Source organism: Shinella daejeonensis, from assembly GCF_024281235.1.
GTDB classification, from domain to species: Bacteria; Pseudomonadota; Alphaproteobacteria; order Rhizobiales; family Rhizobiaceae; genus Shinella; species Shinella daejeonensis.
Window position 1 is genome coordinate 1 of record NZ_JAHWXY010000007.1, and the last position, 54992, is coordinate 54992.

59 protein-coding genes and 2 pseudogenes (1 of these 61 running past the window's edge) are annotated in these 54992 nt (G+C 65.6%); 58 read left to right on the forward strand and 3 right to left on the reverse strand.

What is annotated here, in order from left to right:
- Positions 1-27: 27 nt before the first annotated feature.
- Positions 28-1683: a recombinase family protein gene (locus KYK29_RS15855; RefSeq protein ID WP_254691887.1), complete on the reverse strand. Its 1656-nt coding sequence runs from the start codon at positions 1681-1683 to the stop codon at positions 28-30.
- Between the two features lie 19 nt (positions 1684-1702).
- Positions 1703-1894, reverse strand: a complete 192-nt coding sequence (locus tag KYK29_RS15860) for a hypothetical protein (protein WP_254691888.1) — start codon at positions 1892-1894, stop codon at positions 1703-1705.
- Positions 1895-2195: 301 nt separating this feature from the next.
- On the opposite strand from KYK29_RS15860, the gene KYK29_RS15865 reads away from it, so the two are divergent.
- The 8 genes and pseudogenes from KYK29_RS15865 to KYK29_RS15900 all read left to right on the forward strand — a co-directional run bounded on the left by KYK29_RS15865 (position 2196) and on the right by KYK29_RS15900 (position 11204).
- Positions 2196-2495, forward strand: coding sequence for a type II toxin-antitoxin system TacA family antitoxin (locus KYK29_RS15865; RefSeq protein WP_254691889.1), 300 nt, complete (start codon positions 2196-2198; stop codon positions 2493-2495).
- A gap of 3 nt (positions 2496-2498) precedes the next feature.
- Positions 2499-3002, forward strand: a complete 504-nt coding sequence (locus tag KYK29_RS15870) for a GNAT family N-acetyltransferase (protein WP_254691890.1) — start codon at positions 2499-2501, stop codon at positions 3000-3002.
- A gap of 199 nt (positions 3003-3201) precedes the next feature.
- Positions 3202-3939 (forward strand): annotated as a pseudogene (locus KYK29_RS15875) (ArdC family protein); the annotation flags it as partial.
- A gap of 266 nt (positions 3940-4205) precedes the next feature.
- Entirely contained in the window at positions 4206-5624 is a 1419-nt protein-coding gene (locus KYK29_RS15880) for a tyrosine-type recombinase/integrase (RefSeq protein ID WP_012112823.1), read from the forward strand.
- Complete coding sequence (locus KYK29_RS15885; RefSeq protein WP_012112822.1) at positions 5621-7462, forward strand: site-specific integrase; 1842 nt, start codon at positions 5621-5623, stop codon at positions 7460-7462. The genes KYK29_RS15880 and KYK29_RS15885 overlap by 4 nt, the downstream gene beginning before the upstream one ends.
- Positions 7459-9624, forward strand: coding sequence for a hypothetical protein (locus KYK29_RS15890; RefSeq protein WP_012112821.1), 2166 nt, complete (start codon positions 7459-7461; stop codon positions 9622-9624). The genes KYK29_RS15885 and KYK29_RS15890 overlap by 4 nt, the downstream gene beginning before the upstream one ends.
- Positions 9621-10061, forward strand: a complete 441-nt coding sequence (locus KYK29_RS15895) for a hypothetical protein (RefSeq protein WP_254691891.1) — start codon at positions 9621-9623, stop codon at positions 10059-10061. The genes KYK29_RS15890 and KYK29_RS15895 overlap by 4 nt, the downstream gene beginning before the upstream one ends.
- Before the next feature lie 216 nt (positions 10062-10277).
- Positions 10278-11204 carry an ArdC family protein gene (locus tag KYK29_RS15900; RefSeq protein ID WP_012112819.1) on the forward strand — a complete coding sequence of 309 codons (927 nt, stop codon included), beginning with the start codon at positions 10278-10280 and terminating at the stop codon, positions 11202-11204.
- Positions 11205-11220: 16 nt separating this feature from the next.
- Here KYK29_RS15900 and KYK29_RS15905 read toward each other — a convergent pair whose 3' ends face one another.
- Entirely contained in the window at positions 11221-11649 is a 429-nt protein-coding gene (locus KYK29_RS15905; RefSeq protein WP_012112818.1) for a MerR family transcriptional regulator, read from the reverse strand.
- A gap of 86 nt (positions 11650-11735) precedes the next feature.
- Here KYK29_RS15905 and KYK29_RS15910 point away from each other — a divergent pair, with 86 nt between their 5' ends.
- From KYK29_RS15910 to trbF, 50 genes and pseudogenes are all read left to right on the forward strand, one after another.
- The gene (locus KYK29_RS15910) at positions 11736-12161 is read left to right on the forward strand and encodes a mercuric transporter MerT family protein (protein ID WP_039194744.1); all 426 of its coding nucleotides are present in this window, start codon (positions 11736-11738) and stop codon (positions 12159-12161) included.
- Between the two features lie 21 nt (positions 12162-12182).
- Positions 12183-12479, forward strand: a complete 297-nt coding sequence (locus KYK29_RS15915; RefSeq protein WP_012112816.1) for a heavy-metal-associated domain-containing protein — start codon at positions 12183-12185, stop codon at positions 12477-12479.
- A gap of 1 nt (position 12480) precedes the next feature.
- The gene (locus KYK29_RS15920) at positions 12481-12729 is read left to right on the forward strand and encodes a hypothetical protein (RefSeq protein WP_036742955.1); all 249 of its coding nucleotides are present in this window, start codon (positions 12481-12483) and stop codon (positions 12727-12729) included.
- Positions 12726-15029: a bifunctional organomercurial lyase/mercury(II) reductase MerBA gene (merBA, locus tag KYK29_RS15925; RefSeq protein ID WP_012112815.1), complete on the forward strand. Its 2304-nt coding sequence runs from the start codon at positions 12726-12728 to the stop codon at positions 15027-15029. The genes KYK29_RS15920 and merBA overlap by 4 nt, the downstream gene beginning before the upstream one ends.
- Positions 15014-16423, forward strand: coding sequence for a dihydrolipoyl dehydrogenase family protein (locus KYK29_RS15930; RefSeq protein ID WP_246670937.1), 1410 nt, complete (start codon positions 15014-15016; stop codon positions 16421-16423). The genes merBA and KYK29_RS15930 overlap by 16 nt, the downstream gene beginning before the upstream one ends.
- A 235-nt stretch (positions 16424-16658) precedes the next feature.
- A pseudogene (locus KYK29_RS15935) lies at positions 16659-16883 on the forward strand (zincin-like metallopeptidase domain-containing protein); the annotation flags it as partial.
- On the forward strand, positions 16880-17251 hold the full coding sequence (locus KYK29_RS15940; RefSeq protein ID WP_254691892.1) for a DUF2958 domain-containing protein: 372 nt from the start codon (positions 16880-16882) through the stop codon (positions 17249-17251). The pseudogene KYK29_RS15935 and the gene KYK29_RS15940, both read left to right, overlap by 4 nt.
- Positions 17251-18045, forward strand: coding sequence for a hypothetical protein (locus KYK29_RS15945; RefSeq protein WP_254691893.1), 795 nt, complete (start codon positions 17251-17253; stop codon positions 18043-18045). The genes KYK29_RS15940 and KYK29_RS15945 overlap by 1 nt, the downstream gene beginning before the upstream one ends.
- 52 nt (positions 18046-18097) lie before the next feature.
- Complete coding sequence (locus KYK29_RS15950; RefSeq protein WP_254691894.1) at positions 18098-20254, forward strand: ParB/RepB/Spo0J family partition protein; 2157 nt, start codon at positions 18098-18100, stop codon at positions 20252-20254.
- Between the two features lie 98 nt (positions 20255-20352).
- On the forward strand, positions 20353-20829 hold the full coding sequence (locus tag KYK29_RS15955) for a UCP036055 family protein (RefSeq protein ID WP_254691895.1): 477 nt from the start codon (positions 20353-20355) through the stop codon (positions 20827-20829).
- Positions 20830-20900: 71 nt separating this feature from the next.
- Positions 20901-21227, forward strand: coding sequence for a hypothetical protein (locus tag KYK29_RS15960; protein WP_254691896.1), 327 nt, complete (start codon positions 20901-20903; stop codon positions 21225-21227).
- Positions 21224-21520, forward strand: a complete 297-nt coding sequence (locus KYK29_RS15965; RefSeq protein ID WP_254691897.1) for a hypothetical protein — start codon at positions 21224-21226, stop codon at positions 21518-21520. Before KYK29_RS15960 ends, KYK29_RS15965 begins: the two co-directional genes overlap by 4 nt.
- 435 nt (positions 21521-21955) lie before the next feature.
- Positions 21956-22120: a hypothetical protein gene (locus tag KYK29_RS15970; RefSeq protein ID WP_254691898.1), complete on the forward strand. Its 165-nt coding sequence runs from the start codon at positions 21956-21958 to the stop codon at positions 22118-22120.
- 175 nt (positions 22121-22295) lie between these two features.
- Positions 22296-22664, forward strand: a complete 369-nt coding sequence (locus KYK29_RS15975; RefSeq protein ID WP_254691899.1) for a thermonuclease family protein — start codon at positions 22296-22298, stop codon at positions 22662-22664.
- A 130-nt stretch (positions 22665-22794) separates the two neighbouring features.
- Positions 22795-23352: a hypothetical protein gene (locus tag KYK29_RS15980; RefSeq protein WP_254691900.1), complete on the forward strand. Its 558-nt coding sequence runs from the start codon at positions 22795-22797 to the stop codon at positions 23350-23352.
- A 69-nt stretch (positions 23353-23421) separates the two neighbouring features.
- A complete protein-coding gene (locus tag KYK29_RS15985; protein ID WP_254691901.1) occupies positions 23422-23838 on the forward strand; it encodes a hypothetical protein in 417 nt (138 codons plus the stop codon).
- Positions 23831-24475, forward strand: coding sequence for a DUF8835 domain-containing pootine (locus KYK29_RS15990; protein WP_254691902.1), 645 nt, complete (start codon positions 23831-23833; stop codon positions 24473-24475). Before KYK29_RS15985 ends, KYK29_RS15990 begins: the two co-directional genes overlap by 8 nt.
- A 160-nt stretch (positions 24476-24635) precedes the next feature.
- Positions 24636-28985 (forward strand): strawberry notch family protein, encoded by a 4350-nt coding sequence (locus KYK29_RS15995; RefSeq protein WP_254691903.1) that lies wholly within the window; start codon positions 24636-24638, stop codon positions 28983-28985.
- A complete protein-coding gene (locus KYK29_RS16000; protein ID WP_254691904.1) occupies positions 28985-30028 on the forward strand; it encodes a DUF7146 domain-containing protein in 1044 nt (347 codons plus the stop codon). Before KYK29_RS15995 ends, KYK29_RS16000 begins: the two co-directional genes overlap by 1 nt.
- A gap of 337 nt (positions 30029-30365) precedes the next feature.
- The gene (locus KYK29_RS16005; protein WP_254691905.1) at positions 30366-31301 is read left to right on the forward strand and encodes a DUF2493 domain-containing protein; all 936 of its coding nucleotides are present in this window, start codon (positions 30366-30368) and stop codon (positions 31299-31301) included.
- A gap of 161 nt (positions 31302-31462) precedes the next feature.
- Positions 31463-31879 (forward strand): hypothetical protein, encoded by a 417-nt coding sequence (locus KYK29_RS16010; RefSeq protein WP_254691906.1) that lies wholly within the window; start codon positions 31463-31465, stop codon positions 31877-31879.
- Between the two features lie 704 nt (positions 31880-32583).
- Positions 32584-32985 carry a single-stranded DNA-binding protein gene (locus tag KYK29_RS16015; RefSeq protein WP_254691907.1) on the forward strand — a complete coding sequence of 134 codons (402 nt, stop codon included), beginning with the start codon at positions 32584-32586 and terminating at the stop codon, positions 32983-32985.
- A 486-nt stretch (positions 32986-33471) separates the two neighbouring features.
- On the forward strand, positions 33472-33846 hold the full coding sequence (locus tag KYK29_RS16020) for a hypothetical protein (RefSeq protein WP_254691908.1): 375 nt from the start codon (positions 33472-33474) through the stop codon (positions 33844-33846).
- 453 nt (positions 33847-34299) lie between these two features.
- A complete protein-coding gene (locus KYK29_RS16025) occupies positions 34300-34548 on the forward strand; it encodes a helix-turn-helix domain-containing protein (RefSeq protein WP_094463139.1) in 249 nt (82 codons plus the stop codon).
- Between the two features lie 98 nt (positions 34549-34646).
- Positions 34647-34922: a DNA -binding domain-containing protein gene (locus KYK29_RS16030; protein ID WP_254692043.1), complete on the forward strand. Its 276-nt coding sequence runs from the start codon at positions 34647-34649 to the stop codon at positions 34920-34922.
- A 112-nt stretch (positions 34923-35034) separates the two neighbouring features.
- A complete protein-coding gene (locus KYK29_RS16035; protein ID WP_254691909.1) occupies positions 35035-35259 on the forward strand; it encodes a transcriptional regulator domain-containing protein in 225 nt (74 codons plus the stop codon).
- 46 nt (positions 35260-35305) lie between these two features.
- Complete coding sequence (locus KYK29_RS16040) at positions 35306-35806, forward strand: DUF2285 domain-containing protein (RefSeq protein WP_254691910.1); 501 nt, start codon at positions 35306-35308, stop codon at positions 35804-35806.
- Positions 35807-35946: 140 nt separating this feature from the next.
- A complete protein-coding gene (locus KYK29_RS16045) occupies positions 35947-36228 on the forward strand; it encodes a helix-turn-helix transcriptional regulator (protein WP_094463135.1) in 282 nt (93 codons plus the stop codon).
- 19 nt (positions 36229-36247) lie between these two features.
- The gene (locus tag KYK29_RS16050; RefSeq protein ID WP_254691911.1) at positions 36248-37423 is read left to right on the forward strand and encodes a replication initiator protein A; all 1176 of its coding nucleotides are present in this window, start codon (positions 36248-36250) and stop codon (positions 37421-37423) included.
- Positions 37420-38073 (forward strand): ParA family partition ATPase, encoded by a 654-nt coding sequence (gene parA, locus KYK29_RS16055; RefSeq protein ID WP_254691912.1) that lies wholly within the window; start codon positions 37420-37422, stop codon positions 38071-38073. The genes KYK29_RS16050 and parA overlap by 4 nt, the downstream gene beginning before the upstream one ends.
- The gene (locus tag KYK29_RS16060) at positions 38070-38813 is read left to right on the forward strand and encodes a DNA-methyltransferase (RefSeq protein WP_254691913.1); all 744 of its coding nucleotides are present in this window, start codon (positions 38070-38072) and stop codon (positions 38811-38813) included. Before parA ends, KYK29_RS16060 begins: the two co-directional genes overlap by 4 nt.
- Positions 38810-39064 carry a hypothetical protein gene (locus KYK29_RS16065; protein WP_254691914.1) on the forward strand — a complete coding sequence of 85 codons (255 nt, stop codon included), beginning with the start codon at positions 38810-38812 and terminating at the stop codon, positions 39062-39064. Before KYK29_RS16060 ends, KYK29_RS16065 begins: the two co-directional genes overlap by 4 nt.
- On the forward strand, positions 39061-39546 hold the full coding sequence (locus tag KYK29_RS16070; RefSeq protein ID WP_254691915.1) for a DUF2840 domain-containing protein: 486 nt from the start codon (positions 39061-39063) through the stop codon (positions 39544-39546). Before KYK29_RS16065 ends, KYK29_RS16070 begins: the two co-directional genes overlap by 4 nt.
- Positions 39543-40085: a S26 family signal peptidase gene (locus tag KYK29_RS16075; RefSeq protein WP_254691916.1), complete on the forward strand. Its 543-nt coding sequence runs from the start codon at positions 39543-39545 to the stop codon at positions 40083-40085. The genes KYK29_RS16070 and KYK29_RS16075 overlap by 4 nt, the downstream gene beginning before the upstream one ends.
- A gap of 67 nt (positions 40086-40152) precedes the next feature.
- Positions 40153-40488 (forward strand): DUF736 domain-containing protein, encoded by a 336-nt coding sequence (locus KYK29_RS16080; protein ID WP_254691917.1) that lies wholly within the window; start codon positions 40153-40155, stop codon positions 40486-40488.
- A gap of 2 nt (positions 40489-40490) precedes the next feature.
- Positions 40491-41255, forward strand: a complete 765-nt coding sequence (locus tag KYK29_RS16085; RefSeq protein WP_254691918.1) for a lytic transglycosylase domain-containing protein — start codon at positions 40491-40493, stop codon at positions 41253-41255.
- A gap of 243 nt (positions 41256-41498) precedes the next feature.
- Positions 41499-43253, forward strand: coding sequence for a relaxase/mobilization nuclease domain-containing protein (locus tag KYK29_RS16090; RefSeq protein ID WP_254691919.1), 1755 nt, complete (start codon positions 41499-41501; stop codon positions 43251-43253).
- Positions 43254-43278: 25 nt separating this feature from the next.
- A complete protein-coding gene (locus KYK29_RS16095; protein WP_254691920.1) occupies positions 43279-45264 on the forward strand; it encodes a conjugal transfer protein TraG in 1986 nt (661 codons plus the stop codon).
- A 4-nt stretch (positions 45265-45268) separates the two neighbouring features.
- Positions 45269-45694: a CopG family transcriptional regulator gene (locus tag KYK29_RS16100; RefSeq protein ID WP_254691921.1), complete on the forward strand. Its 426-nt coding sequence runs from the start codon at positions 45269-45271 to the stop codon at positions 45692-45694.
- Between the two features lie 72 nt (positions 45695-45766).
- Entirely contained in the window at positions 45767-46048 is a 282-nt protein-coding gene (locus KYK29_RS16105; RefSeq protein WP_254691922.1) for a metal-sensing transcriptional repressor, read from the forward strand.
- Entirely contained in the window at positions 46048-47361 is a 1314-nt protein-coding gene (locus KYK29_RS16110) for an MFS transporter (protein ID WP_254691923.1), read from the forward strand. Before KYK29_RS16105 ends, KYK29_RS16110 begins: the two co-directional genes overlap by 1 nt.
- Positions 47343-47807, forward strand: a complete 465-nt coding sequence (locus KYK29_RS16115) for a YqaA family protein (RefSeq protein WP_254691924.1) — start codon at positions 47343-47345, stop codon at positions 47805-47807. The genes KYK29_RS16110 and KYK29_RS16115 overlap by 19 nt, the downstream gene beginning before the upstream one ends.
- Before the next feature lie 397 nt (positions 47808-48204).
- Positions 48205-49203, forward strand: coding sequence for a P-type conjugative transfer ATPase TrbB (gene trbB, locus KYK29_RS16120; protein ID WP_254691925.1), 999 nt, complete (start codon positions 48205-48207; stop codon positions 49201-49203).
- Complete coding sequence (locus tag KYK29_RS16125) at positions 49200-49529, forward strand: TrbC/VirB2 family type IV secretion system protein (protein ID WP_028710779.1); 330 nt, start codon at positions 49200-49202, stop codon at positions 49527-49529. Before trbB ends, KYK29_RS16125 begins: the two co-directional genes overlap by 4 nt.
- Positions 49529-49810: a VirB3 family type IV secretion system protein gene (locus KYK29_RS16130; protein ID WP_254691926.1), complete on the forward strand. Its 282-nt coding sequence runs from the start codon at positions 49529-49531 to the stop codon at positions 49808-49810. The genes KYK29_RS16125 and KYK29_RS16130 overlap by 1 nt, the downstream gene beginning before the upstream one ends.
- A 10-nt stretch (positions 49811-49820) precedes the next feature.
- Entirely contained in the window at positions 49821-52331 is a 2511-nt protein-coding gene (gene trbE, locus KYK29_RS16135) for a conjugal transfer protein TrbE (protein WP_254691927.1), read from the forward strand.
- Positions 52328-53110 carry a P-type conjugative transfer protein TrbJ gene (trbJ, locus tag KYK29_RS16140; protein WP_254691928.1) on the forward strand — a complete coding sequence of 261 codons (783 nt, stop codon included), beginning with the start codon at positions 52328-52330 and terminating at the stop codon, positions 53108-53110. The genes trbE and trbJ overlap by 4 nt, the downstream gene beginning before the upstream one ends.
- Before the next feature lie 17 nt (positions 53111-53127).
- The gene (trbK-alt, locus tag KYK29_RS16145) at positions 53128-53415 is read left to right on the forward strand and encodes a putative entry exclusion protein TrbK-alt (RefSeq protein ID WP_254691929.1); all 288 of its coding nucleotides are present in this window, start codon (positions 53128-53130) and stop codon (positions 53413-53415) included.
- A gap of 2 nt (positions 53416-53417) precedes the next feature.
- Entirely contained in the window at positions 53418-54773 is a 1356-nt protein-coding gene (gene trbL / locus KYK29_RS16150; RefSeq protein ID WP_254691930.1) for a P-type conjugative transfer protein TrbL, read from the forward strand.
- Positions 54770-54992, forward strand: the start of a protein-coding gene (gene trbF / locus KYK29_RS16155) for a conjugal transfer protein TrbF (RefSeq protein WP_254691931.1). 467 nt of this gene lie beyond the right edge of the window; only the first 223 of its 690 coding nucleotides appear in the window; the start codon lies at positions 54770-54772; the stop codon falls past the right edge of the window. The genes trbL and trbF overlap by 4 nt, the downstream gene beginning before the upstream one ends.

Genomic DNA, 54992 nt, shown 5'->3' on the forward strand with positions numbered 1-54992 from the left:
GTGGAGCAGCCCGGTAGCTCGTCAGGCTCATAACCTGAAGGCCGCAGGTTCAAATCCTGCCCCCGCAACCATCTTTACTTGCGATCCACCCCGCCCTCCGGCGGGGTTTTTCGTTTGTGCGGAAATCGTAAGGATTCCAGCAAGATCGCCCTGGACGTCGATCTCAATCTTGCCGTCCACGGGCGTCAGCACGATCTTGTCCACCAGTGAGCGCAGGATATCCGCGGCCTCGATCCGTTTCTCTTCCTCTTCGTCCTGCAAGGCTTCATAGAGCTGCTGAACCCGCTTGCGGTATTGCAGCGCCATCGAGGGGTGCAGGAGGGGAGGCGGTTCCTCGGCCTCGGCCAGAAACAGCGCCAGTTCCTTCTTGCGGTGTTCCAGCAGCACCATCTTGGCATTGATTGCGTCAGCCGCGCCGCCCTTGAGGATCAGGTTGAGCAGCGTGTCGAGTTCACGGTCGATCTTCGCCATCTCGGTCTCGGCCGCGGTGATGCCCGCGCGGCCTTCCATCCGCAGCCGGTTCATCTCTTGCGTGAACACCGCGCAGAAGTGAGCGAACAATTCGGGATCGACAAGTTTGGTGCGAAGCGCATTCAGCACGCGCGTCTCCAATTCGTCGCGACGGATGTTGGTTCGGTTATCGCAGGTGCCTTTGTTCCGTGCCGTCGAGCAGCCGATCAGGGTCGCCGAGATCGCGGAATAGCCGCCGCCGCAGCAGGCGCATTTGGTCAGGCCCGAGAAGAGATATTTCGGCCGGCGTCGGTAGTTCATCTTGCGGACGTCGGCGACGCCGCTCTCGTCCCGCTCGGTCCGGTTCTCGCCCTGCCTCGCCTTCACGGCGTTCCAGAGGTCGTCATCGAGGATGCGCAGCTCCGACGTCTCCTGGATCACCCATTCGGATTCGGGGTTGGGGCGGGCCTGGCGCTTGCCGGTATCGGGGTCTTTCACGAATCGCTGGCGGTTCCAGACGATCTTGCCGACATACATCTCGTTGTTGAGGATGCCGTTGCCACGCTTCGGGTTGCCATTGATCGTGCTGAAACCCCAATCGCCACCGGACGGCGCGGGGATACGGTCCCTGTTCAGGGCGAAGGCGATGGTCTTGGCCGACTTGCCGGCTGCGTAGTCGCGGAAGATGCGGCGGACAACCTCGGCCTGCGCCTCGTTGATGGTGCGGTCGCCACGGACGGGCTCACCATTGGCATCGAATTTCTTCACCACGTCATAGCCGTAGGAATTGCCGCCGCCCGACTTGCCGGCCTCGACGCGGCCGCGTTGTCCGCGGCGCGTCTTGTCGGCCAGATCCTTTAGGAACAGAGCGTTCATCGTGCCCTTGAGCCCGACATGCAACTCGCTGATCTCGCCCTCGGACAGGGTGAACATCTTCACGTCGGCATAGCGCATGCGCTTGTAGATGCCGGCGATGTCCTCCTGATCCCGGCTGATCCGGTCCAATGCCTCGGCCAGGATCATGTCGAACCGGCCGCGCGCGGAATCCATGATCACCGCCTGGATGCCGGGGCGCTGGATCATGCTGGAGCCGGAGATGGCGTGATCGGAATATTCCTCGACCACCGTCCAGCCTTCCTTCTCCGCCCGCAGGCGGCACATGCGGAACTGGTCGGCGATGGACGCCTCGCGCTGATTGTCCGACGAATAGCGGGCGTAGATCGCGACTCTCACGGCACATCTCCTTTGAGCGTCAGGAGGTGCGCTTCCTCCGTCGACGCATCATCTTCACTTCCTCGGCGTAGCATTCCCGCGCTGCCTGCCGCGCCAGAAACTCGACGAGACGCAGAAGGCGCGGATCGGGATTGCCGCACTGGGTGAACGTCAGTTCCGGCTCGTCGATCATCAGGGATTCGAGCAGCGCTTCGCGTTCTCGTCCTGACATCTTTGCTGTGTTTCCGGGGGCTCGCAAGGTCATGCGAGACAGAATTTGCCCCTATGACAGTATAAGCAACTGAAAACGCGGTCGAATATTTGGCGGAATCCAGTGCCATGCTGCGTATACCGGCGCGTTCCAGCGTAGTCCCGCGCATCATGGCATAGCGAAATAACCTACGGGATTCTGCCCTGGCGGCGGGTATCGAGGGGTTCCCTGGCGCTATGACGAGTTCGGTGAGCATGGTGAGGATATTAACGTATTGCCTTTTGCGATACAATCCCCTATCTTACGTGAAAGGAGACGACTCATGGCCAGCACAGCGGAACGCAAGGAATATCCCATCTCAATGCGACTGCCCGAAGCGGATGTGGCGATGATTGACCGCGCGGCAAACCTGCGCGGCCGTTCCCGAACGGATTTCGTGCGGGATGCCGCCGTGCGGGCCGCCGAGGAGGTCGTCATGGAGCAGGGGCTGATCCGCATGAGCCCGGAGGGCTTCGCGGATTTCATGGAGATCCTGTCTCGTCCGCCCACCATCGTCCCCGAGATGATGGAAGTGCTGAAGCGGCCCGCGCCGTGGGAACCCGGCTTTGAGCCGAAGCGGTGAGCCGTGGCTTTATCTGCGCCCGAGCCGCTGACTGCGGCCCATGACGTTTCCGCGTTTTCATGCGGTAAGCCCACGCTCGATCACTGGCTGAAGACCCGCGCCCTTGCCAATCAGGAAAAGGGCTTCACGGCTGTCGTCGTTGTCCACGAGGCGGAGCGTGTCGTCGGATATTATGGGCTGGCCCCGACAGGGGCCGTCCCTTCGATCCTGCCACGTTCAATCCGCACCGGACAGCCGCCCAACCCGGTCCCCTGCTTGCTTCTCGGGCAGCTCGCCACGGACACTGATTGGGCGGGGCAGGGGATTGGCACCGGCTTGATGAAACATGCTCTTCAGCGTTGCGTTCTGGCGTCGCGACTGATCGGCGGTCGGGCCTTGTTGGTCAATGCCGTCGATGAGGAGGCGGCGCTATTCTGGCAACGACATGGTTTCATGCCTTCCAGAGATGATCCGCTGGTTCTGCTGCGAGCGATCTCCGACATTGCCGCCATGCTGGCGCAGGCATGAGCCTCAGGATAATCCAGCCAGTCAAAAACGTTTATTTGGGGGAAAGTCTTCCCCTTGGCCGGCACCGTGTTGCCGGCGCACCCCCATCGAGCGGGGAGATCCCCGCAACGCCCCTTTAGAGTGAGAGTGCCGACGGGGTTTGCCGTGACGGGTTGAAGGCTGGAGAGCAGGTCTCCGGCGCCCGTCGCGGAGAACCGCGATGTCCAGATATGACAACACCCCACGCTCCGGCTCGGACCGGACGAACCTCTATGACGAAATCACCGGCAAGATCATCGCCGAACTCGAGGCCGGGCGCTTTCCCTGGGTCCAGCCATGGGGCAAGGCCACAGCCAAGGCCCCGCTCGGCCTGCCGCAGAACGCCAGCACTGGCCGCGCCTACAGCGGCATCAATATCCTGATCCTTTGGGGCGCCGTGGTTCAGCACGGTTTCCCCGGACAAGGCTGGCTCACCTATCGCCAGGCGGCCGCCCTTGGCGGCAATGTCCACAAGGGCGAACGCGGCACCACCGTCGTCTATGCCGACCGCTTCACGCCCGAGGACGAGAAGCGGCGCGCGAGAGAGACCGGCGAGGAACCGGGGACGATCTCGTTCCTGAAGCGGTTCACCGTGTTCAACGCTGCCCAATGCGAGGGGCTGCCCGAGGATATCGCCGTGGCCATGCCACCCCCGCCGCCCGGCCTGATCGAGCCGAGGGTCGAGGCGCTTATCAAAGCCACCGGCATCGACTTCCGCATCGGCGGGGATCGCGCCTTCTATTTCCCGGCCCTCGACCATGTGGTCGTGCCGCCGCCGCAAGCCTATTTCGAGCCGATCAACTGGCACCGGACGGCGCTCCATGAGCTGGGTCATGCCACCGGCCATGCGTCCCGGCTGAACCGGGATTTCTCCGGCAGCTTCGGCACGAAGAAATACGCTTTCGAGGAGCTGGTCGCCTTATCCTGACTCTGTGATCCTGTCTCAGAATCATGCATTGGAGGCGCCTCACCACGGCTCCGGTGAAGCTCTTCAGACGTCCGGGTCAAGCGTTCCCGCAGCGTAGCGAGGACAACGCTTGACGCGGCGGCGGCACGACAAGCTGTTCATGGGGTGCAGGCTAAGTCCTGCACCCCTGCCACGCGGCGAGCGGGAGAGCGCGAGGGGAACCCCTCGCATTCTAAACAATGAAGTTGCGCCGAAGGCGCTCCGCTTGGGTATCGTGCGTGCATTTGTATTTTACCGATCTTGACACTATTTCGCGTCCGCTTTTCCTTGATGACCTTGCAGTGAGCCTCGCGCCCGGTGCGCTCGACGCGGTCGAGCGCACCGGGCTGATTCACGGCATGCCGTTCATCCTGATGGATGACGGCAGCTACGATCTCGCTCTCAACCGGTTCTTTCGTGCCTGTCCTGCTATGGGAGCGCGATCGCCGAACACGTGGCGCTCCTACGCCCGCGACATTCTCGTCTGGGCGCGCTTTCTTGTCGAACGGCGCGGCGGCAAGACGGTCTGGCAGGCCGGCCGCGACGATGTCCTGGCCTTTCACCGGGCGCGTCGGCTGTCGGCAGCTCCCTACCGCATCTCGGCTGCGAGCTGGAACCGGAGCGTTGCCGCGCTCGACAAGCTCTATCGCTGGGCTGTCGAGGAAGGAATCATTGCGATCTCGCCCTTCAGCTACGGCGCCACCCTTCGCAGGGCCGGCGGTAGCCGCGCAGTGCTCGCTGTGACGACGAACCGTGCCCGCGAGCGCGCCGCGCGGCGCCACGATACCCGTTACATCGATCTTGGCCGCTACCTGCTGTTCCGCGAGGTGGGATTGCGCGGCCGGCTTCCCGACGGCTCGGAGGACGCGACGTGGCGCGGCCGCAACGGCGAGCGCAATGCGTTGTTTGCCGAGCTTCTCGTCACGACCGGCCTGCGGCTGACAGAGGCCGGCAGTCTGCTGCTGAGTGAGCTGCCGCGCCTGACCGATCCCGAATCGCGCTCGGTGCCGTTCGATCTCCCCGGTCCGATCGCCAAGGGCGGACGACCACGGCGCATCCGCGTTCCCCGCCGGGTACTGAGATTGATCGGCGACTATGTCGATCTCGAGCGCACGGTCTCTGCCGCGCGCTCAGAGCCTTCGGTGTCCGATCCGCTCTGGCTGATGCTGGAGGACGGGAAGGCAACAGACGCGGCGGGCAAGCGTGTCCGGCTCGACCGTCTGACGCTGGGCGAACGCCGCCGCGTGCTGGTCGGCACGCCCGGCCAGGCGCAGCATGCCTTGCTCTGGCTGACTGAAGGCGGCAAGCCCGTGCCCTCGGCGACTTGGGAAGCTGCCTTTCGGCGGGCCTGCACCCGCTGCCGCCGTTTCGGCATCGAGGTCGAGGTGACGCCACACACGCTGCGGCACACCTTCGCCGTCAACATGCTCTCCATGCTGATCCGCGAGCAGATCGGATCCGTGTTCGATCCGCAGGACCAGCACGGCGCAGCCTATCGGCGGATTCTCGGCGATCCTCTGCAGAAGCTCCAGCACCTGCTGGGGCATGCGAGTATCACCAGCACCTACATCTATCTCGACAGCCTCGCCGAGGCGCAGGAGCTGGTCGAGGCCGCCGCGGATCGCTGGGCCGAAGACACGGCTGGCGGCGCGGCATGACCGCCGCGGCGGCTCCATCGGTGCGGCGGCCGGGTCGCCGCGCCCTCTTTCCCGAGGCGCTGCCCGATCCCGAGGGCGAGGCCGCCGCTGCGATCGCATCGCTGCGCTTTACCGTCACGCTGGCGGATCGCAGCAAGACGATCGACCTGACGATGCTCGCCGGCCGCAAGGCATTGGCGCGGACCTTTGCCGGCGCGCTCTGGCGCGCCTGCCAGGTCGGTGGTCCGGCCGGCTCGATCTCGACGGCCTACGCCTATGCCAATGCGCTCAAGACATTTTGGCGCTATCTCGATTCCGCCGGATCGCACGTCGCCCGTCTCTCCGACGTCAGTGCCGTCTGCATCGACGGCTTCGATTCCTGGATGGAGGGGAGCGGCCTGCATCCCAATCACCGCCTGCACCGCATGAGCAAGGTGCTCAACCTGCTGCGGCTTGCCGAGGCCGCGGAGCCCAGCCACCTGCCGCCCGATGCCTCACGCCGGCTGATGTACACGAGCGATCGGCCCGGCGTGCGCGCCAGGCCGCGCGATGCCTATGGCGATGATGTCGCCGCGGCATTGCGGAAGGCGGCGCGCACCGATCTCGCCGCCATCATCCGCCGCTTGGGCGAGGCCGATCGTATTCCGGCGGTCGAGGATTCCGATCGGAGCAAGGCGCTGGCAGCAACCCACAAACAGGTAATGGAAGTGATCGACGCGGAAGGCGTCATCGGGCACAGGCACCCTCTCTTCAAGCGACTCTACACGCTCCGCCGCGAGAGTGGCCTGCCGAACGATCGCCTGATCCACGATCTGCATGGCCGCCGGCATCTCATCGCCGCCGATCTCGTGCCGCTCATCGTGCTTATCTCGCTCGACACCGGCATGGAGATCGAAGCGATCAAGGGCTTGCGAGCGGACTGCCTGAAGAACCCGGCGGGCGGCTATGTCGAGATCGAGTATTGCAAGCGTCGGGCGCGCGGCGCCGAGTGGAAGCGGCTGCGTGTGCGCGACGGCGGTTCCTCGACGCCGGGCGGCTTGATCCGCAAGGCGCTGCAGTGGACCGGTCCGGCGAGAAGCCGGCTCGGCGCCGACACGCTCTGGGCGCACTGTGCCTGGGGCCGCCTGACCCCTCGGGTGCTCAGCATGAAGGAGCTCGCGGCTTCATGGACGCGCCGGCACGGCATCCTTGATGAGCGGGGCCAACGCCTTCGCCTCAATCTGACGCGCCTGCGCAAGACGCATAAGGCGGCATGGTACCGGCGCACGGGCGGCCAGCTCGACCGCTTCGCCGTCGGCCACACTGTCGCGGTCGCGGCCGACCACTACGCCGACATTCCCGCGCTTCGTCATCTGCACGAGGCGACAATTGCCGACGCCATGACCGATGCGCTCGACGCCGCGTTCCCCCCCTGTGTCCTGTCGTCGGAGGAGGAAGCGGCCGTCCAGACCGATCCCGACAAGGCGACCGGCCTTCCCGTTGTCGGCGCCGCCGCGGTCAAGGCGCTGTTCGGCGGCGAGCAGGACGTCTGGCTCGCCAGTTGCGGCGGCTTCTACAACAGCCCGTTCGGCTCGGAGGGAGAGGCCTGTCCGTCCCCCTTCTGGGGGTGTCTCGAATGCAGCAATGCCGTGGTCACCGCCCGCAAGGTGCCCGCGCTCCTGGCCTTCCTCAACTTCATCCGGGCGCAGCGGCAGGTGCTGAGCGAAGCCGACTGGATCGCCAAGTTCGGCCGGGTTCACGGACGCATCGCCGAACAGATTCTGCCCCGGTTCGCCGACGCCGAGATCGAGGAAGCCCGTCGGATTGGGTCATCGGACCCCGCGCTCCTCTACCTGCCGCCCGAAGCGAGAGCGCCATGATGCCGGCACCGATCAAGCTGCCGCAGCACGCGTCGCTGCCTTCGGCCATTTATGGCAACGACGAGCCCGTGCTTGCCGGCGTGGCGGTCAGGGACGATGCCGACCGCACGCGACTTCCGCGCTTCGGTGACGATCTTTGGGACCTGGGCGCCGCCATTTTCCGGGTGAACGCCCGCTACAGCAATTACCGGCTGAACCTCGCCCGCATCGCCGATCCCGTCACGCGGCGGCTGGCGAAGGAGTACGTGATCGCCCGCCTGCGCATCCATGTGCCGGGATATCGGGCGCCCTGCGGCGCGACCTCGGCGATCCGCCTGCTGCGCTACATCCAGCATTTCGCCGCGTTCCTCCGCGCAAGGACTGGCGCCGTCGATCTCAGCCGGATCGATCAGGCGCTGCTCGACGCCTATCTGGCGTATGCCCGTGACGGCGGACGGCGAACGCCTCACGAGACGGTGAAGTATGTCGAGGTGCCGATCGACCTGCATCACCTGGCGCCATGGCTAACCGGCGGCGGCATCGGTTTCCTGCCGTGGCGTGGACGTGCGGCGCACCGCGTTGCCGGCCGGCCGCCAGCGCCCGCCGAGAACGCCACGCCGCGCATTCCCGAGCCGGTCATCGGCGCCATGCTGCGCTGGGCGCTCAAGTATGTCGAGGTCTATGCGCCCGATATCCTCGCGGCGCGGGCCGAGCTTGACGCTCTCGAAGCCCGCTGCGCCCGATTGATGGCGCGGGACGCGCGGGCCGGACGGGCCGTGGCCAAGAACTATCGCGCCCGCGTGGCCAAGTGGCTCGACGTGCGCCGGGCCATGGGCCGAGGCGTGCCGATCTGGGAGCACGCGCCCAATGTGGCCCGCCGCATCGACCCGCTCACCGGCGAAGAGACCCCGCCCTACAATCTCCATCTGATGCGCCTTCACGCCGGCGCTCCGCAGAGCGGCCGCATCAGCCAGTCCGAGCCGACTGCACGACTGATCGAGAAGGCAGCCGCCGAGCTCGGAACCGAGATCGGCGGGCTCGATACGCCGATCTCGATCGATCCGGACACCGGACTGCCATGGCGCGAGCGCTTCGACGGCCTCAGCCTCGCCCGCGAAGAACGGATGTTGCAGGGCGCCTGCTATCTCGTCTGCGCCTACCTCACCGGCATGCGCGACAGCGAGGTGCAGGCGATGCAGCCGGGTTGCGTGTCGCCGGTGCGCAGCGCCGACGGCCTGGTCGAGCGGTACCGGCTGCGCAGCACGGTGTACAAGCGCCATGGCGCGCGCGGCGTCACGGCCGACTGGATCACGATCGAGCCCGTCGCTCGCGCCGTCGCGGTGATGGAGGTTCTCTCGGCACGCAATCGCCGAGAGAAGGAACTGTCATCCTTGTGGGTGGCGCTGAAGGACTGGCCCTGGAGCAACGATCATCTCGGGATGGGTGCAACGCCGACACTCAACCTTTTCCGCGAGGGCCTCGACACGCGCTCGGAGGCCGCGCCGGCGATTCCGCGCATCGGCGACGAGCCTTGGAAGTTTACGACCCGGCAGCTCCGACGCACGATCGCCTGGTACATCGCCAACCGGCCGTTCGGCACGGTCGCCGGCAAGATCCAGTACAAGCACGCCTCGGTCGCCATGTTCGAAGGCTATGCCGGATCGGCGCAGGCCGACTTCCGCTTGGCGATCGAGCGCGAACGTGCACTCGGCCAGCTCGACGACATTGTCGCCCATTACGAGGCCTATCTTCGCCGTGAAGGCCCGGCGGGACCGGGTGCTGCGCGACTGCGACGCGAGTTCGGCCGCGTGCAGGAGGAACTTGGCGATCTTCCCGGCCGGATCTTGGACCGCAAGCGGCTGCGCACCATGGTTGCCCATCTCGGGCGGACCCTGCATGTCGGTTTCCTCAACGACTGCCTGTTCGATGCAGCGACCGCGCTCTGCCTCACCGGCGCGCCAGATGCCGAGCGGACGGCGCCGGCCCTATCGCGCTGCAGCCCCGACCGGTGCCCGAACGCCTGCCTGACCGCCCGGCACCGCGAACCGTGGCAGGCCTCGATCGTCGAGGGCGAAGCGCTTCTGGCCGACCGGCGTCTATCGCCGCTGCAGCGCACGGCGATCCTGCGGGACAACGAGCGCAAGTGCCGGCTGATCGCGCCTCTCATGGACGGTGACGCATGACCGCGCTCGGGCCGAAGAGCCAAGCGGCGCTAAGGGCTGCCATGAAGCGGTTGCTCGACGGCCGCCCTGAACGCACCGACGGGGCGCTGACCGTCGCCAACCTGGCGCGCGACGCCGGCGTCAGCCGAGCGACGGCGAACCGGGCCGGCGATCTTCTCGCCGAGCTCCGCGCGGCCGAAGCCCGCCTGCGGCGATCGTCGCCCAGGGCCCTCAAGGAACGCATCCATGCTCTGGAAGCGGAACTACGCGCCGTGCGTGGTGCCGAGATGGCGGAGCTGCGGGCGCTCACCCGGACGCTCGCGCAGCACATCCAGATGCTGACGTTGCAGCTCGCCGAGCGAGATGCCGTCATCGAAGGTCTGCGAGCGGAGCTGTCTCGATCCGTGGACGCCAGGGTCGTCCCGTTGCGGCGTCCGCCTCTGGACGGCACCGGCTGACAGCCGCGCTTCATCCTGACCGGTCCAGGCGCCGCTCGCCGGTCATGGCTGCCTCCCGTGCTCGCCCGTCGAGGCAGGGCTCGGGTTGTGGCAGACGCTGCCGGCCCATCAACCCTGTTCCGCACCAGCACCGAGAACAGGGTGTGACGGCCCGGCTTCCCGCGTCTGCCCCTGCCGCCTCGCCCTCGACGGAGAGGGCGAACACAGGAGGCAGCCATGACCACCGATCGCACACCCCAGCCCCGGAACGACATCTACGAGCGTGTCACCAGCCAGATCATCGCCGCCATCGAGGCCGGCGCCGACCAGTACCGGATGCCCTGGCACCACGACGGATCGGCCATCACTACGCCCGTCAACGTCGCCTCGCGCAAGGCCTATCGTGGCGTCAACGTCATCGCACTCTGGGCCGCCGCGCACGCCGCCGGCTTTCCCGCCGGCATCTGGGGCACCTATCGCCAGTGGCAGGCGCTCGGCGCCCAGGTCCGCAAGGGCGAGCGCGGGCACCTCGTCGTGTTCTGGAAGACCGTCGATCGCCACGGCAAGGCAGACGTACAGGACGGCGACGAGGATCGCGACGAGCCCGCCCGGCGCATGTTCGCCCGCGGCTACACGGTCTTCAACTGCGCGCAGGTCGACGGCTACACGCCGCCCGAGATACCGGTGCTACCCGAGGCCGAGCGCATCGAGCGGGCCGAACGGTTCTGCGCAGCGCTCGGCATCGACATCCGCCACGGCGGATCGCAGGCCTGTTACCGCCCATCCACCGACCACGTGCAGATGCCCGACTTCGCCTGCTTCCGCGATGCCGCAGCCTATTACGCCGTGCTGCTCCACGAATGCGGGCACGCCTCCGGCGCCAGGCATCGCCTCGACCGTGATCTCTCCGGACGGTTCGGCTCGGCCGCCTATGCTATGGAGGAATGCACGGTCGAGCTCCTGAGCGCCATGATCTGCGCCGACCTCCATCTCAGCGTCGAGCCGCGGCCCGACCACGCCAGCTATATCGCCTCCTGGCTCGAGGTGCTTCGCTCCGACAAGCGCGCGATCTTCACCGCCGCAGCCAAGGCGCAGCAGATCGCCGACTGGCTGCACGCCCAGCAGGGCAACGCTTGCCGGAACGACGTCAGGGGCGCCGCATAGGCGCTCCTCGACCCGATCAGTTGACAGTTCGCTCCCGGAACAGCGCCTCAATCAGCGGACATTCCGGCCGCGTGCCGTCGGCGCATTGCGCGACGACGTCCTTGAGCACCCGCTCCATGCGCTTCAGGTCAGCGATCTTCGCCCGCACATCGTCGAGATGCGCGGCGGCGACCGCGCTTGCCTCGGCGCAGGGCTGGTCGCGTTCGTCGACCAGGCGCAACAGCTCGCGGATTTCGTCGAGTGAGAAGCCGAGCTCGCGTGCCCGCAGCACAAAGCGAAGGCGCCGCTCGTGCGTCGTGTCGTAGCTGCGGTAGCCGGCCGCCGTGCGCGGTGGCTCGGGCAGGAGCCCGACCTTCTCGTAGTAGCGCACAGTCTCCAGATTGCTGCCCGTCCGCCGGGCGAGCTCAGCCCGCTGCAGGCCCTTCACGCCAGCGTGATCGCGCATCGCAAAAATCCCTCTTGACCCTGTAGTTGCTACAGACCGCATGGTACTGCGCAATGAGGATTTCGGCAAGGAAAGCGAGATCGGACATGGATATATCGCGACCCAGCACGGCGGGCATGACGTCCGCCACGACCGACGTGCTCGCGTCGGACCGAGCCGAAGTCGGACGGCAGCGCCTGGTCGCCGTCGGCGGCATTCTCGGCGCGCTTGCCGCCTCCTCGTGCTGCATCGTCCCGCTCATCCTGTTTAGCCTAGGCATTGGTGGCGCCTGGATCGGCAATCTGACGGCGCTCGCGCCCTACAAGCCGCTCTTCGTCGCCGGGACGACGGGCGTTCTCGGCTACGGCTTCTATCTCGTCTACTGGAAGCCGAGGCGGGCCTGCGCCGAGGATGCTGCCTGCGCGCGCCCGATCCCCAGCCGCATTGTCCAGATCGCGCTCTGGTTTGCGACGGTGCTCGTCGCGGCCGCCTTCGCATTCGACTACGTCGCCCCGCTGCTGCTTTCCGCCTGACACCAAGAGGAGACCCGTCCCATGAAGAAGAGTTTGAGTGCTCTTGCTTTGATCATGTCGGTGATGACCGCGCCTGCCGTGTTCGCTACCGAACGCACAGTCACCTTCGCCATCGACAACATGACCTGCGCCTCCTGCCCCTACATCGTGAAGACCTCGATGGCGGCGGTCCCCGGGGTCTCGACGGTGGCCGTCTCGTTCGAAGCCAAGACCGCGACCGTGACCTTCGACGACGCGCAGACGACCCCGGATGCCATCGCGGCCGCCAGCATGAATGCCGGCTATCCGGCCCGCCCGACGCAGGAGCAAGGCAGTTGACATGCATGACCGCGCCCTGATCCGCACCGGCGCCGCAGGCGCCATTGTCGTTGCGATCTGCTGCGCGGCGCCACTCCTTGCCGTGCCCCCGCCGCTGGCCGGCCTCGGCGCGTGGTTGACGGGTTCGGGTCTGGTCGTGCTTTCCCTGATCGCCGCGGGCCTCGGGCTTGTCGCCTGCGGCATCCATCATCGCCGTGCAAAGGTCGTCTGTTCCAACACGAAGATTCTGAATGAAGGCCTGAAGCCATGAACGATTGCTGCACATCCTCCGCGTCCCGCGACAAGGCGACGGTTTCTACATCCGCAACGGTGCCGAGCTTGGCCGTGCGGCCGGGTGTGACGTTTCCGGACTGGTCGGTGGTTTCGTCACCCGTGGTGAAGGAGGCCCTGCTGGCCATGGTCGGCTCCGACCATGTGCTCAACCGCTGGAGCGGCTACGAGGCGGCCACGGATCGCGTGCGCGTTGCGTTGCTACAGCTCTACGCCGAACACGGGCGAGCCCCGACCCCAAGCGCGCTTGCCAAGCGTGCGGGGCTGAGCGAGGAAGCCGTCCGTGCGCTGCTCGAAGAGCTCCGCCGTCGCGACCTCGTCGTACTCGATGGCGACATGATTGTCGGCGCGTATCCCTTCACCGACCGCGACACCGGCCACCGGGTCACACTGGACGGACGCACTCTTACTGCGATGTGCGCGGTCGACGCGCTCGGCATCGGCGCTATGACCGACCAAGACATCTCGATCGTCTCGCGCTGCCGCCACTGCGGCGCGCCGGTCCGGATCACCACGCAGGAACGGGGCCGGGCTCTGGCCGACGTTGAGCCGACGACGGCCGTCGTATGGCTCAGCGTCCATTACGAAGGCGGATGCGCTGCGAACTCGCTGTGCACTGCAACATCCTTCTTCTGTTCCGACGATCACCTCGCCGCGTGGCGCCGGCAGCGTCCTGCAGACGAGCCGGGATTCCGGCTGTCGATCGAGGAAGCTCTCGAAGCAGGTCGGGCGATCTTCGGGCCCAGCCTTGCCGGAATCGGCACAATCGCCGGCCACGGCAACAACGCGGCCGAGACACAAGGTGAGCCTCAATCGTCGGGCGATACGGCATCGCCGGACAGGCCCGTGACGCATCGGCGCCTTGGCACGAATGGCCGCAACAATGGTTCCTACGACCTTGCCATCATCGGCGCCGGCTCGGCCGGCTTCTCGGCCGCGATCACGGCAGCCGATCAGGGCGCCCAGGTGGCCCTCATCGGCAGCGGCACCATCGGCGGCACCTGCGTCAATATCGGTTGCGTGCCGTCGAAGACGCTGATCCGCGCCGCCGAGACGCTCCACAATGCCCGAGCCGCGGCACGTTTCGCCGGCATCACGGCCGAGGCCGAACTGACCGACTGGGGCGGAACCGTCCGTCAGAAGGACGCGCTGGTTTCGGAGCTACGTCAGGCCAAGTACGCCGACCTGCTCCCGGCTTACAACGGCATCGCCTATCGCGAAGGGCCGGCGCGCATCGTGGACGGCGGCGTCCAGGTGGACGGCACGTTTGTCTCAGCCGGCAAGATCATCATCGCGACCGGCGCGCGACCGGCCGTCCCTGTCATCCCCGGCATCGAGACCGTGCCATACCTGACGAGCACGACGGCGCTTGATCTCGAGGCGCTGCCCCGATCTCTGCTCGTGATCGGCGGCGGCTATATCGGGGCCGAACTCGCCCAGATGTTCGCCCGCGCCGGCGTCGAGGTGACGCTGGTGTGCCGCTCGCGTCTCCTTCCGGAGGCCGAACCCGAGATCGGCACGGCGCTGACGGGGTATTTCATGGACGAGAGCATCGCGGTGATTTCCGGCATCACGTACCGGACGATCCGCAAGACCGCGGACGGTGTTGCACTCACTGTCCATCGCGACGGCAAGGACGTCACGATCGACGCCGATCAGGTGCTCGTGGCGACGGGCCGCGCGCCCAATATCGAAGGTCTCGGGCTCGCCGAGCATGGGATCGCTCTCTCGCCGAAGGGCGGCATCTTCGTCGATGACCGCATGCGCACGACAAGATCGGGCGTGTACGCTGCCGGCGACGTCACCGGTCACGATCAGTTCGTCTACATGGCCGCCTACGGTGCCAAGCTCGCGGCGAAGAACGCCCTCAACGGCGACAGCCTGCGCTACGACAACAGTGCCATGCCGGCCATCGTCTTCACCGATCCGCAGGTGGCGAGCGTCGGGCTGACAGAGGCGGCTGCGCGGACCGCCGGCCACGCCGTCCGTGTCTCCACGATCGGTCTCGACCAGGTGCCGCGCGCGATTGCCGCCCGAGACACACGCGGGCTCATCAAGCTCGTCGCCGACGCTGGCAGCGGCCGGCTGCTCGGGGCGCATATCCTCGCACCGGAGGGAGCCGACAGCATCCAGACGGCGGCCCTGGCAATCCGGCACGGCCTGACCGTCGACGACCTCGCGGATACGCTCTTTCCGTATCTCACCACCGTTGAGGGCCTGAAGCTCGCGGCTCTTGCCTTCGACAAGGACGTGGCGAAGCTCTCATGCTGCGCCGGCTGAGCCGTGAAGGCTCGGATGTCGAACGTGACAATGTTGGAGGAGATCTAGTGGCGAAGAGATATGACCTTGCGATCATCGGCACGGGAACGGCTGCGATCGTAACAGCACACAGGGTTCGTGCGGCTGGCTGGAGCGTCGCCGTCGCGGACTTCCGGCCCTTCGGGGGCACCTGCGCCTTGCGCGGTTGCGATCCGAAGAAGATGATGGTCGGCGGCGCCGAGGCGGCTGATCACGCCTGGCGCATGAGCGGACGTGGAATCGAAGGGGACGCGACGCTCGATTGGACGGGACTGATGGCCTTCAAGCGCAGCTTCACCGATCCGGTACCGCAGAAGCGTGAGAAAGCCTTTGCCGACAAAGGGATTCACGCCTTCCACGGTCACGTTCGCTTTATCGGCCCGAATGCGCTCGAGTTCGGAGGAGAGAGGATCGAGGCGGACCGTATCGTGATCGCCGCCGGCGCCGAGGCCGTGCCGCTCGGCATTCCGGGCGAGCAGCACCTGATCACCAATGAAGGCTTCCTGGAACTGGAGAGCCTGCCTGAACGCATCGTCCTTGTCGGCGGCGGTTATATCGCGGCCGAGTTTTCGCACATCGCGGCGCGCGCCGGAGCACAGGTCACAATTCTTCAGCACGGGAAGCGAATGCTCAAGCAATTCGACCCCGATCTCGTCGGCTGGCTGATGGACAAGTTCAGCGAGCGCGGCATCAATGTCCGCACACAGGCAGGGGTGACCGCCATTGAGAAGGTATCAGACGGCTATCGCGTCCGGGCGGACTGTCCTGACGGCGAACTCGATATGGACGCAGATCTGGTCGTCCATGCCGCGGGTCGGGCGCCGGCGCTCGCGACGCTCGATCTCGATGCCGGGAGCGTAAAGCACCATAACGGGCGGCTGGCGTTGAACGGATTTTTGCAAAGCGTCTCCAACCCCGCGGTCTACGCAGCAGGTGATGCCGCCGGCCTAGGACCGCCGCTCACTCCGGTATCAAGCCATGACGCGAAGGTAGTCTCGGCGAACCTGCTCAACGGCAACACGGTCAGGCCTGAATACACAGGCGTTCCGAGTGTCGCCTTCACCATCCCGCCGATCGCAGCCGTCGGCATGAGCGAAGCCAAGGCGCGTGAGAAAGGCCTGAACGTTCGCGTAAAGACCGAGCGCGTGGACGGCTGGTTCACCGCACGCCAGCAGGCCGAGACGGTGTATGGCTTCAAAACGTTGGTCGACGCGGACACTGACCGCATCCTCGGCGCCCATCTTGTCGGTCCGCACGCTGACGAAGTGATCAACATCTTTGCACTGGCGATCAGGCAAGGGCTGACGGCAGAGCAGTTGAAGACCACCATGTTCGCATATCCCAGCGGCGCGTCAGATATCGGCGAGATGCTTTGAGCGTAAGTGAGGTGGTCGACCGGTACGGCCGCGGAGCAGTCTGCACGAAAGAAATCCCTTCACCAGTCGCATTCGGTTCGCTGAGCAGTCGTAAAAACCACGAACCGCAATGCGAAGAGCAGCCCTCCAGATACTCCCGAGTGTCTCACCCGTTCTAAAACCGCGCAACGCCGCCAGATCGGCTGGTTTCGGCTGATGAAAGTCCGCTGAGACAGCTTGACTGTTCAGATAACGCGCCGAAATAAGCGCCGCGTTCTGCTGCGCCTCGCTCGGCATCGTGCCGACTGTGCGCCATGCCGATTACATCGGCTCCTGGCTGGAGGTGCTGCACGAGGACAACCGCGCGATCGTGCGCGCCGCCTCGCAGGCGAGCAAGGCCGCCGACTGGCTCTTGGCCCATCTGCCAGAGGCCGAACCCTCGGGGGCCGGCGCCGACACAATCGACAGGAGGGCGGCATGATCCTCCTGACCGACGAGTTGCGCGCACAGCTTCTGGTCAATGGCCGCCAGCGCGACACCGACCATGTGCCGGTGGTGAAATTCTTCAACCCGCTTGGCGAAGGCTTCTGGCTCGCGACCGAATTGGCCGCGGACGGTGACACGCTGTTCGGGCTGGCCGATCTCGGGGAACCGGAACTTGGCTATTTTTCGCTGGAGGAACTAACCTCGGTGCGTCTACCGTTCGGGCTCGGCATCGAGCGCGACATCCTCTTCTCCGGCGATTTCCCGATTTCGGTCTGGGCCGAAGCCGCGCGCGAGGCCGGCAGCATCCGCCGGGCCGAACGGGTCATCCGCACGGCCCGGCAGTCACGGTGGGAGGGCGTGTGATGCGCTTCCGTCGCTGGCACAGACCTGAACCCTATGGAGATACGCCGCGCAAACGTGCGGCATTTCTCCGCAAGCAACGCCTCGAACGGGAGGCGTTGCCTCTCTTTGCCGATCAGATCGCCACCGCACAACATGGCGTCGATGAGGAAATGGCCCGCCGCGCCGTCTGGTGGGGCGAGGCCGAACACAAACGCCGCAGCCAGCGCGCTGCCTGGTGGCGCAAGGGCCGCGCCAAGCTTTTCGCGCTTCCCGACACGTTGCGCGCGCGTGTTCGCGAGATCTGGCGGACGTGCCCATATCCGGCCGATCCGGCGAGCTTCGCCGATTTCCTCCACCAGATCGCCGTCGGCAAGCTCGATCCCTGGCGGCCGCCGTGGGTCTTCCATCAAGCCCAGTCGGCACGCATGACCCGCGATCCGGCCACGTTCGATGAAGCATTTCGTCAGATCGGCCGCAAACAGGTCGGCGGCGGCCCGAAGACCACGCCGGCAGCTGAACTGCTGTTCTGCGGCAATCTCGGCTCCGGCATCATCTTCCTCACCTCCCGCGTCCGACTGATCGACCCGAACGAAAGTTTCTACACCTCGTCCAACCATCGCCTGCGCGATTCCCATGTCGGACGTTCTGGTCATTGGGTGGAAATCGAGGTGCGCGGCGACTGCTCCAGGGCCGAGCTTGCGCTGATCGAGCGGCTCGCCCAGGCCGCCGATACGCGGCCGGTCGTTGTCCAGCACATCGTCTCCGCCCGCCTGCCGCCGGCGGTTCAGAGGAAGAGAGGGGGTGGGGTTTCGTGACGGATTTAGGGTCGAGAGAGAGGCTTTCGGCGTCCGTCACGGAGATACCACGATGGCAAGAGCTGCCAAGAAAAAGAAACCGGCCCTCCCGATGATCGAGTTCTCGCGGGCGCGGGACATTCCGTTCAACCGGATCAGGCTGTCCGCCGACAATGTGCGCGAAATCGACGTCGAGGCTGGTCTCGACGACCTCGCCCATGACATCGAGCGCCGCGAGGACTTGATCCAGGGCATCAATGTCCGCGCCATCCTCGACGAGGCCGGCAACGAGACCGGCGATTTCGAGACCCCGGCCGGCGGCCGCCGATTCCGGGTGATCAGCCGTTTGATCGAGGCCGGACGCTTCCCCGAGGATGGCCTCGTCCCCTGCATCGTCAAGAAGACCGATGCCAAGACCTCGGCCATCGACGACTCGCTGGCCGAGAACCTGCTGCGCCTCGCCCTTCACCCGCTCGACCAGTTCAAGGCGTTCAAGCGGATGTTCGACATGGGCATGTCGAAGGAGGAGATCGCCGATGCATGGCGGACCACGCCGCGCTACATCATGCAGCGTCTTCGCCTCGCGACCGTGGCGCCATCCCTGCTCGACGCCTATGCGAAGAACGAGATGACGTTGGCGATGCTGGAAGCCTTCACCGTCAACCCCGATCACGAGCGTCAACAGCAGGTCTGGGACCGCGTCAGCAATTCCTGGCAGAAGGAGCCCTGGCAGATCCGCAGTATGCTGACCGAAACCACGGTCCCGGTCGCCGACAAGCGCGCCCGCTTCGTCGGCATTGACGCCTATGAGGCGGCGGGCGGCCCGGTGCTGCGCGATCTCTTCTCCGAGGAGAACGGCGGTTGGTTGCAGGACATCACGCTTCTCGACCGGCTGGTCGACGAGAAACTGCGCACCATCGCCGACGAGATCGCCGGTCAGGGCTGGAAGTGGATCGACTCGGCGGTCGAGCTTCCCTACGGTCACACCAACGGCCTGCGCAGGCTGGTCGGCGTGACCCAGGAGCTGACCGACGAGGAACGCGCCGCCCGCGAGGCGCTGCGCGACGAGTATGACGAACTCGAAGCGAAGTATGCCGAAACCGAGGATCTGCCTGAAGAGGTCGATCAGCGTCTCGGGGAGATCGAAGCCGAGTTAGAAGCCTTCGAGAACCGGCCTGTCACCTTCGCGCCGGAAGACATCGCCCGCGCCGGTGTGTTCGTCAGCCTCGACCGCGAGGGTGGGCTGATCGTCAGCAGCGGTTATGTCCGCCCCGAGGACGAGCAGCCGGAGGCCGTCGACGGCGAGGATGCCGGCGAAGGTGCGGACCCGTCCGATCCTGATGCCGTGCAGCGCGCCGTCATCACCGTCGGCGGCGAGCCGATCCCGGATGGCGACGAGGAAGATGAAGATGCCGTCAAGCCGCTGCCCGAGCGGCTGGTGACGGATCTGACCGCCTGGCGCACGCTGGCGCTGCGCAATGCGCTCGCCGAGAATCCGCACATCGCCATGACCGCCCTGCTGCACAAGCTGGTTCTCGATACTTTCGAGCGCACCGCCACCTCGGGAACGAGCCTCTATGCCGCCGTTCGTCATAACTATCTTCCTGCGGATGCGACGGGGCTCGCTGACACTGCCGCGGCGAAGATGATCGACGAGCGCGCGGACGCCTGGCGGGGCGACATTCCCTCCGGTGATGACGACCGGCTCTGGGGCTGGATCGACGGTCTCGACGATGCCAGCCGCCTGGCGCTGCTCGCCCATTGCGTCAGCTTCGGCGTCAACGCGCTCTACGAGCGGCCGAACCCCTATTCGGGCAATGGCATCTCGCAGCACGGTCTCGACCGCCGCATGGCCGAGGCCGAACGGCTGGCGCAGGCCACCGGCCTCGATCTCGTCGAAGCGGGCTGGAGGCCCACGGTCGAGAACTATCTGGGCCGCGTGACCAAGACCCGCATCCTCGAAGCGGTGCGCGAGGGCGCCGGTGATCGGGCTGCCGATCTCATCGCGCATCTGAAGAAGGGCGACATGGCGAAGGAGGCCGAACGGCTTCTGGCCGACACCGGCTGGCTGCCGGAACCGCTGCGCCCTGCTATGGGTGCAGAGATCGTCGACAGCGCAGTCGACCAGGACGAGGACGGCGTGGCGCTGCCCGACTTCCTCGCCGCTGATGACGACGAGGACGCCCCCGAGACGGCCGGCGATCCGGCCGCTCTTGTCGCCGCCGAGTGACGCGCACCGGGGCGGCCTCGGTCGCCCCGCTTTCCATCCCCTTCCACCTCAAGGCCCGGCATCTCGCCGGGCCGTTTCCGTTTCAGGAGACCAGATTCATGTCCGCTTCCCTCATCTTCGACATTGCCCCGCTCGGCTCGCTTGTCGCCTATAGCGACGGCGAGCCGAAGCCGCCCGCGCGCTTCACCAAGAAGCTGGCCGCGTGGAAATCCCGCAATGGTGTCGGCCGTCTTGTCCGCAAGACGCCGGGCCGCGAGCGTCCGACCTACACGACCCCGCCATCCTTCACCCTGCATGAGGGCGATTTCGGCGAAGGTGGCATCATTCTGATCACCGTCATGCGCAGCTACGGCATCGACAGCGATCTGCGGTTTCGGGTGATCGAACGCCCGAAGATTGGTCAGGTCCGCGTCCTGCAGGATGTCGGCGAGAACACCGAGTTGCTGCATCTCGCCGAGAATCGTGACGCCGCCGAACTCTGGCTGGCCAGGAACGGCTACAGCCGCGCGCGTCTCGAGGAGATCACCGCCGACGAGGTGGGCGCCGATGCCATCGAGGGTCGCGCCGCCGCGTGACTTGTCGCTTTTCTCATTCACCTGGCCCGCCGTCGAAGGACTGCGGGCCATTTTCATTTCAGGAGAAGACCATGCCAACCGAACCCAAAGTCATCCGACCAGCCCCGCAAAGGGTTTATGTTGCCATTTATGAGCACCGTCATGGCACGGATGTTCGTGTGTTCACCGATGAGGCCCAGGCCACGTGCTGGCGCACAGGCTTGGCCAAGGAATGGTGGAGCGATGCCTTCGAGGACGGTCCCCCGCCCGATGATGCAATCGGCGAGGCATATTTCGAGCGGATGCTGGAGCGCGACGAGTTCTTTTCGACGATGCAGTGCGAGGTCGAAGCCGGCGATCACCGCCCGACCGGTCCCGCGGATCTCGGTTCGATCCCCGGCACAGAAAGGTCGGCATGATGACAGTCGATGAAATCTTTGCCGACGACCGCAACAATCCTCCCTCGGAACGGTCGCTTCCGTGGGAGGAGACGTGTGATGGTGTCACCGTCGTTGTCGAGCCGAAGCCGCATTGGGCCGAGGATATGCGCGTCTTCCGGTTAGATGCGTGCGAATATTGCCGCTATCGCGACTGGACGACGGATGGCGCCCGCGCGCGGTTCTACGGGCATATCGACACTTCCGGCGACGATGTGATGCTGAAGGCCCGCGCCATGATCGCCCGCGAAATCGCTGAAGGGCTCTGGGACTGACCGGCCCTGAAAGCAGCGCCTGGCATCGGACTGTCGGGTATTGCTGCACGCAGCGATGGATCGAGGTCCAGCTTCACCATAATGCCGTCCGCTTGTTGTTGCGGAGGGACGGGTTCAATCCCCGGACTGAATCACGTCCTGGAAATCGGCCCGGCAACGAGGCTTGCGCGGCGAGGCATCCGCGACGGGTATCCGGCATCCTGTCAGATGCGAAGCACCACCCCCGCTTCCATTCGCAAACCTTGGTCCGTCCGTCTCTTCGTCAATCAACCCACGAGGGGTCGGCTTACGCAAGCGTGCCGCCCTCGCGGATTCGGCCCCCTCTAAAACGGAGTGGCCCGAACGCGCGAGGGTGATTGCAGATCCGGCCGGACACTTCGGGCACCTGTCGCGCGGGGGATGGTCCCTCGCCTCCAAAGACAGGAGCCGGAACCCATGTCCTATGCAGATGCCACCGCCTTCGCCGCCAGCCTCGCCACCACCCTGATGGTCGAGATCGTCGTGTTTCAGGCCGGGGACGGAACCCACGGCGCTTGCCCCGCCGCCGAGTTCGACGGCGACGAGGACATGGTGGAGCTGGAACTCGATCCATGGAGCTGAGGCGCGAAAGCGCCTCGCCCCGACGGCCCGATGCCCAAGCGCAGCCGGGCCTCTTCCCGTCAAACGCCGCCGATTGCCGCTTGCGTGCCGGGTGGCATTGCGATCCCGGCTCGCATCGGAAAGAACCGGCGGCGATCACGCCGATTTCGCTCCTTTAAGATGAAAGCCATTCGTCATGCTCGGCCATATCGTCGTTTCCGTTCTGCTCTGCACGGCATCCTGCGAACCGGCCGCAATCCGGGTCTGGGACGGAGACTCCATCCGCCTGGGCACAACGCGGCAAGCGGAAGCGGTTCGGATCTTCAACATCGATGCCCCCGAGATCGAGGGCCGTTGCACCTATGAATCCGATCTCGCGTTGCAAGCGAAGACCAGGCTCGCCGATCTCCTGCATGGGCGGCGCGTTGAAATCCTGCGTCAGGGCACGGACCGCTACGGCCGAACCCTGGCGGCGATCCGCGTCGAAGGCCACGACGTCGGCGATATTCTCGTCGGTGAAGGGCTGGCGAGAACCTGGGCTGGACGGCGCGAGCCCTGGTGCTGAGCGTCGGATCATTCCGGCGCAGACCGGAACAATCCTCAATCGCGAAGGAAGAGTGAGAGTGCGGGCCGGTTGGCCGTGACGGGTTGCAGGCGGGAGAGAGGCTTCCGCCGCCCGTCGCGGAGTATTCCCCATGACCCTATCCCGCCAAACTGCGTTCGCTCCTATCAGCGAAATCCTCGCGCGGCAGGTGCTGCCCCGGCTGCACCGCGCCCAGAGGCTGCCCCTGCGCATCTCCTGCATCGGCACCGCGCGTTACGATGGTCTCGGTGATGCCGACGGTTTCGACCGCTCGGTCGTCATCGGCGAGTGCCCATCCCCCGAAGACGCCATGATCTTCGCCAGCCGGCGTATCGCACGCGACGACGTCCGCATCGGCTCGGACGATACGCTGCGCTTCCGCCCGCGCATCATGATCATTCAGGATAGCGACAAGGGCCTGGTTCTCGCCGGAGAGGTCCGGGCCGGGATCGTCCTCTGGCAGCAACCCGTCGCTTCCGACGCCGAGGCCCGCCGTGTCGTCACCGAGGCCAGCCGTCTGCGCGGCATGGCCTTCACGGCATCCGGGTGCGGCGACGCGGCATCTGCCCGCGATCTCCGCTACCGCGCCAGCCTGCTCGAGGCCCGGCTGGTCGATCCTTTCTGGCGCGAGACCGCCGCCGAACTTCTGCGGCTGCCGCAAGCCGCCTGATCACACCAACCAGTTTCCACCCATCCTCGCCCGGCCTCGCGCCGGGCTTTGTCGTTTCAGGAGCCTGACATGGCCAACTATTTCACCCATTTCTCCTGCCTGCTCGATGTGGGCACGCCCGAGAACGCGGCCCGCGCGCTCGAACTCTACAACGCGCTGTCCGAGCAAAACGCCGCCGAAGACCCTCCGTCCGAGGGCTTCCTGCTCTCGATCCAGCCTGAACATGGCGGCACGCAGCTCTGGATGCGCGATGACGAAACCGGCGATCCAGAGCATGTCATCCAGTTCGTCAAGCGCTGCGCCGCCGCGTTCGGGCTGACCGGACTCTGGGGCTTTCAGTATGCGACCACCTGTTCGCAGGCGCGAGTGAACGCCTTCGGCGGCGGCGCGCACGCCCTTGATCTCGCCACCGGCGAGACCGTGGACTGGATCTATAGTGGCAGTTGGCTGGAGATCGTCCTGGACGGAGGTGATCCCTATGCCTGAGATCATCGAAACCACGGTCTATCGGCTCGACGAGCTTTCCGACACGGCAAAGGACAAGGCCCGCGCCTGGTATCGCGATGGCGGGTTCGACTACGACTGGTATGATGCGGTCTATGAGGATTTCCAGCGGATCGCGGAAATCCTCGGCATCCGCTTCAAGACCCGCACCGTGGGCCTGTATGGCGGCGGATCGCGGCAGCAGCCGTGCATCTTCTTCTCAGGCTTCTGGTCGCAAGGCGATGGGGCCTGCTTCGAGGGCTACTATTCCTACCGGAAGCACTCCCCCTCCGAAATCCGGTCCTATGCACCGCTGGATACGACCCTGCACGGCATCGCCGACGCCCTTCAGGCAGTCCAGCGGCGCAACTTCTGCCAACTTCGAGCCGAGGCAACGCATCGCGGCCACTACTACCACGAATATTGCATGTCGATCTCCGTCACCCGCGACAGTCTGACATATCAGGACATGACCGCCGATGCCGAGGAGATCGTCATAGAGGCGCTGCGTGATCTCACCCGCTGGCTCTACCGCCAGTTGGAGCGCGAATACGACTACCTGACCTCGGATGAGGTGATCGACGAGGCCATCGTCGCCAATGAATATACCTTCACCGGAGCCGGACGCCGCTTTGGCTGATCCTGACAAGCGCCCCGCCTGACGGCCGGGCGCTTGTTTCATGCCTGCTCTCGCCACGGATTGAGAGGGAGAGAGCGGCCGGAAGGGATTTGAGCCGGTGCGGTCGAGAGAGAGAGCGCTGCGCGGCTCGATCCTGTCCTGCTCTCCCGAGGAATCCCCGATGAACATGATTTCCGCATCCGCGGCGGCATCCGCCACGGCGCCGCTTCCGCGCGACCACGACGCCGAGACCGCAGCCTGCGTCTTCACCGCTGCTAGGCTTCTCCTGCCGCATCTCGAACGCGGCCAGCGTGTCGATGCCGCAACCCTGCGCGGCGCCATGGAAGCCGCCTTCGGTGCGTCCGATGCCACCGGCGCATGGAACTGGAAGACCGCCTATGATGCCTGCGAGGCGGCGACCGTTCTCTTCCTGCGCAAATACGGCAATGCGCTTTTCCGCAAAGCCGGTACCCCTGCGACGATCTTGCCGCAGCTCGGCAAGATTGCCGGGCTTCTGCCGACGCATACGCGCCGGTCGGAGGAAGCCCAGACCTTCCAGCAGTTCAGCACCCCGTTCCCGCTCGGCTTCGCGGCGGTCACGGCGGCGGCGATCACGCCTGCCGACCGGGTTCTGGAGCCCTCGGCCGGGACCGGGCTTCTCGCCATTCTGGCCGAGATCGCGGGCGGCACGCTGCTGCTCAACGAACTGGCCGAGGCCCGCGCCGGTCTCTTGTCTTCCCTCTTTCCGGCCCTTTCCGTCACCCGGTTCGATGCCGCCCAGATCGACGATCATCTCGATCCCGGCCTTGTCCCGACCGTGGTACTGATGAACCCGCCTTTCTCGGTCATGGCCAATGTCGAGGGCCGCATGCGTGACGCCGCCTTCCGCCATGTCGCCTCGGCGCTGGCGCGCCTTGCGCCTGGCGGGCGGCTCGTGACCATCACCGGGGCGAGCTTCGCCCCCGACAACCCCGCATGGACCGCTTCCTGGACCCGCCTGCAGGAACGCGGCCGCGTGGTCTTCTCCGCCGCCGTCGATGGTTCGGTCTATGCCAAGCATGGCACCACCATCGACACGCGGCTGACCGTCATCGACAAGCTGCCCGCCGAAGACGCGGCGGTGTTCCCTGTCGCGTCCGGTGTCGCGCCGGACGTGGCGACGCTGATCGGCTGGCTGGCCGAGCAGCTCCCGGCCCGGCTGCCGGTCGATCCCGGCCTGACGGTGTCGGTCGCGCGACCCACCGCACCGCGCACTGTGCGCGGCTATGTCAATCGCGCTGCCCGTGCCGCGCCCGCCGCGCCGCTGGCCGAGCCGGAGGGTGTGCCGCTCGCCTTTGAGACCGTGGATTGGGAACCGGCTGAGGACGGTCGCCTGTCGGATGCGATCTATGAGGATTACGGCCTCCAGACGATCCGCATCGCCGGGGCGCAGGCGCATCCGACCCAGCTCGTGCAGTCGGCCTCGATGGCGAGCATCGCGCCGCCGAAGCCCGGCTATCGCCCCACGCTGCCGAAGGACATTCTCGGCAAGCTGTCCGAGGCGCAGTTGGAGACCGTGATCTATGCCGGCGAGGCCCATGGCGGATTTCTCGCCGGGGCCTGGACTGTCGACGACACGCTCGACAATCTCGCCGCCGCGCCGGAGGACGCCAAGGGCGCCATTCGCTTCCGGCAGGGTTTCATGATCGGCGACGGCACCGGTGTCGGCAAGGGCCGGGAATCCGCCGCCATCATCCTCGACAACTGGCTTCAAGGACGGCGCAAGGCGGTCTGGATCTCGAAATCCGACAAGCTGCTGGAGGACGCGCAACGCGACTGGTCGGCCCTCGGCATGGAGCGGCTGCTGGTCACGCCGCTCAGCCGATTCCCACAAGGCAAGCCCATCACCCTGGGCGAAGGCATCCTATTTCTAACCTACGCTACACTGCGCTCCGACGACCGCGGAGAAAGGGTTTCGCGGGTCAAACAGATCGTCGAATGGTTGGGCACCGACTTCGATGGAGTGATCATTTTCGACGAGGCGCATGCCATGGCCAACGCCGCTGGCGGCAAGGGAGAACGCGGCGATGTCGCCGCCAGCCAGCAGGGTCGCGCCGGGCTGCGCCTCCAGCACGCCCTGCCGCAGGCCCGCGTCGTCTATGTCTCGGCCACCGGCGCCACCACGGTCCACAATCTCGCCTATGCGCAGCGGCTCGGCCTCTGGGGCGGCGAGGATTTCCCGTTCTCGACCCGTGCCGAGTTCGTCGAGGCGATTGAGGCCGGCGGCGTTGCGGCGATGGAAGTGCTGGCTCGCGACCTGCGGGCGCTGGGCCTCTACACCGCCCGCTCGCTCTCCTTCAAAGGCGTCGAATATGAGTTGCTCGACCACGAGCTGACCCCGGAGCAGGTGCTCATCTACGACAGCTATGCCGATGCCTTCGCCATCATCCATAACAATCTCGATGCGGCGATGCAGGCCGCCAACATCACCGGCGGCGAGGGCGGGTCCGGCACGCTGAACCGGCAGGCCAAGTCCGCCGCGCGCTCGGCCTTCGAGAGCGCCAAGCAGAGGTTCTTCGGGCACCTGTTGACGTCGATGAAAACCCCGACGCTGATCCGCTCAGTCACCGGCGATCTTGACGCGGGTCATTCGTCCGTAATCCAGATCGTCTCGACCGGCGAGGCGCTGATGGAACGACGGCTGGCAGAGATCCCCACCGAGGAATGGGGCGATCTGAAAATGGACCTGTCGCCGCGCGAGTATGTCCTGGACTACCTCGCTCATTCCTTCCCGGTGCAGCTTTATGAGCCGTTCACGGATTCGGAGGGCAACCTGTCGTCGCGCCCGGTCTATCGTGATGGCCAGCCGGTCGAGAGCCGCGAGGCCGTGGCCCGGCGCGACGAGATGATCGCGAGCCTCGCCAGCCTGCCGCCGGTTCCCGGCGCGCTCGACCAGATCATCCAGTATTTCGGGACCGACACGGTGGCCGAGGTCACGGGTCGTTCGCGCCGTATCGTCCGCAAACGCAGCGTCACCATCGACCGGCTCGTCGTGGAAAATCGCGCGGGTTCGGCGAACCTCGCCGAGACGCAAGCCTTCATGGACGATCAGAAGCGCGTTCTGGTGTTCAGCGACGCCGGTGGCACCGGGCGCAGCTATCACGCCGAACTGTCGGCGAAGAACACCCGGCTGCGCGTCCATTACCTGCTCGAAGCCGGCTGGAAGGCGGACGCGGCCATCCAGGGTCTTGGCCGGACGCATCGCACCAATCAGGCGCAGCCGCCGCTGTTCCGGCCGATCTCGACCAATGTGAAAGCCGAGAAGCGCTTCCTCAGCACGATTGCCCGCCGCCTCGACACCTTGGGCGCGATCACGCGCGGCCAGCGCCAGACCGGCGGCCAGGGCCTGTTCCGGCCCGAGGACAATCTGGAAAGTCCCTACGCCCGCGACGCGCTGCGCCAACTCTACCTCCTGCTGGTGCGCGGCAAGGTCGAGGGATGTTCGCTCGAACGCTTCGAATCCTCCACTGGCCTGAAGCTGATGGACGCGAACGGCATCAAGGACGAGTTGCCCGCGATCACGACTTTCTTGAACCGGCTGCTGGCGCTGACCATCGAGCTTCAGGGCGTGCTCTTCAGCGCTTTCGAGCAGCTTCTGACCGCCCGCATCGAGGGCGCTATCGCGTCCGGCACCTATGACGCCGGGTTGGAGACGCTGCGCGCCGAGAGCTTCACTGTCACCGACCGACAGGTAGTCTACACCCATCCCCGCACCGGGGCCGAGACCAGCCTGCTGACAATCACCGAACGCAAGCGCAACCGGCCCGTCATGCTCGATGCTGCCCTGGCGGAACTCGACGATCCGCGCGCGAATCTCCTGATCAACGAGCGCTCGGGCCGCGCGGCGGTGCAGATCCCCACCACCAGCGTCATGCTGGACGATGGCGAGATCGAGCGCCGCGTCCGGCTGATCCGGCCGATGGAAGCCCACAATGTCCCGGTCAGGATGATGGGCGAGACCCATTGGGTCAAGGCCGACCGGGACGCATTCGCTGCGGCCTGGAATGCGGAACTTGCGGAGGTGCCGGAGTTCGCAGACAGCACCCTGCATATGGTGACGGGCCTCCTGCTGCCGATCTGGAAGCGGCTGCCGAACGAGTCCACCCGCGTCTATCGCCTCCAGACCGATGCGGGCGAACGCATCATCGGCCGCAAGGTTTCGCCGGCCTGGGCCGCCAACGCGACCACGACCGGCATCACGTCGGTTACCCCGGATGACGCCTTCGCGGCGCTGATGGAAGGCCGCACGATCCTCGATCTCGCCGAGGGCCTCCAGCTTCGCCGGGTCCGCGTCATGGGGGTGAATCGCATCGAGCTTTCCGGCTTCACCGACACCATGCGCCAGCGGCTCACGGCCTATGGCCTGTTCCACGAGATCATCTCCTGGAAGCTGCGCATGTTCGTGCCGGTCGATGCCAGCGGACCCACTGTCATCGGCAAGCTCTTCGACCGCTGGCCGGTCGAGCGCATCGGTGAGCGGGAGGCAGCCTGATGCCGCGTCACGGCGCCTCCGAACTGGCGATCCGTCTCGGTCGGGAGGCCGAGGCGGTGTGCCGCCACTACCTGTCGTCCGGCCATCGCGCTGGGCGATACTGGTTGGTCGGCGATGTGCAGAACAACCCCGGCCGGTCCATGTTCGTCCGTCTTACCGGCCCTGCCTCGGGCAAGGGCGCGGCAGGGAAATGGACCGACGCATCGACCGGGGAGCATGGCGATCTGCTCGACGTCATCCGCGAGGCGCTCGGTCTGGTCGACTTCAGGGACGTGGCCGAGGAAGCGCGCCGTTTCCTCGCCCTCACGCATCCCGAGCCGGAAAAGACCAGGATGCCGACCGGCACCAGGTCCAGCCCGGCACCCGGTTCACCTGAAGCGTCGCGCCGCCTCTTCGCCATGGCGCAGCCGATCAACGGCACGCTTGCGGAAATCTACCTCAACGGGCGGGCGCTTACCTCCCTCTCGGGCACCGCCGCGCTGCGCTACCATCCCCGGTGCTACTATCGGCCCGACGAGCATTCGCCCACCGAGATCAGGCCGGCGCTCGTTGCCGCCGTCACCGATCTCCACGGCCAGCAGACCGGCGCGCATCGCACCTGGCTCGCCCCGGACGGGTCCGGCAAGGCACCTGTCGAAACCCCACGGCGGGCAATGGGCGACCTTCTCGGGCACGGGGTCCGCTTCGGCACCGCCGATGAGGTGCTCGCCGCCGGCGAAGGCATCGAGACCGTGCTGTCGCCCCGTCAGGTTCTGCCCCGCATGCCGATGCTGGCGGCGCTTTCGGCCGCTCACCTCGCCGCCATCCTGTTCCCACTGAGCCTGCGCCGGCTCTATGTCGTCAGGGATCGCGACCCGGCCGGGGACGGTGCAAGAGACGGCCTGGTTGCCAGAGCGGCGAGCCTCGGGATCGAGGCGATGTCGCTCACGCCGCTCAACGGCGATTTCAACGACGATCTGCGACGCCACGGCGCCGATGCCTTCAGGGCGGCCCTGAAGGATCAGCTTCATCCCGAAGACGTGCGCCGTTTCATGGAAGGGTGAGGGCGTGATCGGTCCCGGAGGTGCGGCCCAGCTTCGCCCCCTGCCGGTTTCGGTCTCAGGTCATCGCCAGGAGCATCCTTCGTCGGAGAGTCCCGCGCCCAGGGCCTTCTGAGAGGGCGATCGGCGCACAAACGGGACGGGCAGGCAATGGCCGGGTTTGGACTATTTTCCGCCGGCGGGGACGAGCCCCGCCTTTGCATCGCGAAAGTCAAAATAGTCCACCCCGGCCATCAAGGCCCTCGCGGAGCGGGCGAGGGCTGCCAACCCGTCCCGCCCGTGCGCTTCGACGCCTGCGAAGGCCGCGATGGGCGCGGTCTCCAGACGAAGGACGCTCCCGATGACGAACGAAACCTATTCCGCAGGCGACGAGCCGGTCCACACCTCCTCCCAGACCGATCACGCCCTCACCGAACTCCAGCTCTACGGCTGGCGTCCCTTCCAGGACGAACCCGATCCTCGGCCGCTGCCCGAGGGCAATACCGTCGCTGTCGCCGTCACAGACATCTTCGACGCCCTTGTCTCGACGCTCGGCGACACCCGCTTAGAGCCCGACCTCGAAGAACTGCTCTGGGGGGCCGTCAATCTTTTCCACCGCGCCACCAGCCGGGTGGAGCGCGATCTCGACGACAACGAGCAGGCGCAGCGCCGGATGCAGCGGGAACAGGACGGCAGCGAGGTGAAGTCGGTCGAACTCGAACGCCTCACGGCCGAGGGGCAGACCCTGATCGAACGGCGCAACAGCATGGAACTCTTCCGCGACCTTTCAGCCGAGGCTTTCGAGCACCACACCGGCAGCGCCTGGCGGCCGCGTTCCGGCTCAATGGTCAACCATCGCAACCTGACCGCCGCGATGATCGACAGCCGCGACTTCCTTGCCGCGAAGCGCCGGGCCGAGACCGAGGTGATGCTGCCCGCCGGCCCGAAGGTGGCCGTGACCGGCGGCGCCGACTTCAACGACCATCACCTGATCTGGGCGAAGCTCGATCAGGTCCATGCCAAGCACCCGGAGATGGTGCTGCTGCACGGCGGCTCGCCAAAGGGGGCGGAACTGATCGCCTCCCGCTGGGCCGATCACCGCAAGGTGCGCCAAGTCGCCTTCCGGCCCGACTGGACGAAGCACGGCAAGGCCGCGCCCTTCAAGCGCAACGATGCCATGCTGGACGTGCTGCCGGTCGGCGTCCTCGTCTTCCCCGGCACCGGGATCCAGGAGAACCTCGCCGACAAGGCCCGCAAGCTCGGCATCCCGGTCATGAAGTTCGACGGCGGCGCGTAAGCGCCGCCGTTCGGCGGCTTTCAGCCGCCGAATCTTGACAGAAAACGACGCCGGGCATTTGATGGAACATTCTTGAAGAACCGGCGAAGCAGCATAGTCGCAGGCGGAGCGTATCTCCCGGCAGCCTGTCGTGATCCTCAACCGTTCTGCTGGAGGTTTCCATGACGTTGATCCTGCTCGCCATCTCCTTGACCATCACGGCCTGCGTAATCGCCTGGAATCTTGCGATCTATGCCTTGCCGGTCATGGCAGCCATTACTGCCGCTCAGTTTGCGTGGGGCGCGGGAGCTGGCGTTCTAATGTCCGGCCTCAGTGCCGCGGGTGCGGCCCTGCTGTCGATCGCGCTGGTGATCGCGGTTCTCGGCTTCGCCAGGAACCCGATTCTGCGCTTCATCGCGCTCGCGCTCTTCGCGGTGCCCGCCGTCATCGCGGGATATGCCCTGGTCTATGGCATCACGAAGAACGCCATCGACTCCAGCCTCGCCCTCAATCTGCTCGGCGGTATCGGCGGCCTTGTCATTGGCGTCTCGGCCATCGTCAATCTGAACGCCCTCGGCGAGTCCGTATTCTCGCGCTGAACCGGCGGGCCGTTCTCCCGCTTCCAAGGCGAAAACCCGGCGGCCCGCGCCGCCGGGGTCCGGGCCTTCCGCACAGGTATCGGGCCATCACGCCAGCGATGCCCTTGCCCAATCGCTCTCGGTCTGCTTTGTCCGGCGTGGAAATCTGTCGTCGGCATGAGTTCCGCTGCCATGGCGGTCAATCCCTGCCGCCTCGCCACTCCGTGCCGGGGATGCAGCCACGAACACCTTCATGCCCTTTTCGCAATGCTGACGGACCGGGCCTGCGGCTGTCGAAACGGGGGCGATGCCCTGCCGAGCCCACGAATCCGATAGCTGCCTCGTTCTCATCCCGAACGACGTAGCCTTCCTGCGGGAAGCGCGAAGGTGGCCGGGAAAGGGGTGGGCGGTGCTGTGCCGGGTGATCCGGGGTTCCGGGGCCTGCCGGGCCGCTGCTACCGGTGATGACGATGGAACATGCGGTGCATCTCCGATCCGCTCTCGAAAGCACCATCCCTCCGACTGACTGATCCCCTAAGTCCGTTCGGTTTCCACCAGCAACCCCCGCGGCTCCGGACCGTGTTGCCGCGCAAGCGCGGCTGCCCGCCCCACTCCGGGCCTTAGGGGCAAGCTGCCGAAAGGTCGGCAGTTGCGGGAGTCTCCCGACGGCCTTGGCCGGGTCTCGTCGGAGGGATGGTCCCTCCGAGGAGCAACGGAGATAACCCATGCAGAACATCGTCATCCTCGCCGGCAACCTTGGCGCCGACCCCGAAACCAACACCACGCGGAACGACACCCGCATCACCACCTTCCGCATGGCCACCTCGCGCCCCCGCTACTCGGAAGGCCGCGTCCTCCGCGACGAGAACGGCTATCGGGTCCAGGACACGGAATGGCACCGCATCAAGTGCTTCAACGGCCTTGGCAAGTCGGTCCAGGAGCATTGCAAGGAAGGCATGAAGGTTCTGGTTCGGGGCCGCATCCACTATACGAAGTGGCAGGATCAGCAGGGCAATGACCGCTATGGCTGCGAGATCATCGCCGAGACGGTCGATTTCCTGAGCCGGGCGAAGCAGACCGAGAACGATGACGGCAAGTTCATCGACGACGATGACATCCCATTCTGAGCGGAAGCCCGGAGCCCGGCGGCGCAAGCCGCCGGGTTTTCCCCATGTTCGCACCGAAATGCGCCCGCCATCTTTCCCGGTCCATGAAGACATGTCGAACGGATCGACCGCTCGGCATGTCTGATGAAAGGGGGGCAAGCCGCCCCTCTCAAACTCTCCCCATGAAGGGGCAGGGCAGAGCCCCGCCCCCTCAAACTCCCCCACCATGGAGGGGCTTCCCCTCCAAACCACCCCTTTGGCGTTGCGCCGAATATTGTCGCGGCCCCTGGTCGGGGCCGCGGGCTCTTCTCTCTCTGACTTCGGATCATGCACCAGCCACTCCGGCGTCAAGGACATCGCGGTCCCCCCAATTTTCAGCCGCCGCCCAAGGGCGTCGTCAGAAAATCGGCTCCCTCGCTCGCCGCCGCTGGCGGTCGCTTCGCGATCCCTGACCCCTCGCGGCTACAGTGCAGGCTCCTTCCGTCAGAGAGCGAAAGGAGACATGACATGAATAATCACAAGATCATCAGCATCGACGGTGGCAGCGCAGCTTACTGGCGCGAGCGCAAGCATGCCTTCCGCCTCATCCGTGAGGCCGAGCTGGCGGCGGAGCGGCTGGCAGATGCGCCGATGTATCTGCACGGCGGCTACGATGAGGACGGCGATGTGATTCCCATCGAAAACCTCGGCCCCCACGATGACATGGAGGACGCGATCCGGGCCATCGAGGCCGATCCGACAGCGGTGAGCATCCTCGTCGCGCAGGGGCGCACGGACATCGGTGGGCACAAGGTCAAGGCAGTGATCGCCGGGTTGGAACCGGACTGGGGCCACATCGAGGACCCGGTGAGCAATCCGCTCTGGGGACCGGATACCGACTGAGCCTGCGACGAGAGGCGGCAAAGCCGCCTCTCGTCTTTGCTTCGTCGTCAGGAGGCCCGGCGGCCGGATCGACCGGCCACCAAGGCTGATGAAAGGGGGGCAAGCCACCCCTCTCAAACTCTCCCCATGAAGGAAGGGGCAGGCCCCCTCCTTCAAACATCCTCCCCAAGGGAAGGGCTGAAGCCCCTCCCTTGAACCCACCCATGGGAAGGAGGCGACGGTTCCCTCACCCTCCTTCCCAAACCCATCCTCCTCTCCCTGAACCTGTTGAGCCGTATTCCCAGGACGCCATCGGTATGACCGCCCGGCGACCGAATCAGATGCGAGGCCGTGAGGCCAAGTTTCGCCAAATCAGGCGTTTTCGCGCAGAAACAGACTGGCGCGCGATCATAGAACGACTAAAATAGTCGTAGTTCTAGAGTGCGTGCAGGTCCGAATGGGAGGTGATCATGTATGATCACCGCCCGACAGTCACGGGCCGCGCGTGCGTTGCTGGGTTGGACACAGGAGACGCTCGCTGACAAGGCCCGTGTATCACTCACTGCGCTCAAACGCCTCGAATCCGAGAACGGACTCGAGGTGTTCGAATCCACGCGCGATGAGGTGCGCCGCGCGCTCGAAGCCGCCGGGATCGTTTTCCTGTCCACCGACAAGGGCGAGGGCGTGCTGCTCCTTCACGAAGGCAGCAACGCGAAACGGTGACGTCACGGCTGCCGTTGCGACCAGTTCTCGTCAAAAAGGATGGCTATCTCCCAACGGAGATGGTTAACAAATGCGTTACCTGCGACGATGAGAAAGTGATGGCACAGGCAATACAGGCGTTTCTGGATAAACCGCCATCCAGTGATTCGCTGACATCTTATGATCGCGAACATATGAAGCTCTATATGCGGCTGCTCGATGCGGAACGCGACGGTGCCGACTGGCGCGAGGCCGTGCATGTTCTTTTTGGCCTGAGTCCCGACCGCGATCCCGAGCGCTGCCGCTCCATCCATGATGCTCACCTTGCCCGCGCGCATTGGATGACCGAACACGGCTACCGCGAACTGGTCCGCGAAAGCCAGCGAAAGACCTGATCGTGATGCGCGCGACGCATCACCCGTTGACCGTCACCCGACTTCCCGAGATCAACCAACGCGTGAATTCTGAGTCTTCCCTATCCCTCTGGAAGAGCCTCGGGAGGCCGTGATGACACCTGACGCATCGACCTGGCGTTCTTCGGCGGAATATGACCGTCTGGATGCGTTGACGGCATCCGATCTGGCATGGGAATGGCTTCGCCGCAACGAAGCCTATGACGCAGATTTTGAAGCTTCGGCCTCTGACCATGGAGACCCCGAACCGCTGACCGAGCATATCCGGCGGCGGTGGGGGTTGCGATTTCCCGGTCGATCCCCAGGCCGCACCTCCTGACGCCCCCGTCGTCTGGATGCCGCAAGAGGACACGAGCGCGATCCTGTTGGCCCCAGCTCCGCCGGCATTCGAAGACAGCCTCGGCCATGTCCCGGCCATCTGGCGTGTTCACCTTCCGGCAGACGGCGCCGACGGCGATTTCCGTTTCGCGCTCGGCAACGGGCAGAAGCTCCAGATCCTCGATGGCGCTGTGAACAGCGAGACGATTACGGTGGCCGTGGTTTCGCTCGGCCTCGACGGCTTCGACCGGATCGAAGCCATTCGTCGTTTCCTCTCTGCACTGCATGGCCGCGCCATCCCGCCCGACACACGCCTGACCCTGCAACAACGCGCACGTCTCCGCCGGATGCTGCAAGCCTTCGACGGACATCGGGCCGGCGCAACACAACAGGAAATCGCTCAAGCTCTCCTGAACATCGGTCATCTCGACCGTGACGAATGGCAGGCATCCTCGGCCCGCCATGCCATCAAGGCGCTGATGCGCAATGCCCGCACGATGGTCGCCGGTGGCTATCGAAAACTCCTGCGTCATCGCCGCCCACGCTAGCGCAACTTCGTGCGCCCGATGGTGGGCGATTTCGATACCCCCCAACTTCGCCCTGCAACTCGCCGGTTCTCCTTCGCCACCGTGGTCCTTGCCCGCCGCTGATCCCCAGCGGCCGTCCCAACACCACGGAGACCCGTTCCATGCCGCACGAACCCGTCATTCTGCCGCCGCGCTTTCTGCGCACCAAGGAAGCCGCCGACTTCCTCAGCCTGTCGGCGCGAACGCTGGAAAAGCATCGCACCTACGGGACCGGCCCCGCCTATCGCAAACTCGGCGGCCGCGTCGTCTATGCCATCGACGATCTCGAAGCCTGGACCGAGCGCGGTGCGGTCACATCCACCTCCGATCCGCGCGGTTCCATCCTGCCCGCCAAGCGACAGGCCGTTCCGTCCGGTCGACAGGCTGGCCGCTACGCCCGCTGATCGCAACCGGTTTCCCTTCATGGCGGTGCGACGTCGACTCTCTTCCGAGCGCGGGCAGCTCGACTTGTTTAGGGCGCTTCCCGGCGACTTCGCGCCACGAGACGCGCAGGATCTCATGGCCTATCCCTTCTTTTCCCTCGCCAAGTCGAAGCGCATCGCGCCCATCGACTTCACCGCAGGCAGCGTGACCATCCGGGTCGAGGCCGTTCCCGATCACGGTATGGCCACGATCTGGGATGCGGACATCCTGATCTGGGCCGCGAGCCAGATTGTCGAAGCCCGCGATACCGGGCTTCGCACCTCGCGGCTGATGGCCGCCACCCCCTATGAAATCCTCACCTATGTCGGGCGTGGCACGGGCTCACGCGACTACCAGCGCTTGAAAGCGGCCCTCGACCGGCTGCAATCGACCACGATTTCCACCTCGATCCGCCAGCCGGCCGAGGGTCGACGCCACCGCTTCTCGTGGATCAACGAATGGCAGGAGCGCACCGACCGCAACGGCCGCCCCGACGGGATCGAGATGATCGTGCCGGACTGGTTCTACCAAGCCGTCCTCGACGATGCCCTCGTGCTGACGATCGACCGGACCTATTTCGACCTGACCGGCGGCCTCGACCGCTGGCTCTATCGCCTAGTGCGCAAGCATGGCGGCCGCCAGCGCGATGGCTGGCGCTTCGACTTCCATCACCTCCATCAGAAATCCGGCAGCCTGTCACCGTTCAAGCGCTTCGCCTTCGAGCTGCGCGACATTATCCGGCGCCAGCCTCTGCCGGGCTACACGCTGTTTCTCGAAGCCGAGATCGGCGGCCGCATGCTGCTCGCCTTCGAGCCCACCGCGCCCTGTGGAAAACCTGTGAATGGCCTCGTGCTATCGGGAACCCGGACTATCGTGCTATCGGGAACCCGAGGCTCGTGCTATCAGGAACCGAAACCGGCCTTAACCTACGGCCGTCATTCACGAAATCGCGCCCTTAACTTAGAGTCTAACATAGACTCTAACCTTGAAGAGCGTGCGCGCGATGTGGAAAACCTCATCCGCGACACCGCGAAAAGCCTCAGTATAGCCGGGAAGAAGAGGGCATCCGACGTCCCGAAATCGTCTCGACCGGCATCTGATCGAGGCACGGCCGAGACGCCTGAAGCTCCCGACACGCCCCGCCTTCCGCTCGATCCGCCGGAGGGCCGGCGATGATCATTGTGCTCCTCAACCAGAAGGGCGGCGTCGGCAAGACGACGCTGGCCCTGCATCTCGCCGGTGAACTGGCGAGCCGGGGCAGCCGCGTCACCCTGATCGACGCCGATCCGCAGGGATCTGCCCTCGACTGGTCGCAGCAGCGCGCGCGTGAGGGCCTGCCACGCGCCTTCGGCACCGTGGGCCTGGCCCGCGACACGCTGCACCGTGAGGCGCCCGAACTCGCTCGCGATGCCGATCATATCGTCATCGACGGGCCGCCACGCGTCGCCGGGCTCATGCGCTCGGCGCTGCTCGCCGCCGATCTGGTGTTGATCCCGGTGCAGCCCTCGCCGTTCGATGGCTGGGCCTCGGCCGAGATGCTGTCCCTCCTTGCGGAGGCCCGCATCTACCGGCCGCAGCTCATCGCCCGCTTCGCGCTCAACCGCTGCGGCGCCCGCATCGTCATCGCCCGCGAGACGGCCGAAACGCTCGCCGGCCACGATCCGCCGGTGCTCGCCAGCGCCATCGGCCAGCGCGTCGTCTTCGCCGACGCCGCGCAGTCCGGGCGGCTCGCCAGCGAGATTGATCGCCAATCTCCTGCCGCCTGTGAGATCGCCGCGCTTACCGCCGAGATCGAAGGGCTGGGCATCGGGAGGGCCGCACGATGAGCGTCCTCACCGGCGACTGCCGTGAAGAAATGCCCTGGCACGCGCCTTATGACATGATCATCGCCGATCCGCCCTATGGCGACACCTCGCTCGCCTGGGACCGGCGCGTCGAGGGCTGGGTCGCGCTGGCGCGCGCCGCCCTCCGGCCTACCGGCTCGCTTTGGGTCTTCGGCTCGCTGCGCTGCTTCATGGCGACGGCCGACCGCTTCGCCGATGCCGGCTTGCGGATCGCGCAGGAGATCGTCTGGGAAAAGCAGAACGGCACCGGATTTCATGCCGACCGCTTCAAGCGGGTGCATGAGCTGGCCGTCCAGTTTTATCCGGCAGAGACCGCCTGGCGTGACATCCACAACGACGTCCAGACCACGCCCGACGCCACCGCGCGGACGGTTCGCCGCAAGCAACGTCCTCCCCATACCGGCCAGATCGACGCTGGCCAATATGTCAGCCATGACGGTGGCCCGCGCCTCATGCGGTCGGTCATCTACCTACGCAACTGCCACGGCCGTGCGATCCATCCGACCGAGAAACCGTCGGCGCTGCTGGAAATCCTGATCCGCACGAGTTGCCCCGAAGGCGGGCTGGTCGGCGATTGGTTCGCGGGCTCCGGCGCGGCAGGCGAAGCCTGCCGGCTTTCCGGCCGCCGCTATATCGGCTGCGAGATCGATCCCGACATGGCCGAGCGCGCGCGGGCGCGCATCGCCGCCGTGCTGTCGTTTCACGATGGAGGCGCGTCATGACGGCGCGCAACGAGAAGCGTGGCTTCGCTGCTCGCCCGGCCGATCCCGATGGCTGGATCAGGGCCGGTGACGCGCCGCCAGCAGGTGGCGGCGCTGCGACGGCCTACACAGCCCGGCTCACGATCGACATCACGCCTGAGCTTCGCGGGCGGATCAAGATCGCAGCGATCAGGCGCGGCGGCACCGTCACCGACATGCTGCGCGACCTGCTCGCGCGCGAATTCCCCGATACGTCAGGAGAGCGCTCATGATCGGCGCCGCAGCTCATGAAGATGACCTGACCCGCGTGCAACTGACGTGGGTGGAAAAGAAGATCGAGTTCTGGATCAGGTTCGGTCAGGAGGCCGGGGAACATATCCTCGACCGCAGCCGCCGCACCGTCTCTTTCCGTCCCTGTGCCGTGTTCGCATTCGTCCGCTGGGCGGCGAATGACTATGGCACCGTCATCTCGCGGATCGACATCGTGCGCGCCGTCGCGCCCGGCTGCGCCTATCAGACGCTGCCCTTCGTGCGTCCCGGCGCGGAAATCCTGCTCAGGATCGAAACCTGGCCGAAGGTCGAGGATGTCCTTCACCATGTCGATGCGATCGAGGCGCTCGGCATCGACCCCGCCGAGGTCGATCCCGATCACTGGCGCCATGTCGCGCACTGGATGAGCGCAGGGGAAGCGCCGCGTCCCTATCCGCTGGAGCGCCATCTCGCCTGGCTTCGGCGCCGGGAGGTCGGACAATGACCCGCGCCCGCTATGTCCTGCTGACGGCGGCGGGGCTTTCCACCGTCATCGCCAGCGGCGTTCCGACCGCGCCCAGGCTGGTGTGGAACGCATCGGCCAGCGTGCCGGTCGGCTTCTACACCATCGCGCCGGCGGACCGGCTCGAGGTGCCCGATCTGGTTGCGGTCATGCCGCCCGAATCCGTCGCGGCCTTCATGGTCGCGCGCGGCCACGTCGCCCGTGACGTGCCGCTTCTCAAGCACGTCCTCGGCCTGCCCGGACAGTGCCTGTGTCGTCATGGCCGCGCGATCACGGTGGATGGGATCGAGATGGGCGAGGCCCGCGACCGCGACAGCCGGGGCCGCGACCTGCCGGTCTGGCAGGGCTGCCGCACCGTCGCCGAGGACGAGATCTTCCTGATGAACCCGGACGTCGGCGACAGCCTCGACGGCCGCTATTTTGGCCCGTTTCCCGCCTCGACGGTAATCGGTCGGGCCATTCCGCTTTTCACCGACGAGGACGGCGATGGCCGCCTCGTTTGGCGCGCGCCGATGCGGTGACGGCGCGTCCGCAGCGGCGCGTGCGAACGCTCCGCATCTTCTCCACCGCGTTTGAAAGGAGCCTCCAATGGCACTGATCGGTCAATTCACCCGCACCCCGTCCGGCTATTCCGGGCATGTCCGCACCCTCATGCTCGACGTCGAGCTGACCTTCGTTCCCGCCGAGAATACGGACTCCGAGAAGGCGCCCGCCTATCGCATCCATCTCGGCGATGAGGACGGGCCGGAGGTCGGCGCTGGCTGGAAACATGTCGGCGAAAGCGCGGGGCCGTTCATCTCGGTGCTGCTCGACGATCCCGTTTTCCAGCAGCCGATCCGCGCCCGCCTGTTCCAGTCGGACGACGAAGGCCGCGAATGGGGCCTGCGCTGGAACCGTCCGAAAAAGCGCGACGAAGAGGAGTGAGCATGATCACCTCCTGCACTCGTCCCGCCTCGGGAAGATGCGGCGCCCGCCGCCGCATCTTCCTCCTTCTTCTTTCCGGCCTGTTCATCCCGGCCGTCGCCGCGCCGCCGATTCTGGCGCAGACCACTGTGCCAGATCGTGCGACCGCCCTGCATCCGCACGCCGCGCACATCACCGAGGCGTCACAGCGTTTCGGCATCCCGGCGATATGGATCATGGCCGTGATGCGGGCGGAAAGCGCGGGCGATGTGCGTGCGCTGTCGTCGGCGGGTGCGATGGGGCTGATGCAGGTGATGCCCGACACCTGGGCGGAGCTGCGCATCCGCCATGCTCTCGATCGTGATCCCTTTGAGCCGCGCGACAATATCCTCGCGGGGACGGCGTATCTGCGCGAGATGTGGGACCGCTACGGCAATGTGGCCGCGATGCTCGCAGCCTACAATGCCGGCCCCAGTCGCTACGACGAATACCGCCTTGCGGATCGTCCGCTGCCCGCCGAAACGCGCGCCTATGTCGCTTCGCTTGCTCCCATTCTGCACGGCGAAGCGCCATCGGGCACCGCTGCCGCTGCTGCCCGGTCGCTCGACTGGCGCGAGGCGGCGATCTTCGTTGCGCGCGGAGATGGGACTTCCCCCGCAGATCCAGCGTTGCAGGGTCGTGCGCCGGACGACGCCCCTTCACTCCTCCCGGCTGCACCGGAGTCGCTCACCGCCTTGCAGCCCGAGGGCCTCTTCGTCACCCGCAATGCCGGCGGGGACCAGCCATGAGCGGCGGCAACGCAATTCGCATCCCATCGTGCGCTGGCGTGTCATGGAGGGCGCGAGGAGTGGCGGCAAGCACCACGACCGAAGGATGGCTAGATAAAAAGGCGCACGGTGCGCTTCGGTTGGGCGGTTGTTTTTGCGTGGTTTTCTGGCGCGTTCCGCACCGTGCGACGCTGACGCGCGCCGTGTGCTTCGCGCCCATCTTCCTGATTTTCCACTCTCTTTTGCACCGTGCCGGGCTGCGCCATGTCCGATGAGCATGAGTTCCGCATCCGTCCGGGGCGCATCCGTTCGACCCGCGCGCAGCAGACCCGGCCCTTCATCGCGCAGGCGCTGGCGGCCGCGCAGAAGGCTGGTGGCCGGGTCTCGCGCTCAGGCAAGATCGCTTCCGGCAATCGCTCCCGCTTCGGGCGCGGCCAGCGCGCCAGCATCCAGGCCAATCGCCTGCTGACCGGGCAGTCACGCAACGTCGTCATCAAGACCCGCGTGGTTCGTCACATGTCTCGCTCCGCGCCGCTTGGTGCCCACCTCAATTACCTGCGCCGCGACGGCGTGACCCGCGATGGGGAAAAGGCGCGGATGTTCGGCCCGGAAATTGACGACATGGATGCCGGCGCTTTCGCGGAGCGCTGCGAGGACGACCGGCATCATTTCCGCTTCATCGTGTCGCCCGAGGACGCAGTGGACATGGCCGACCTCAAGGATCACGCGCGCGAGTTGATGGGGCAGATGGAGAAAGACCTCGGCACGAAACTCGATTGGGTCGCGGTCGATCACTGGAACACCGACAACCCTCATATCCACATCATCCTGCGCGGCCGCACCGACGATGGCCAGGACCTGGTAATCTCTCGCGACTACATCAAGGAAGGGATGCGCGCCCGCGCACAGGATCTCGTCACGCAGGAACTCGGCCAGCGCACCGATCTGGAGATCCACCGCAATCTGGAGCGGCAGGTCGAGGCCGAACGCTGGACCCAGCTCGACCGCCAGCTTGTGCGCGACGCCGGCAAAACCTGCATCGTTGATCTCGCCCCGCTCGCCGACCGTCAGCAGGACGAGTTCCATACGCTGAAGATCGGTCGGCTCCGCACCCTCGAAGTGCTTGGTGTCGCTGACCAGATCGGCCAGTCACAATGGTTCATCAAGCCCGAGGCTGAAGCGGTCCTGCGCGAGCTGGGCGAGCGTGGTGACATCATCAAGCGTATGCATCGTGCTCTGACCGAACGCGGCATCGAGCGGGGTTCGGCCAGCTATGTCCTGGCCGGTGAAAGCCTCGACGTTCCGGTCATCGGCCGTCTGGTCGAGCGCGGCCTTGATGACGAGCTGAAGGGCACAGCCTATGCCGTGGTCGACGGCGTGGACGGCCGCAGCCATCACATCAGGCTACCGCATCTGGACGCCGCCGGCGACAGCCCGCCCGGCTCAATCGTCGAGCTGCGTGCCTACGAGGATGCGCAAGGGCAGCGCCGCGTCGCACTCGCCGTCCGCTCCGATCTCGATCTTGGTGCGCAGCTGGGTGCCGAAGGCTCGACCTGGCTCGACCGGCAGGCCATCGCCCGCGATCCGATTGCGCTCTCGCACAGCGGCTTTGGTGCCGAGGTCCGTCAGGCTCTGGATGAGCGCGCGGAGCATCTGATCGGCGAGGGCTATGCCGAGCGGCAGGGCGGCCGCGTCGTCTTTGCGCGCCGGCTGCTCAGCACGCTGCGCAGGCGCGAACTCGACAGCCTTGCCGAGAAGCTCGCGATTGAAACCGGCATGTCCTTCGAGCGCGCCGCCAGCGGCGAATATGTCGCCGGTTCATATCGCCAGCGCTTCGCGCTCGCCTCAGGCCGCTTCGCCATGATCGAGGGTCCCGGACCCAACGGGGGCCTCGGCTTCCAGCTCGTGCCCTGGTCGCCCTCTCTGGAAAAGCAGATCGGCCGTCACGTCTCCGGCGTCGCCCGCGACGATGGCGGCATCGATTGGGATTTCGGGCGCAAGCGTAGCCTCGGCCTCTGACTTCAACCGGAAAGGATCTATGCCTATGTCAGCCACCAAAATCCTCTGGGGACAGATCACCATCGTCTTCCTCATCATCCTCGCCACCACCTGGGGCGCGACGCAATATGTCGCCTGGAGCCTCGGCTATCAGGCCCAACTCGGCCCGCCCTGGTTCGAACTGCTCGGGACGCCGATCTATTATCCACCGGCGATCTTCTGGTGGTGGTATTTCTATGAAGCCTATGCGCCGCCGATCTTTGCCAAGGGTGGGATCATCGCGGCCTCTGGCGGCTTCATCGCCATCGCGGTCGCCATCGGCATGTCGGTCTGGCGGGCGCGCGAGGCGAAGAACGTCGCCACCTACGGCTCGGCGCGATGGGCAGGAAAGCCGGAAGTGAAGGCCGCAGGCCTGCTCGATCCCGATGGCGTGATCCTCGGCCGATATGACCGCGAGTATCTGCGGCATGACGGCCCCGAGCATGTGCTGTGCTTCGCGCCGACCCGTTCGGGCAAGGGTGTCGGCCTGGTGGTGCCGACGCTGCTGACATGGCCGGGTTCGGCTGTTGTCCACGACATCAAGGGCGAGAACTGGCAACTCACCTCGGGGTTTCGGTCACACCACGGCCGGGTGCTGCTGTTCGATCCGACCAACCCGAAATCCTCGGCCTATAATCCCCTGCTCGAGGTGCGTCGCGGCGAGTGGGAGGTGCGCGACGTCCAGAACATCGCCGACATCCTCGTCGATCCCGAAGGCAGCCTCGACAAGCGCAACCATTGGGAAAAGACCTCTCATTCTCTCCTCGTCGGCGCGATCCTGCACGTTCTCTATGCCGAGCCAGACAAGACGCTGGCAGGTGTGGCTAGGTTTCTGTCCGATCCCAAGCGTCCGGTGGACTCCACCCTGCGCGCCATGATGACGACCGCGCATCTGGGTGAGGCGGGGCCGCATCCGGTCGTGGCCAGTGCGGCGCGCGAGCTGCGCAACAAGTCCGAGAACGAGCGGTCGGGCGTGTTGTCGACGGCGATGTCGTTTCTGGGCCTCTATCGCGATCCGGTCGTGGCCGAGGTCACGCGCCGCTCAGACTGGCGGATCAGCGATATTGTGAGCGGCGATCAGCCAACCACGCTCTACCTCGTCGTGCCGCCTTCAGACATCAACCGCACCAAACCCCTGATGCGATTGCTGCTCAATCAGGTTGGCCGCCGCCTGACCGAGGATCTGCAGGCGAACGCCGGGCGGCATCGGCTGCTTTTGATGCTCGACGAGTTTCCCGCGCTCGGGCGGCTGGACTTCTTCGAGACGGCGCTGGCCTTCATGGCCGGCTATGGCCTCAAGAGTTTCCTGATTGCGCAGTCGCTGAACCAGATCGAGAAAGCCTATGGGCCGAACAACTCGATCCTCGACAATTGCCATGTCCGGGTGAGCTTCGCCACGAACGACGAACGCACCGCCAAGCGGGTATCCGATGCCCTCGGCACCGCCACCGAGATGAAGGCGATGAAGAACTATGCCGGGCACAGGTTGTCGCCTTGGCTCGGGCATCTCATGGTCTCGCGCTCGGAAACCGCGCGGCAATTGCTGACGCCAGGCGAGATCATGCAGCTTCCACCTGATGAGGAGATCGTCATGGTGGCGGGCATCCCACCGATCCGGGCGACGAAGGCGCGCTACTTTGAGGATGCCCGATTCCGGGAGCGGGTTCTTTCCCCGCCCGAATTGAAGCGCCCCGAGGGAACGCGCCCCGACGACTGGACCACGCTACCGATCCCCGCGCGACCCGGGCCTGCCGAGGATGACGAGGACCACATGGCAGATGATGAAGATCCGACCGAATCCGAGCGCCGGTTGCAGCCCGAACTCAGCCGCGTGAAGCCGGTAGAGAAGAAAAAGCCCATCGAGAACGAGTTCGAGCCCGATCTGTCCGATGACGTGGACGAAGATGTTGCCCGGAACCGACGCATGATCAGCCAGGTCCAGGGAATCGCCCGGCAGGTCGCTATGAACCCGAACGATGGCATGGAGCTGTAGCGCCATGACACGACGAAAGAAGAAGGCGAAGGTCACGATCTATCTCGATCCCGACGTCACGTCGGCGCTGGCCGACTTCGCGGCACGCCGGGATCGCTCGCAGTCCATGATCGCAGAAGCCGCCATCGCATCCTTCCTGTCGCCGGACGATGCCGAGCGTCGAGAGGCGATCATCGCCAAACGCCTCGACCAGATCGACCGCCGCCTGACGCGCGTGGAACGCGATGTCGGCATCGCCGTCGAGAGTCTCGCGGTGTTCATCCGCTTCTGGGTCACGACAACGCCGGCGCTGCCTGAGCCAGCGGCAAAGGCCGCGAAGGCCAAGTCGGCCGAACGATATGAGGCGTTCATCACGGCGCTCGGTCGGCGCCTCGCGCAGGGGCCGAAGCTCCGGCAGGAGATTTCCGAGGATGTGGCTGGATCAGATTAGTGAACAGATCACATCGCACACTGGCTCTCTGAGAGTCTTGGCATATCCCCTACAGGAGGATAGCATATACCCATGAGCCAGGCACCGCACCCCCACGAAACCCACCCCCAGATCGTCAAGCGATTAAAACGCGCGGGCGGCCATCTGAACGGGGTTATCGAGATGATCGAGGCCGGCAGGCCGTGCCTCGACATCGCCCAGCAGCTCTATGCTGTAGAGAAGGCAATCGCCCACGCCAAGAAGACGCTGATTCAGGATCACCTCGACCACTGCCTTGAAGAAGTGGTTGGGCCGCTCGACCGCGAGCGGCGGCAGTCGATCGATGAATTCAAGGAAATAGCGAAATATCTGTGATGCTGGCGATTCTCCAAAACCGAACCTATCGCCATCTCATTCTTGCTCAGGTCATCGCACTGGTCGGGACCGGCCTTGCCACGGTCGCCCTCGGCCTGCTCGCTTTCGAGCTGGCCGGAGCCGATGCCGGCGCGGTCCTCGGAACCGCGCTTACCATCAAAATGATTGCCTATGTGACGGTCGCGCCCATCGCGTCGGCATTCGCGGAGCGCGTACCGCGCCGCGCTATGCTGGTTGCGCTCGATCTCGTGCGCGCCGCCGTGACGGTGTTTCTGCTGTTCGTTACCGAAATCTGGCAAGTCTATGTCCTGATCTTCGTGCTGCAATCGGCCTCGGCCGCCTTCACGCCGACCTTTCAGGCGACAATCCCCGACATTTTGCCTGATGAGCAGGAATACACACGCGCCCTGTCACTCTCCCGGCTCGCCTATGATCTGGAAAGCGTCGTCAGCCCAATGCTGGCGGCGGCGCTGCTTGCCTTTATCTCCTTCCACAACCTGTTCGCCGGCACGATGATCGGTTTCCTGATCTCGGCGGCGCTGGTGCTGTCGGTCGTGCTGCCAAGCCCGAAGCCGTCGCAGCCGCGCGGCATCTATGATCGGACAACGCGCGGCATCCGCATCTATCTGGCGACGCCGCGCCTGCGCGGGTTGCTGGCGATCAATCTCGCTGTCGCTTCGGCCGGAGCATTGGTGATCGTCAATACGGTCGTCTATGTGCAGGTCGTTTTCGGTCTTGACCAACAGGCCATGGCGCTGGCACTCGCCGCTTTCGGCGGAGGCTCGATGGTCGCGGCACTCGCCCTGCCGAAGCTGTTGGAATCGGTTCCCGACCGCACCGCGATGCTGGCGGGTGCGTCGCTGCTGGTGGTGGGAACGCTGGCGGCGGCCGCGCTGCCCGGTTACGGCTGGCTGCTGCCCCTCTGGTTCTTGCTCGGTCTTGGCTATTCAACGGCGCAGACGCCATCCGGCCGCCTGCTTCGGCGCTCGGCCAACCCGGAGGACCGCCCGGCGCTATTCGCTGCCCAGTTCGCACTTTCCCATGTTTGCTGGCTGATCGCCTATCCGCTCGCCGGATGGGCCGGCGCGGCGCTCGGCCTGCCGATCACGGCCGTCATCCTGGCGGCTGTGGCCGCCGTCGCCATCATCACCGGCTTGGCCGTCTGGCCGTCAGATGACCCCGAAATTGTCGCGCATCGCCATGACGACCTTCCAGCCGACCATCCGCATCTTGCGGAGGCCGGGCATGGGCATCGTCATGCCCATGCCTATGTGATTGACGATATGCACCTCGCATGGCCGCGCGAGCGCTGACCGGGAACGTGGAGGACGTGCTCTCGCTGGCCGGGCTGTTCGCCATCGCCTTCATCGCCGCCACGATCCTGCCGGCCCAATCGGAGGCCGCGCTAGTCGGGCTACTGGTCCTCGGTAAGCAATCACCTGTCCTGCTGGTGATCGTCGCGACTATCGGCAATGTGCTCGGCTCCGTTTTCAACTGGCTGCTCGGGCGATGGGTCGAGCACTATCGTCATCGGCGCTGGTTTCCAGTTAGCGAACAAACCCTCGACCGCGCAAACGGCTGGTATCGACGCTGGGGCCGCTGGAGCCTGCTCTTGAGCTGGGCACCGATCGGCGGCGATGCGCTCACCGTGGCGGCCGGCGTCTTGCGGGAACCGTTCGGGAGTTTCCTACTGCTCGTGACGATCGCGAAAGCGGGCCGCTACATTGTGCTCACGGCCATCACGCTTGGGTTGTTCTGATGTAGCAGCTCTATCGGCAGATCGTAGCGGTCCAGCGCGAAATCTAACTCACTTTCGCTGACCGCATCGGATCGTTCGTCAAGTCCGGCGACTGGTTGGAATTAGTCGTCTATCTGCCAATTGGCATTGTATTCGGAGCGCCGCACGCCCTGACTCACCACCCCCTGTTAACATGCACGACGATAAAACGAGGCTCTCTTAGAAGCCGGTCGAATCAAGTGATGATCATGGGAGGAGGAACGCAGCCTGGTGCAGCGCATGGCCACCGCCGTTCTCCTGTATTTTTAACCCACGCTACTACGACGACAGAAACTTGTTGAATCGGCCCGTTTTACGACTCTTTTAGTGATCCCCATCCGGGGATCGCATCTTGCCTCCCCGGTTGAGCGGGGACGAGATGGCTGGCAGCAATCACAAACAGGCAAGTGTTGACCGCGGCGCCCGCATGCTCCGAACGGCGCTCGGGCCCGCCATCTCAACCCTGCTGCAGGACACGTCCGTCGTCGAGGTCATGCTGAACCCCGATGGCCGGATCTGGGTGGACCGGCTGTCCGAGGGTCTGGCTGATACCGGCGAGATGCTGTCCGCCGCCGATGGCGAACGTATCGTGCGGCTGGTTGCTCACCATGTCGGCGTCGAGGTCCATGCCCGCAGCCCGCGCGTCTCGGCCGAACTGCCCGAGACTGGTGAGCGCTTCGAGGGACTGCTGCCGCCGGTCGTGGCCGCTCCGGCCTTCGCCATCCGCAAGCCCGCCGTCGCGGTGTTCACGCTCGAGGATTATGTCGCGGCCGGGATCATGTCCGGCGATCAGGCGGAAACGCTCCGCACCGCCGTTCAGTCGCGAGCGAACATCCTCGTGGCAGGCGGCACTTCCACCGGCAAGACCACGCTGACCAATGCGCTGCTCGCCGAGGTGGCGAAGACGCAGGATCGCGTCGTCATCATCGAGGACATTCGCGAGCTGCAATGCGCCGCACCCAATCTGGTGGCGATGCGGACCAAAGATGGTGTCGCCACGCTCTCCGATCTGGTGCGTTCGTCTCTACGTCTGCGCCCCGACCGTATACCGATCGGCGAGGTCCGTGGTGCCGAAGCGCTCGATCTCCTTAAAGCCTGGGGCACGGGCCACCCCGGAGGAGTCGGCACGATCCATGCCGGCTCCGGCATTGGCGCGCTGCGCCGCCTCGAACAGCTCATCCAAGAAGCCGTCGTCACCGTCCCACGCGCCATGATCGCGGAAACCATCGACGTGGTGGCCGTTCTCGCCGGTCGCGGTTCCGCACGGCGGCTTGTCGAACTCGCCCGCGTCGAAGGTCTCGGAGCCGACGGCGACTACCGGATTTCTCCCGCCTTTTCAGAACCCGACACCACTCGCAACACTGGAGAACCTGCATGATCCGTCGTGCCTTCCGCATCCGTCACCATATCGCTACCGCCTCGGCCTTCGCCTGGGTGAGCCTGATGACATCCCCGGCCTGGGCCTCGGGCTCTTCGATGCCCTGGGAAGCGCCGCTGCAATCCATCCTCGAATCCGTCGAAGGGCCGGTGGCCAAGATCGTGGCGGTGATCATCATCATCGTCACCGGCCTGACGCTGGCTTTCGGCGATACCGGCGGCGGTTTTAGGCGGTTGATCCAGATCGTCTTCGGCATCTCCATCGCCTTCGCCGCCAGTTCGTTCTTCCTCTCGTTCTTCAGCTTCGGCGGCGGGGCGCTGGTCTGATGGCCGTGAGTTTTGAGGCCCTCGACGCGGTGCCGGGCTTCGCTGTCCCGGTCCACCGCGCCCTGACCGAGCCGATCCTGCTCGGCGGTGCGCCGCGATCCGTCGCCATCCTCAACGGCACGCTGGCCGGGGCGGTCGGCCTCGGCCTCCAGCTCTGGTTCGCCGGCATTCTCATCTGGGCGGTCGGCCATATCGCAGCCGTCTGGGCCGCCAAACGCGATCCGCTCTTCGTCGAGGTCGCGCGCCGCCATCTGCGCATCCCCGGCCATTTCTCGGTGTGAGGCACGAGCCATGATGAATCTCGCAGAATACCGCCGCACCGCCTCGCGCCTCGCTGATTACCTTCCCTGGGTGGCGCTGGTCGGCTCCGGCGTGGTGTTGAACAAGGACGGCTCGTTCCAGAGGACTGCGAAGTTTCGCGGGCCGGATCTGGATTCTGCCGTCGCGGCGGAACTGGTCGCGGTGGCCGGACGGCTGAACAACGCCTTCCGCCGCCTCGGCTCCGGCTGGGCCATCTTCGTCGAGGCGCAGCGATCGGAGGCCGCGACCTATCCCGCGAGCCGCTTCCCCGATCCCGCCTCCGCGCTGGTCGATGCCGAGCGCAAGGCCGATTTCGAGGAAGAAAGCAGCCATTTCGTCTCGGGCTACTTCCTGACCTTCCTGTGGCTTCCGCCTGCCGAGGATGCGGCGCGCTCGGAGTCCTGGCTTTACGAGGGCCGCGAGACTTCGGGCGTAAATCCCTGGGAACTGGTGCGCGGCTTCATCGACCGCACCGACCGCGTGCTGGCGCTGCTCGACGGTTTCATGCCGGAGTGCCGCTGGCTCGATGACGCCGGGACGCTGACCTACCTGCATTCGTCGATCTCGACCAACCGGCATCGCGTGCGCGTGCCGGAAGTGCCGATGTATCTCGACGCGCTGCTGGCCGATCAACCTCTGACTGGAGGATTGGAGCCGCGGCTGGGCAATCAGCATCTCCGGGTGCTGACGATCACCGGCTTTCCAGGCACCACCACACCCGGCCTGCTCGACGAGATGAACCGACTGGCCTTTCCCTACCGATGGTCCACCCGCGCCATCCTGATGGACAAGACCGACGCGACCCGGTTGCTGACGAAGATCAGGCGGCAATGGTTCGCAAAGCGCAAGAGCATCGCGGCGATCATCAAGGAGGTGATGACCAACGAGCAATCTGCGCTCCTGGACACCGATGCGGCGAACAAGGCGGCCGACGCGGACATGGCGTTGCAGGAACTCGGCGCCGACATGGCTGGCATGGCCTATGTCACGGCGACCGTCACCGTCTGGGACGAGGATGCCCGGCGGGCCGACGAAAAGCTGCGGCTGGTCGAGAAGATCATCCAGTCCCGCGATTTCAGCGTCATGGTCGAGACGGTCAATGCCGTCGACGCCTGGCTCGGCAGCCTGCCTGGACATGCCTATGCCAATGTCCGCCAGCCCCCGGTCTCGACGCTCAACCTTGCCCACATGGTCCCTTCGTCCGCCGTGTGGGCGGGGCCGGAACGGGACGATCACTTCGGCGCACCCCCGCTGCTTTACGGCAGGACCGAAGGATCGACCCCGTTCCGGCTGTCCCTTCATGTCGGCGACGTGGGCCATACACTCGTCGTCGGACCGACCGGCGCCGGCAAGTCGGTGCTGCTGGCGCTGATGGCCTTACAGTTCCGCCGCTACGCGCGCTCACAGGTCTTCGCCTTCGATTTCGGCGGCTCCATCCGTGCCTCCGCACTCGCTATGCAGGGTGATTGGCATGATCTCGGCGGCGAACTGACCGACGCTTCCGAAACGTCTGTTTCGCTGCAACCGCTGGCCCGCATCCACGAGACTGCCGAACGGGCCTGGGCTGCCGATTGGATCGTGGCAATCCTGATGCGCGAGAATATCCAGATCACGCCCGAGGTGAAGGAGCATCTCTGGACGGCGCTGACCTCGCTGGCGTCCGCTCCGGTCGGAGAGCGCACCATCACCGGCCTCGCCGTGTTGCTGCAATCCAATGACCTGAAACAGGCGCTGCGCTCTTATTGTGTCGGTGGTCCCTATGGACGCCTTCTCGATGCCGAGACCGAGCATCTTGGCTCTGCCGACGTGCAGGCGTTCGAGATCGAGGGTCTGGTCGGCACCGGCGCAGCGCCGGCGGTTCTGTCCTACCTGTTCCATCGCATCGGTGACAGGTTGGACGGGCGGCCCACGCTGCTGATTATCGACGAGGGCTGGCTGGCGCTCGATGACGAAGGGTTTGCAGACCAGCTCAGGGAGTGGCTCAAGACCCTGCGCAAGAAGAACGCCAGTGTCATCTTCGCCACGCAGTCGCTGTCCGACATTGATAATTCCGCCATCGCGCCGGCGATCATCGAAAGCTGCCCGACGCGGCTCCTCTTGCCGAACGAGCGCGCCATCGAGCCGCAGATCACGGCGATCTATCGCCGCTTCGGCCTCAACGACAGGCAGATCGAAATCCTCGCGCGGGCCACGCCCAAGCGGGACTACTACTGCCAGTCGCGGCGCGGCAACCGCTTGTTCGACCTTGGCTTGTCGGAAGTCGGATTGGCGCTCTGCGCCGCATCGGCCAAATCCGATCAGACGCTGATAAACGAGATTCTTGCCGAACATGGCCGCGAAGGGTTCCTCTCCGCCTGGCTTCACGCACGCGGCGTCGAATGGGCCGCCGATCTCATCCCTGACCTCACCAATCTCGTAACCGAAAACGAAATCCCGCCGCCGACAGTCGCTGACGTCGGCGAAATCGAACTCATCCTGGATGAAGAGGAGATTACCCCATGACGCGCGCAATTCCCCGGTTCACCCGAATGGTCAGCACTTTGGCGCTTGCCCTGGCGCTTGCCGCACCGCCGGCGCTGGCCCCGGTGTTCACGACGCCGGCCCACGCCTTCTTTGGCGGGTTCGGCAGGATCGTCTACGACCCGACCAACCATGCCGAGAACCTGCTGACCGCCGCCCGCACGCTGGAGCAGATCAACAACCAGATCACCTCGCTCCAGAACGAGGCGCAGATGCTGATCAACCAGGCCCGCAACCTTGCGAGCCTGCCCTACAGTTCGCTTCAGGCGCTTCAGCAGAACGTCCAGCGCACCCAGCAACTTCTCGGACAGGCCCAGAATATCGCCTTCGACGTGCAGAACATCGACCAGATGTTCCAGCAGGATTACGGCAATCTCTCTCTCGCAACCACCGACCAGCAGCTCATCGCCGATGCCCGGTCCCGCTGGGAGAATACCGTTGGGGGTCTTCAGGACGCCATGCGGGTGCAGGCCGGTGTCGTCGGTAACATCGACACTAACCGGGCTGAGATGTCCGCGCTCGTCGGCGAAAGCCAGGGCGCGACGGGCGCGCTTCAGGCCACCCAAGCCGGCAACCAGCTTCTCGCGCTCCAGTCGCACCAGCTTTCCGACCTGATCGCGGTCATCTCAGCGAACGGTCGCGCCGATGCGTTGACAGAAGCGGAGCGAGCGACCGCCGCTGAGCAGGGCCGTATCCAGCGCGAGCGCTTCCTGGCACCGGGCAGCGGCTACCAGCCCGGCAACGCGCAGATGTTCAACTGACGCCGGGAGGGCAGATCATGGAAGGGAAGGTGCTGGCCCGCATCGCGGCCATCGTATTCGTCACTGTCGCGATCACCGCGGCGATCATCGAGATGACCCGCGAAGAAGCCCCCGCGCCAGCACCTTCCGCTTCTTCACTTGCGCGGCAGGTCGATCCCCTGCGCGAAGGGCAGCGCCGCTGTCAGGAGATGGGCGAAGCGGCAGCCAATGATGTCGAATGCCTGGGCGTCTGGGCCGAGACCCGCGACCGCTTCCTCGGCCGGGCGCCCGCGCAGTCGACGCCCGGCCCGGATGGGGGACGATAGTCATGGGCGGAACGGGGGTCATCGACAACTTTCTCGGCATCTTCACCAGCTATATCGACTCGGGCTTTGGCCTGCTCGGCGGTGAAGTGGCCTTTATCGCCACCACACTCATCGTCATCGACGTCACGCTCGCTGCCCTGTTCTGGGCCTGGGGCGCAGATGATGACGTTCTCGCCCGCCTGGTGAAGAAAACCATCTTCGTCGGGGTCTTCGCTTATCTGATTTCCAATTGGAACAACCTCTCCCGCATCGTCTTCGAGAGTTTCGCCGGCCTTGGCCTCATGGCCTCGGGCACCGGCTTTTCCGCTGCCGATCTCCTGCGCCCAGGCCGCGTTGCGCAGATTGGCCTCGATGCCGGTCGGCCGCTGCTCGAATCCATCTCCGATCTCATGGGCTGGATCGCGGTCTTCGAGAACCTGGTGCAGATCCTCTGCCTGTTCTTCGCCTGGGCGCTGGTGATCCTCGCCTTCTTCATCCTGGCGATCCAGCTCTTTGTCACCCTGATCGAGTTCAAGTTGACGACGCTTGCGGGTTTCGTGCTGATCCCCTTCGGGTTGTTCGGTAAGACCGCCTTCATGGCCGAGCGCGTGCTAGGCAATGTCGTGTCGAGCGGCATCAAGGTGTTGGTGTTGGCCGTCATCATCGGCATCGGCTCAACGCTCTTCGGCCAGTTTACGGCCGGCTTCGGTGGCGCCACCCCCACCATCGACGACGCGATGGCGATTGTGCTGGCAGCCTTGTCGTTGCTTGGTCTCGGCATATTCGGCCCCGGCATCGCCACCGGCCTTGTCTCCGGTGGTCCCCAACTCAGCGCCGGCGCCGCCGTTGGGACCGGCCTCGCTGTCGGCGGTGCCGCAATCGCTGCCGGTGGCGCGACCATGCTCGCCGCGCGGGGCGGCGGTGCCGCACTCTCGGGCGGTGCTGCGCTTGCCCGCGGTGGTGCCTCGGCCGCCGGTGCGGCCTCGTCGGCCTATTCCCTCGGCTCCATGGGCGACTCCGCCGCGGCCGGGGTCGCCTCCGGCCTTGGCGGTGTGGCCCGTGCCGCAGGCTCGGCTGCCATCTCGCCTTTGAAGCGCGCAGCCTCCCGTGCCGCCGACAGCGTGAAATCCAGCTACTCCGATGGCGCAAAAGCCGGGTTCGCGGCGTCCGGCGGCAGCTCCTCGATGGGCACGGTCGGGGGCGCCCCGTCGCCCGAGCCGTCACCCCCTGCAGCAGATGGGCCGCCGGCCTGGGCGCAGCAGATGCGTCGCAGCCGGGCGATGAGCCATGGCGTCACCGCTGCCGCCCATGCCGTCCGGTCCGGCGACAGCCACGGTGGCGGCTCTTCCGTCAGCCTTTCCGAAAGTGACCGCACATGAACATCTTCAAACGACCGACGACCCATTACGGCAAGGTGCCGGAACCCGAAACGCCCTATCAGCGCGCCGCACAGGTCTGGGACGAACGCATCGGTTCGGCCCGCGTGCAGGCGAAGAACTGGCGCTACATGGCGTTCGGCTCAATGATCCTCTCGGTCGGGTTCGCCGGCGCTCTTGTCTGGCAATCGGCGCGCGGGACCGCCGTGCCTTGGGTGGTTC

What these genes read in the sequence shown, in the direction of transcription:
- KYK29_RS15860 (WP_254691888.1), bottom strand. Translation starts at nt 1,894, where the DNA reads ATGTCAGGACGAGAACGCGAAGCGCTGCTCGAATCCCTGATGATCGAC.
- KYK29_RS15865 (WP_254691889.1), top strand. Translation starts at nt 2,196, where the DNA reads ATGGCCAGCACAGCGGAACGCAAGGAATATCCCATCTCAATGCGACTG.
- KYK29_RS15885 (WP_012112822.1), top strand. Translation starts at nt 5,621, where the DNA reads ATGACCGCCGCGGCGGCTCCATCGGTGCGGCGGCCGGGTCGCCGCGCC.
- KYK29_RS15890 (WP_012112821.1), top strand. Translation starts at nt 7,459, where the DNA reads ATGATGCCGGCACCGATCAAGCTGCCGCAGCACGCGTCGCTGCCTTCG.
- KYK29_RS15895 (WP_254691891.1), top strand. Translation starts at nt 9,621, where the DNA reads ATGACCGCGCTCGGGCCGAAGAGCCAAGCGGCGCTAAGGGCTGCCATG.
- KYK29_RS15900 (WP_012112819.1), top strand. Translation starts at nt 10,278, where the DNA reads ATGACCACCGATCGCACACCCCAGCCCCGGAACGACATCTACGAGCGT.
- KYK29_RS15905 (WP_012112818.1), bottom strand. Translation starts at nt 11,649, where the DNA reads ATGCGCGATCACGCTGGCGTGAAGGGCCTGCAGCGGGCTGAGCTCGCC.
- KYK29_RS15910 (WP_039194744.1), top strand. Translation starts at nt 11,736, where the DNA reads ATGGATATATCGCGACCCAGCACGGCGGGCATGACGTCCGCCACGACC.
- KYK29_RS15915 (WP_012112816.1), top strand. Translation starts at nt 12,183, where the DNA reads ATGAAGAAGAGTTTGAGTGCTCTTGCTTTGATCATGTCGGTGATGACC.
- KYK29_RS15920 (WP_036742955.1), top strand. Translation starts at nt 12,481, where the DNA reads ATGCATGACCGCGCCCTGATCCGCACCGGCGCCGCAGGCGCCATTGTC.
- merBA (WP_012112815.1), top strand. Translation starts at nt 12,726, where the DNA reads ATGAACGATTGCTGCACATCCTCCGCGTCCCGCGACAAGGCGACGGTT.
- KYK29_RS15930 (WP_246670937.1), top strand. Translation starts at nt 15,014, where the DNA reads ATGCTGCGCCGGCTGAGCCGTGAAGGCTCGGATGTCGAACGTGACAAT.
- KYK29_RS15940 (WP_254691892.1), top strand. Translation starts at nt 16,880, where the DNA reads ATGATCCTCCTGACCGACGAGTTGCGCGCACAGCTTCTGGTCAATGGC.
- KYK29_RS15945 (WP_254691893.1), top strand. Translation starts at nt 17,251, where the DNA reads ATGCGCTTCCGTCGCTGGCACAGACCTGAACCCTATGGAGATACGCCG.
- KYK29_RS15950 (WP_254691894.1), top strand. Translation starts at nt 18,098, where the DNA reads ATGGCAAGAGCTGCCAAGAAAAAGAAACCGGCCCTCCCGATGATCGAG.
- KYK29_RS15955 (WP_254691895.1), top strand. Translation starts at nt 20,353, where the DNA reads ATGTCCGCTTCCCTCATCTTCGACATTGCCCCGCTCGGCTCGCTTGTC.
- KYK29_RS15960 (WP_254691896.1), top strand. Translation starts at nt 20,901, where the DNA reads ATGCCAACCGAACCCAAAGTCATCCGACCAGCCCCGCAAAGGGTTTAT.
- KYK29_RS15965 (WP_254691897.1), top strand. Translation starts at nt 21,224, where the DNA reads ATGATGACAGTCGATGAAATCTTTGCCGACGACCGCAACAATCCTCCC.
- KYK29_RS15970 (WP_254691898.1), top strand. Translation starts at nt 21,956, where the DNA reads ATGTCCTATGCAGATGCCACCGCCTTCGCCGCCAGCCTCGCCACCACC.
- KYK29_RS15975 (WP_254691899.1), top strand. Translation starts at nt 22,296, where the DNA reads ATGCTCGGCCATATCGTCGTTTCCGTTCTGCTCTGCACGGCATCCTGC.
- KYK29_RS15980 (WP_254691900.1), top strand. Translation starts at nt 22,795, where the DNA reads ATGACCCTATCCCGCCAAACTGCGTTCGCTCCTATCAGCGAAATCCTC.
- KYK29_RS15985 (WP_254691901.1), top strand. Translation starts at nt 23,422, where the DNA reads ATGGCCAACTATTTCACCCATTTCTCCTGCCTGCTCGATGTGGGCACG.
- KYK29_RS15990 (WP_254691902.1), top strand. Translation starts at nt 23,831, where the DNA reads ATGCCTGAGATCATCGAAACCACGGTCTATCGGCTCGACGAGCTTTCC.
- KYK29_RS15995 (WP_254691903.1), top strand. Translation starts at nt 24,636, where the DNA reads ATGAACATGATTTCCGCATCCGCGGCGGCATCCGCCACGGCGCCGCTT.
- KYK29_RS16000 (WP_254691904.1), top strand. Translation starts at nt 28,985, where the DNA reads ATGCCGCGTCACGGCGCCTCCGAACTGGCGATCCGTCTCGGTCGGGAG.
- KYK29_RS16005 (WP_254691905.1), top strand. Translation starts at nt 30,366, where the DNA reads ATGACGAACGAAACCTATTCCGCAGGCGACGAGCCGGTCCACACCTCC.
- KYK29_RS16010 (WP_254691906.1), top strand. Translation starts at nt 31,463, where the DNA reads ATGACGTTGATCCTGCTCGCCATCTCCTTGACCATCACGGCCTGCGTA.
- KYK29_RS16015 (WP_254691907.1), top strand. Translation starts at nt 32,584, where the DNA reads ATGCAGAACATCGTCATCCTCGCCGGCAACCTTGGCGCCGACCCCGAA.
- KYK29_RS16020 (WP_254691908.1), top strand. Translation starts at nt 33,472, where the DNA reads ATGAATAATCACAAGATCATCAGCATCGACGGTGGCAGCGCAGCTTAC.
- KYK29_RS16025 (WP_094463139.1), top strand. Translation starts at nt 34,300, where the DNA reads ATGATCACCGCCCGACAGTCACGGGCCGCGCGTGCGTTGCTGGGTTGG.
- KYK29_RS16030 (WP_254692043.1), top strand. Translation starts at nt 34,647, where the DNA reads ATGGCACAGGCAATACAGGCGTTTCTGGATAAACCGCCATCCAGTGAT.
- KYK29_RS16035 (WP_254691909.1), top strand. Translation starts at nt 35,035, where the DNA reads ATGACACCTGACGCATCGACCTGGCGTTCTTCGGCGGAATATGACCGT.
- KYK29_RS16045 (WP_094463135.1), top strand. Translation starts at nt 35,947, where the DNA reads ATGCCGCACGAACCCGTCATTCTGCCGCCGCGCTTTCTGCGCACCAAG.
- KYK29_RS16050 (WP_254691911.1), top strand. Translation starts at nt 36,248, where the DNA reads ATGGCGGTGCGACGTCGACTCTCTTCCGAGCGCGGGCAGCTCGACTTG.
- parA (WP_254691912.1), top strand. Translation starts at nt 37,420, where the DNA reads ATGATCATTGTGCTCCTCAACCAGAAGGGCGGCGTCGGCAAGACGACG.
- KYK29_RS16060 (WP_254691913.1), top strand. Translation starts at nt 38,070, where the DNA reads ATGAGCGTCCTCACCGGCGACTGCCGTGAAGAAATGCCCTGGCACGCG.
- KYK29_RS16065 (WP_254691914.1), top strand. Translation starts at nt 38,810, where the DNA reads ATGACGGCGCGCAACGAGAAGCGTGGCTTCGCTGCTCGCCCGGCCGAT.
- KYK29_RS16070 (WP_254691915.1), top strand. Translation starts at nt 39,061, where the DNA reads ATGATCGGCGCCGCAGCTCATGAAGATGACCTGACCCGCGTGCAACTG.
- KYK29_RS16075 (WP_254691916.1), top strand. Translation starts at nt 39,543, where the DNA reads ATGACCCGCGCCCGCTATGTCCTGCTGACGGCGGCGGGGCTTTCCACC.
- KYK29_RS16080 (WP_254691917.1), top strand. Translation starts at nt 40,153, where the DNA reads ATGGCACTGATCGGTCAATTCACCCGCACCCCGTCCGGCTATTCCGGG.
- KYK29_RS16085 (WP_254691918.1), top strand. Translation starts at nt 40,491, where the DNA reads ATGATCACCTCCTGCACTCGTCCCGCCTCGGGAAGATGCGGCGCCCGC.
- KYK29_RS16090 (WP_254691919.1), top strand. Translation starts at nt 41,499, where the DNA reads ATGTCCGATGAGCATGAGTTCCGCATCCGTCCGGGGCGCATCCGTTCG.
- KYK29_RS16095 (WP_254691920.1), top strand. Translation starts at nt 43,279, where the DNA reads ATGTCAGCCACCAAAATCCTCTGGGGACAGATCACCATCGTCTTCCTC.
- KYK29_RS16100 (WP_254691921.1), top strand. Translation starts at nt 45,269, where the DNA reads ATGACACGACGAAAGAAGAAGGCGAAGGTCACGATCTATCTCGATCCC.
- KYK29_RS16105 (WP_254691922.1), top strand. Translation starts at nt 45,767, where the DNA reads ATGAGCCAGGCACCGCACCCCCACGAAACCCACCCCCAGATCGTCAAG.
- KYK29_RS16110 (WP_254691923.1), top strand. Translation starts at nt 46,048, where the DNA reads ATGCTGGCGATTCTCCAAAACCGAACCTATCGCCATCTCATTCTTGCT.
- KYK29_RS16115 (WP_254691924.1), top strand. Translation starts at nt 47,343, where the DNA reads ATGGCCGCGCGAGCGCTGACCGGGAACGTGGAGGACGTGCTCTCGCTG.
- trbB (WP_254691925.1), top strand. Translation starts at nt 48,205, where the DNA reads ATGGCTGGCAGCAATCACAAACAGGCAAGTGTTGACCGCGGCGCCCGC.
- KYK29_RS16125 (WP_028710779.1), top strand. Translation starts at nt 49,200, where the DNA reads ATGATCCGTCGTGCCTTCCGCATCCGTCACCATATCGCTACCGCCTCG.
- KYK29_RS16130 (WP_254691926.1), top strand. Translation starts at nt 49,529, where the DNA reads ATGGCCGTGAGTTTTGAGGCCCTCGACGCGGTGCCGGGCTTCGCTGTC.
- trbE (WP_254691927.1), top strand. Translation starts at nt 49,821, where the DNA reads ATGATGAATCTCGCAGAATACCGCCGCACCGCCTCGCGCCTCGCTGAT.
- trbJ (WP_254691928.1), top strand. Translation starts at nt 52,328, where the DNA reads ATGACGCGCGCAATTCCCCGGTTCACCCGAATGGTCAGCACTTTGGCG.
- trbK-alt (WP_254691929.1), top strand. Translation starts at nt 53,128, where the DNA reads ATGGAAGGGAAGGTGCTGGCCCGCATCGCGGCCATCGTATTCGTCACT.
- trbL (WP_254691930.1), top strand. Translation starts at nt 53,418, where the DNA reads ATGGGCGGAACGGGGGTCATCGACAACTTTCTCGGCATCTTCACCAGC.